At 59.6% G+C, this 57,671-nt stretch carries 47 protein-coding genes and 1 tRNA gene (1 of these 48 running past the window's edge); 35 read left to right on the forward strand and 13 right to left on the reverse strand.

Translation table 11 applies throughout. The features are described 5' to 3' along the window. Positions 1 to 977: 977 nt before the first annotated feature. Entirely contained in the window at positions 978 to 1,196 is a 219-nt protein-coding gene (locus GGD50_RS11330) for a hypothetical protein (RefSeq protein ID WP_028751596.1), read from the reverse strand. Between the two features lie 284 nt (positions 1,197 to 1,480). On the opposite strand from GGD50_RS11330, the gene GGD50_RS11335 reads away from it, so the two are divergent. Further along, positions 1,481 to 1,753, forward strand: coding sequence for a hypothetical protein (locus tag GGD50_RS11335; RefSeq protein ID WP_107109871.1), 273 nt, complete (start codon positions 1,481 to 1,483; stop codon positions 1,751 to 1,753). Positions 1,754 to 1,874: 121 nt separating this feature from the next. Here the strand turns inward: GGD50_RS11335 and GGD50_RS11340 are convergent, their stop codons facing one another. Then, positions 1,875 to 2,798, reverse strand: a complete 924-nt coding sequence (locus GGD50_RS11340; protein ID WP_107109870.1) for a DUF1003 domain-containing protein — start codon at positions 2,796 to 2,798, stop codon at positions 1,875 to 1,877. A gap of 477 nt (positions 2,799 to 3,275) precedes the next feature. Here GGD50_RS11340 and GGD50_RS11345 point away from each other — a divergent pair, with 477 nt between their 5' ends. Then, positions 3,276 to 4,232: a phytanoyl-CoA dioxygenase family protein gene (locus GGD50_RS11345; protein ID WP_107109957.1), complete on the forward strand. Its 957-nt coding sequence runs from the start codon at positions 3,276 to 3,278 to the stop codon at positions 4,230 to 4,232. A 55-nt stretch (positions 4,233 to 4,287) separates the two neighbouring features. On the opposite strand, the gene GGD50_RS11350 is transcribed toward GGD50_RS11345, so the two are convergent. Then, a complete protein-coding gene (locus tag GGD50_RS11350) occupies positions 4,288 to 4,578 on the reverse strand; it encodes a BufA1 family periplasmic bufferin-type metallophore (RefSeq protein WP_107109869.1) in 291 nt (96 codons plus the stop codon). 388 nt (positions 4,579 to 4,966) lie between these two features. Here GGD50_RS11350 and GGD50_RS11355 point away from each other — a divergent pair, with 388 nt between their 5' ends. From GGD50_RS11355 to GGD50_RS11390, 8 genes are all read left to right on the forward strand, one after another. Continuing rightward, positions 4,967 to 5,533 (forward strand): sigma-70 family RNA polymerase sigma factor, encoded by a 567-nt coding sequence (locus tag GGD50_RS11355; RefSeq protein ID WP_107109868.1) that lies wholly within the window; start codon positions 4,967 to 4,969, stop codon positions 5,531 to 5,533. Next, on the forward strand, positions 5,520 to 6,155 hold the full coding sequence (locus GGD50_RS11360; RefSeq protein WP_107109867.1) for an NrsF family protein: 636 nt from the start codon (positions 5,520 to 5,522) through the stop codon (positions 6,153 to 6,155). The genes GGD50_RS11355 and GGD50_RS11360 overlap by 14 nt, the downstream gene beginning before the upstream one ends. 249 nt (positions 6,156 to 6,404) lie before the next feature. Next, positions 6,405 to 6,478, forward strand: a tRNA-Gln gene (locus tag GGD50_RS11365). A gap of 270 nt (positions 6,479 to 6,748) precedes the next feature. Next, positions 6,749 to 7,816: a dTDP-glucose 4,6-dehydratase gene (rfbB, locus tag GGD50_RS11370; RefSeq protein ID WP_107109866.1), complete on the forward strand. Its 1,068-nt coding sequence runs from the start codon at positions 6,749 to 6,751 to the stop codon at positions 7,814 to 7,816. Then, the gene (rfbD, locus tag GGD50_RS11375; protein WP_107109865.1) at positions 7,813 to 8,712 is read left to right on the forward strand and encodes a dTDP-4-dehydrorhamnose reductase; all 900 of its coding nucleotides are present in this window, start codon (positions 7,813 to 7,815) and stop codon (positions 8,710 to 8,712) included. The genes rfbB and rfbD overlap by 4 nt, the downstream gene beginning before the upstream one ends. 79 nt (positions 8,713 to 8,791) lie before the next feature. Beyond that, positions 8,792 to 9,679, forward strand: a complete 888-nt coding sequence (gene rfbA / locus GGD50_RS11380) for a glucose-1-phosphate thymidylyltransferase RfbA (protein ID WP_107109864.1) — start codon at positions 8,792 to 8,794, stop codon at positions 9,677 to 9,679. A gap of 67 nt (positions 9,680 to 9,746) precedes the next feature. Beyond that, on the forward strand, positions 9,747 to 10,295 hold the full coding sequence (gene rfbC / locus GGD50_RS11385; RefSeq protein WP_107109863.1) for a dTDP-4-dehydrorhamnose 3,5-epimerase: 549 nt from the start codon (positions 9,747 to 9,749) through the stop codon (positions 10,293 to 10,295). 123 nt (positions 10,296 to 10,418) lie between these two features. After that, positions 10,419 to 11,555, forward strand: a complete 1,137-nt coding sequence (locus GGD50_RS11390) for a glycosyltransferase family 4 protein (RefSeq protein ID WP_107109862.1) — start codon at positions 10,419 to 10,421, stop codon at positions 11,553 to 11,555. Positions 11,556 to 11,578: 23 nt separating this feature from the next. Here GGD50_RS11390 and GGD50_RS11395 read toward each other — a convergent pair whose 3' ends face one another. Continuing rightward, positions 11,579 to 12,913, reverse strand: a complete 1,335-nt coding sequence (locus tag GGD50_RS11395; RefSeq protein WP_245407529.1) for an O-antigen ligase family protein — start codon at positions 12,911 to 12,913, stop codon at positions 11,579 to 11,581. A gap of 211 nt (positions 12,914 to 13,124) precedes the next feature. Then, positions 13,125 to 13,700 carry a sugar transferase gene (locus GGD50_RS11400; protein ID WP_107109860.1) on the reverse strand — a complete coding sequence of 192 codons (576 nt, stop codon included), beginning with the start codon at positions 13,698 to 13,700 and terminating at the stop codon, positions 13,125 to 13,127. 189 nt (positions 13,701 to 13,889) lie between these two features. On the opposite strand from GGD50_RS11400, the gene GGD50_RS11405 reads away from it, so the two are divergent. Further along, a complete protein-coding gene (locus GGD50_RS11405) occupies positions 13,890 to 14,822 on the forward strand; it encodes an NAD-dependent epimerase/dehydratase family protein (protein ID WP_107109859.1) in 933 nt (310 codons plus the stop codon). Between the two features lie 7 nt (positions 14,823 to 14,829). Here GGD50_RS11405 and GGD50_RS11410 read toward each other — a convergent pair whose 3' ends face one another. Continuing rightward, the gene (locus GGD50_RS11410) at positions 14,830 to 16,116 is read right to left on the reverse strand and encodes a nucleotide sugar dehydrogenase (protein WP_107109858.1); all 1,287 of its coding nucleotides are present in this window, start codon (positions 16,114 to 16,116) and stop codon (positions 14,830 to 14,832) included. Positions 16,117 to 16,353: 237 nt separating this feature from the next. Here GGD50_RS11410 and GGD50_RS11415 point away from each other — a divergent pair, with 237 nt between their 5' ends. From GGD50_RS11415 to GGD50_RS11425, 4 genes are all read left to right on the forward strand, one after another. Beyond that, positions 16,354 to 16,920: a cytochrome b gene (locus GGD50_RS11415; protein ID WP_107109857.1), complete on the forward strand. Its 567-nt coding sequence runs from the start codon at positions 16,354 to 16,356 to the stop codon at positions 16,918 to 16,920. Positions 16,921 to 17,050: 130 nt separating this feature from the next. Then, the gene (locus tag GGD50_RS32740; protein ID WP_107109856.1) at positions 17,051 to 17,239 is read left to right on the forward strand and encodes a hypothetical protein; all 189 of its coding nucleotides are present in this window, start codon (positions 17,051 to 17,053) and stop codon (positions 17,237 to 17,239) included. A 122-nt stretch (positions 17,240 to 17,361) separates the two neighbouring features. Beyond that, positions 17,362 to 18,345, forward strand: a complete 984-nt coding sequence (gene galE / locus GGD50_RS11420; protein WP_028751579.1) for a UDP-glucose 4-epimerase GalE — start codon at positions 17,362 to 17,364, stop codon at positions 18,343 to 18,345. Beyond that, the gene (locus GGD50_RS11425) at positions 18,323 to 19,879 is read left to right on the forward strand and encodes an alkaline phosphatase family protein (RefSeq protein WP_107109855.1); all 1,557 of its coding nucleotides are present in this window, start codon (positions 18,323 to 18,325) and stop codon (positions 19,877 to 19,879) included. Before galE ends, GGD50_RS11425 begins: the two co-directional genes overlap by 23 nt. A 21-nt stretch (positions 19,880 to 19,900) precedes the next feature. Here GGD50_RS11425 and GGD50_RS11430 read toward each other — a convergent pair whose 3' ends face one another. Next, positions 19,901 to 20,407, reverse strand: coding sequence for a DUF1993 domain-containing protein (locus GGD50_RS11430; RefSeq protein ID WP_107109854.1), 507 nt, complete (start codon positions 20,405 to 20,407; stop codon positions 19,901 to 19,903). Positions 20,408 to 20,794: 387 nt separating this feature from the next. Here GGD50_RS11430 and GGD50_RS11435 point away from each other — a divergent pair, with 387 nt between their 5' ends. The 15 genes from GGD50_RS11435 (at position 20,795) to GGD50_RS11505 (ending at position 44,329) form a co-directional block, all read left to right on the forward strand. Then, positions 20,795 to 21,724 (forward strand): sugar ABC transporter substrate-binding protein, encoded by a 930-nt coding sequence (locus GGD50_RS11435; protein ID WP_107109853.1) that lies wholly within the window; start codon positions 20,795 to 20,797, stop codon positions 21,722 to 21,724. Positions 21,725 to 21,799: 75 nt separating this feature from the next. Further along, positions 21,800 to 23,341, forward strand: coding sequence for a sugar ABC transporter ATP-binding protein (locus GGD50_RS11440; RefSeq protein WP_107109852.1), 1,542 nt, complete (start codon positions 21,800 to 21,802; stop codon positions 23,339 to 23,341). Positions 23,342 to 23,374: 33 nt separating this feature from the next. Next, positions 23,375 to 24,400 carry an ABC transporter permease gene (locus GGD50_RS11445; protein WP_107109851.1) on the forward strand — a complete coding sequence of 342 codons (1,026 nt, stop codon included), beginning with the start codon at positions 23,375 to 23,377 and terminating at the stop codon, positions 24,398 to 24,400. Positions 24,401 to 24,575: 175 nt separating this feature from the next. After that, positions 24,576 to 25,643, forward strand: coding sequence for a dipeptidase (locus GGD50_RS11450; RefSeq protein WP_107109850.1), 1,068 nt, complete (start codon positions 24,576 to 24,578; stop codon positions 25,641 to 25,643). Between the two features lie 38 nt (positions 25,644 to 25,681). Next, positions 25,682 to 27,322 carry an ABC transporter substrate-binding protein gene (locus tag GGD50_RS11455; protein WP_107109849.1) on the forward strand — a complete coding sequence of 547 codons (1,641 nt, stop codon included), beginning with the start codon at positions 25,682 to 25,684 and terminating at the stop codon, positions 27,320 to 27,322. Between the two features lie 21 nt (positions 27,323 to 27,343). After that, a complete protein-coding gene (locus GGD50_RS11460; RefSeq protein WP_107109848.1) occupies positions 27,344 to 28,411 on the forward strand; it encodes an ABC transporter permease in 1,068 nt (355 codons plus the stop codon). Continuing rightward, positions 28,408 to 29,334, forward strand: coding sequence for an ABC transporter permease (locus GGD50_RS11465; RefSeq protein WP_107109847.1), 927 nt, complete (start codon positions 28,408 to 28,410; stop codon positions 29,332 to 29,334). Before GGD50_RS11460 ends, GGD50_RS11465 begins: the two co-directional genes overlap by 4 nt. Continuing rightward, the gene (locus GGD50_RS11470) at positions 29,331 to 30,164 is read left to right on the forward strand and encodes an ABC transporter ATP-binding protein (protein ID WP_107109846.1); all 834 of its coding nucleotides are present in this window, start codon (positions 29,331 to 29,333) and stop codon (positions 30,162 to 30,164) included. The genes GGD50_RS11465 and GGD50_RS11470 overlap by 4 nt, the downstream gene beginning before the upstream one ends. Next, on the forward strand, positions 30,161 to 30,910 hold the full coding sequence (locus tag GGD50_RS11475) for an ABC transporter ATP-binding protein (RefSeq protein ID WP_107109845.1): 750 nt from the start codon (positions 30,161 to 30,163) through the stop codon (positions 30,908 to 30,910). Before GGD50_RS11470 ends, GGD50_RS11475 begins: the two co-directional genes overlap by 4 nt. 164 nt (positions 30,911 to 31,074) lie before the next feature. Next, entirely contained in the window at positions 31,075 to 31,269 is a 195-nt protein-coding gene (locus GGD50_RS11480) for a hypothetical protein (RefSeq protein WP_107109844.1), read from the forward strand. Between the two features lie 167 nt (positions 31,270 to 31,436). Further along, on the forward strand, positions 31,437 to 31,595 hold the full coding sequence (locus tag GGD50_RS11485; RefSeq protein WP_181316113.1) for a hypothetical protein: 159 nt from the start codon (positions 31,437 to 31,439) through the stop codon (positions 31,593 to 31,595). A 274-nt stretch (positions 31,596 to 31,869) separates the two neighbouring features. Next, on the forward strand, positions 31,870 to 32,553 hold the full coding sequence (locus tag GGD50_RS11490; protein WP_210318822.1) for a helix-turn-helix domain-containing protein: 684 nt from the start codon (positions 31,870 to 31,872) through the stop codon (positions 32,551 to 32,553). A 424-nt stretch (positions 32,554 to 32,977) separates the two neighbouring features. Then, entirely contained in the window at positions 32,978 to 41,488 is an 8,511-nt protein-coding gene (locus tag GGD50_RS11495) for a glycoside hydrolase family 94 protein (RefSeq protein WP_107109843.1), read from the forward strand. Between the two features lie 191 nt (positions 41,489 to 41,679). After that, positions 41,680 to 42,894, forward strand: a complete 1,215-nt coding sequence (locus GGD50_RS11500) for an OpgC family protein (RefSeq protein WP_107109842.1) — start codon at positions 41,680 to 41,682, stop codon at positions 42,892 to 42,894. A gap of 343 nt (positions 42,895 to 43,237) precedes the next feature. Beyond that, the gene (locus GGD50_RS11505) at positions 43,238 to 44,329 is read left to right on the forward strand and encodes a porin (protein WP_107109841.1); all 1,092 of its coding nucleotides are present in this window, start codon (positions 43,238 to 43,240) and stop codon (positions 44,327 to 44,329) included. 448 nt (positions 44,330 to 44,777) lie between these two features. Here the strand turns inward: GGD50_RS11505 and GGD50_RS11510 are convergent, their stop codons facing one another. Beyond that, entirely contained in the window at positions 44,778 to 46,547 is a 1,770-nt protein-coding gene (locus GGD50_RS11510) for a glucan ABC transporter ATP-binding protein/ permease (protein ID WP_107109840.1), read from the reverse strand. Between the two features lie 367 nt (positions 46,548 to 46,914). On the opposite strand from GGD50_RS11510, the gene GGD50_RS11515 reads away from it, so the two are divergent. The 3 genes from GGD50_RS11515 (at position 46,915) to aidB (ending at position 52,139) form a co-directional block, all read left to right on the forward strand. Then, entirely contained in the window at positions 46,915 to 47,655 is a 741-nt protein-coding gene (locus GGD50_RS11515; RefSeq protein WP_107109839.1) for a helix-turn-helix transcriptional regulator, read from the forward strand. A 118-nt stretch (positions 47,656 to 47,773) separates the two neighbouring features. Continuing rightward, complete coding sequence (gene pyc / locus GGD50_RS11520) at positions 47,774 to 51,235, forward strand: pyruvate carboxylase (protein WP_107109838.1); 3,462 nt, start codon at positions 47,774 to 47,776, stop codon at positions 51,233 to 51,235. An 82-nt stretch (positions 51,236 to 51,317) separates the two neighbouring features. Next, positions 51,318 to 52,139, forward strand: coding sequence for an AidB family quorum-quenching N-acyl homoserine lactonase (aidB, locus tag GGD50_RS11525; protein WP_107109837.1), 822 nt, complete (start codon positions 51,318 to 51,320; stop codon positions 52,137 to 52,139). Positions 52,140 to 52,255: 116 nt separating this feature from the next. On the opposite strand, the gene GGD50_RS11530 is transcribed toward aidB, so the two are convergent. The 4 genes from GGD50_RS11530 to GGD50_RS11545 form a co-directional block, all read right to left on the reverse strand. After that, positions 52,256 to 53,017 carry an amino acid ABC transporter ATP-binding protein gene (locus GGD50_RS11530; RefSeq protein ID WP_107109836.1) on the reverse strand — a complete coding sequence of 254 codons (762 nt, stop codon included), beginning with the start codon at positions 53,015 to 53,017 and terminating at the stop codon, positions 52,256 to 52,258. Continuing rightward, positions 53,014 to 53,694 (reverse strand): amino acid ABC transporter permease, encoded by a 681-nt coding sequence (locus GGD50_RS11535; protein WP_107109955.1) that lies wholly within the window; start codon positions 53,692 to 53,694, stop codon positions 53,014 to 53,016. Before GGD50_RS11535 ends, GGD50_RS11530 begins: the two co-directional genes overlap by 4 nt. Positions 53,695 to 53,775: 81 nt before the next feature. Beyond that, on the reverse strand, positions 53,776 to 54,549 hold the full coding sequence (locus tag GGD50_RS11540) for an amino acid ABC transporter substrate-binding protein (RefSeq protein ID WP_107109835.1): 774 nt from the start codon (positions 54,547 to 54,549) through the stop codon (positions 53,776 to 53,778). Between the two features lie 112 nt (positions 54,550 to 54,661). Next, entirely contained in the window at positions 54,662 to 55,141 is a 480-nt protein-coding gene (locus tag GGD50_RS11545; protein ID WP_107109834.1) for a GNAT family N-acetyltransferase, read from the reverse strand. Between the two features lie 160 nt (positions 55,142 to 55,301). Between GGD50_RS11545 and GGD50_RS11550 the strand changes: the two genes are divergently transcribed. Continuing rightward, entirely contained in the window at positions 55,302 to 55,814 is a 513-nt protein-coding gene (locus GGD50_RS11550) for a BA14K family protein (RefSeq protein ID WP_107109954.1), read from the forward strand. 144 nt (positions 55,815 to 55,958) lie between these two features. Here the strand turns inward: GGD50_RS11550 and GGD50_RS11555 are convergent, their stop codons facing one another. Next, positions 55,959 to 56,831, reverse strand: a complete 873-nt coding sequence (locus tag GGD50_RS11555; RefSeq protein WP_107109833.1) for a DMT family transporter — start codon at positions 56,829 to 56,831, stop codon at positions 55,959 to 55,961. A gap of 254 nt (positions 56,832 to 57,085) precedes the next feature. On the opposite strand from GGD50_RS11555, the gene GGD50_RS11560 reads away from it, so the two are divergent. Then, positions 57,086 to 57,671 carry the beginning of an MFS transporter gene (locus tag GGD50_RS11560; protein WP_107109832.1) on the forward strand. Its footprint extends 614 nt past the window's final position, so the window shows 586 of its 1,200 coding nt (coding positions 1-586); it begins with the start codon at positions 57,086 to 57,088; its stop codon lies beyond the right edge, outside the window.

Here is a 57,671-nt window from a genome sequence, read left to right on the forward strand (position 1 = left end):
ATGATGAAACTCCTCATTTGGATAACTCAAACCAGGAATCCGCCAGCCCGCTTCAGGTTCCATCAAAGGCCGCTTTCATGGAATCGCTCGTCTAGGGCGTGGAGTTCGCTCCGTTCAAATTTCTGCACGTCCGGACTTTGGTTCTCACCCGAGCATGAGCCCAGCGTCACTGCGCAGAGAGCCAAGGGTCCAGCAATCCTAATCATTCCGGCCTCAACCAAAGGAAAAGTTGTCTGGAGAGAGACTAGCTCGCCATATGCTAGAGGCCGATAAATTCAATCTTTAGGATTTTAATCAACGTTGTCATCAACTTGTCCCGATCTCGTGCCAGACGATGGTATCAATCAAAGCGGCATCAATGCTTTCGACAATCCTGAGACAATCTCCGTGAGGCAATTGCGCTCAAAACTCTGCAGAGAAACGATACTTCGGAAGGTGTCCCAAATTGCCACCCATTCTTCTATCGTTATTGAGAACGCCTGCGCTTCAAATGCGTCGACCAACATACCCGAAGAGATGGCAGAGTGGTCGAATTCGCCTCTCCGTCGCCATATTGCTTGCGCAGCATGCTGACTTTCCGCCAAGCGTCAGCGGCTTCCGCCTACGGCCAAGCTCTAGCCCGCCGATTAAATACGCCCTTCCCTACCTAAAATGTAAAAGAAACATCGTCGGCCCTACCAAGGTCATCGCGAAGATGAATAGTGATATGCCGAGCTTCAGCATCCTCATGCGGCGTGTCTTCACGCCGTCCCAGTCGTAGTCCATAACTATATCCCCCTTCTCTATTTGCGCCGAGTTCAACGGCGCATTAGGAGTATCTTGTATGAGGGATGTGCGAAGCTTGCCGCGCTTGTGATGGAGGCTGACTTGTTCGGTCAGAGCGCCGTGCGTTCATTTGAACGCACAAAGGTCGCTCCGGTCTTTGACTCCAGGGGCATTTTTCCGTTTGCTGGCGATTTCACCCGAAAGCGGGTGCGCTAGGCGCGATGGAAGACTTCGTCCGTCAGGAGCAAAAGGAAGTTCTCGTCGTCCAGCTTGTTGGCGATCTGTCCGTCTTCCGTCATGTAGTCGAAGACGGGGCCTCCCGGTCGGTCCGAGAAGGCGAATTTGGGCCATTTCAATTGTTCGATAATGACGATGCGGCGCCCGGCGTCATTTTCGCATGCTATTCTTTTGGTCTCCTCGAAGTAGGTCATGGCGACACCTCAGTGGTAGTTCCAAGGTGAAGCTTAGGACGCGCAAACCGCGAGTCAACCTTACTATGGTGGCTAACACGTAGGTATTACGTCGCCTAGCGTCCTTCCCAGGCCCACAATGCTGAGCTTATTCGATCTATCGTCTTGTGCAGCATCGCGAAAATCGCATCCGGCAGAGCTGCGTCGCGTGCCAGCCTCATCCGTTCTAGCTACCTTAAGAGTGTTAAATTGACGACAAACAACTTCAGGTTTATTGTTTAATTTCTAACATAAAGGAGAGGGGCATGAGAACGATCGTGTGTTTTCTCGTCGTATTTTGGGGTGCTACGGCCGCTGATGCGGCGCAAAACATTATCCGTGTGTCGTCGATAATACCCGCAGCCGAGATCGCGGAAAGCGCTTTGTTGCTGCCCGGCACCGCGGAGAGGGCTCCCTGCGTCTACAACAAGAAATACGTTTCCGACGGGGTTCGGCTATGCTGCCGGCGGGCTTCCGGCCTGTCGTCGAGCGAATATGCGCCCACGGGAGCGCGGATGGCCGTTCATCCGCAGCCATAGGAAACCAGGCGTATTTTTCTGTTCGAGAGAAGAGGCCGAGGGGACAATGGCGGCCTCTGAATGTACGAGCATGTGTTAAGACGGCAGGCCTGGCGGGCGGCGCCCACCAAGCCAATCGGCTTTATTCCGCCGAATCCTCCGGCTCCTCGGCTTCCGGCTTGGGCTTGCCGCCGAAGAGGTTCTTCAAGGCATTGGTCTTCACTTTCGATGCCTTGCTGACCTTCAGCGCGCGGGTGGCCGCCTTGGCCTGTTCCAGCATCATCTCGATCTGGATCTGCTGGATTTCGGTCAGCCGCTCCCATTGGCGATTGAGGAGATGGTCGACTTTTTCATGCAGGTGGCGGATTTCCAATTCGGCCTTCAGGTTGACCTTGTAGTCGTTGAGGGCGCGCAAGCGGTCCTTAGCTTCCTGCCGGCGCTGGCTCATCATGATGATCGGCGCCTGCAGGGCGGCGATCGTTGAAAGGATCAGGTTCAACAGGATGAAGGGATAGACGTCGAAGGCGCTCTTTTCGCCCATGGCGAGGTTGATGCCCATCCACACCGTCAGAAACAAGCAGAACGAGATGATGAAGGTCCAGCTTCCGCCGAAGGACGCGACCATATCGGCCATGCGGTCGCCGATGGAGCGATGATCCTCGTAGTCCTCTTCGATGTTCTCGGCGAGCGTGTCGTGCGTCTTCAGGCTTTCGACGACTTCGTCTTCGAGGTTGGAAAGTTCGCCGCGCTCGTCTACCAGCAGTTCGGCGATATATTGGGCGCGATAATCGTCCATCGCCTTGCGGCTGATATAGTCGTCGGAGCGGATGTCCGGATGTCTGTGGCGCACGAATTCCGCAAGCGAGGGGCGCAGGTCATCAAAATGCACCGCATCCTTCTTCTTGAGCGTTGCGCCGGTGATAGCGTCGACGAGCTTGACGGACTTGGCCTTCGCCCGGGCGAGGCTTTTCGTGTAGTCGTCCATCACCACGGTCGCTGCTTCACCTTCGCCCGCGTCAAAGTCGACGATGCCTTCCGCCGGATCAAAGGTCTTTGTCTCTGTCATATGCCGCCCTCTTTCGCAGTTGCTCGTTCGTCTAGCCGATGATCGGAACAGGATTGTGACTGTAAATTGACTGCGCGATCGACTCCTAGAAAACTGTTCCAGTTTCGCCTCAGTCTCGGTCGGCCACCCGTTCGCTGTAAATGCTTCCTAGCGCTCTTATCCTAAACAATGGCAAATAAATTGCGGTCGGCGGAGCGAATAGCGCTACATCCGTTCATCGCCAGCAAAGTACAGCAACATTTAACAACCGACCCGTGAGTCCTTGAAAACATTTGTAAAATCGTAAGGCGATCGTCTCGCGGATTTTCGTAAAACAAGCAGGAATGTGCCTTTCCAGCCTCTTGACCCCGGTTGAGGAGCTTCTATTTGCCGCGCTGCAACAGGCGTCTTGCGGCGCCGAAAAGGATTACCTCCGGCGAATTTTTCAACAAGCTTCGCCTGTTGTTGTCGATTCATGCGCGTGCGGAAAGGATACCGATGCACAATCCTCCGGCTGACGACTTGGAGTCCATCGCCCGGAAGGGCGGCCGCCTGAAGCGAATGGCTGTTCGAATACCCACCTATTTGACGGACGTGCGGGAAAATCCGGCTTGGCTGCCGATGTTTCTGCTGGCCCGAACGATGCCGTTTCGGCGTATGCATTGGTTGGCGACCAGGCGGCCTGTGGCGCGTCCGGGGGCCGGCCAATCGATGTTTTCAGGGATCGAGTGCGACGCAGTTGTCAATGCGCTGCGGACGGATGGGCTTTTCCCCGGTTTGATCCTGCCCGAGAGCATTCACCGCGACATTGCCGAATTTGCCCGAACCACCGGCTGCTTCGGCAATTTTGATAGGAAGCTTGAATTCGTGGCGCCCGAACATGCGGATGCGGAGGCGCGTTTCGGCCGGCCTCTTCTCAGCGGACATTTTTTCGAGCGTTCGCTCGATTGCGATGCGGTCCTCGCGGTTCAGCGCGATCCTCTGCTTGGCGACGTGGCCCGGCACTATCTCGGCGGGCAGGCCCAAGTGATAACCACGCGCATCTGGTGGAGTTTTCCGACGCAGGCCTCGGAGGCGGATCGCAGCCTCGCTTCGCTCGACAAATATCATTTCGACCTCGATGACTGGCGAATGCTGAAGTTCTTCTTCAATCTGGTCGATGTGGATGAAGGCACCGGGCCGCACGTCTTCGTCAAGGGCAGCCATAGAAGGCGGCGGGTGAAGCATCAATTGACCCTCCTGGTCGGCCATCCGGCAGAAGAGGTTCTTCGATTTTACGGAGAGGAAAGCGCCGTCACGCTGACCGGCAAAGCCGGTTTCGGCTTCGTCGAAGATCCCTTCGGTTTCCACATGGGTACCGTGCCGACGCAAAAGCCACGGCTGATGATGGAAGTCGGTTTCGGCGTTTCGAAGCCGTCGCGCCGCCGATTCCATGGAGAGCCGGTTCTGCGATAGGTGGTGATCCGTTGGGCTCTGCCCGGACATCCGGGCTCCCGACGGCTGGCTTCGGTCAAGCGGGCGCCGGTCCTTGTGCCAGGGTGCCATGGCCGTTCGGCGTCTTGATCATTTCACAGGTCCCGGCGGGCACCAGCTTCCAGGAATTCTCTTGATAGTCGATTGTCGACGTGCCGGCACAGGTGGTGCCTGCGCCGGCCGCGCAATCGTTCTGGCCCTTGAGGGCCACGCCGTAGCACTTTTCCTTCGCCTTGCCGTCGGCCGCTGCGGCTGGAGCCGCAATAAGGGATGCGACCGCGGACACCAGCATGCTGGCAATAGCCACAGTGACGACGCTGTCCCTCATAAGCTTGTTTCCCTAAAAAGCATGAGCTGTCCGCGGATTGCGCAGGCGTCTGCGGCGATTACAGACGCCACGGGCAAACGTCTGTTCAACGCAGTCCATTATTCCATTCTTTGGATGTATATCGGAAGCAATAAATGAGGTTTGGTTTCCGTGAGACAAAGGGAGCGGCAGGGAAGATCGCTGAGGCCGAGGGTCAATACGTAGCGGATGTGGAATAACGACCTTTCCAAGCGGCACTCTTTCATGCCTCATAGTGGTCGAATCACCTGACGATGCCCAATCTCTGGCGCATCTGTCTTGGCCGAAATCCGATTGAGGCAAGGTTTTGCAAAAGAATGACCATTGCCGGTAACAAAAGCCTGCGGTCGCGCGTAGAAGGAGATGCCGAATGAATTATTCGGCGCGCGAAGAGGAATGGGCAGTCTGGATGCGGGCCGCCATCGATGGCGATGCGCAGGCCTATCATCGCTTCCTGTCTGCCGTCACTCCATACCTGCGCGCAATGGCGCGCCGGCGTTGCGATCAGTTCGGCGCGCCGGCAAGCGAGGCCGAGGACGTGGTCCAGGAAGTGTTGCTGACGATACATCTGAAACGCGGAACGTGGGATACCTCGCGTCCGATCGGCCCGTGGATATCGACCATCGTGCGCAACAAGCTGATCGACAGCCTGAGGCGACGCGGGCGGCATGTGAACGTGCCGATCGACGATGTCATCGATATTTTGGAGGCGGAAGAGCAGACGGATACCTTGGATCGGCTTGATGTCGATCGTATGCTGGAGCAACTGAAAGATCCGCAGCGGACCATCGTACGCTCGATTTCCGTCGAGGGAACCAGCGTGCGCGAGACCGCCGATCGGCTGAAGATGACGGAGGGTGCAGTGCGCGTCGCCCTGCATCGCGCATTGAAGGCGCTTGCCGCCTTATATCGGAGCGAGACACGTGAAAACCGATGACCTCATCAATCTTCTGGCGCAGGATGCGCCGGTCCGTTCGCGGATCGGGCAGGCGCTGATGCTGGCGGTCGTCGGTGGCATCCTCATCAGCGGCGCGATCTTCTTCGCGGCGATCGGTTTTCGTGCCGATATAGGCACCGCCATGGAAACGGTGCGCTTCCTGTTCAAATTCGTCGTCACGATCGCGCTGGCCGTCACCGCCGGGGCCGTCGTCTTTCGCGTCGGCCGTCCCGGCGTGTCGCTGCGTCCCTGGGGCTGGGCGCTTTTTGCGGCACCGCTACTGCTGGTCGCTGCAGCTCTCGCCGAGATGATGGTCATGCCGGCCGATAGCTGGGGCGCACGCATGATCGGGCACAATGCCCGCTTCTGCCTGACACTCATTCCGCTGCTGTCGATCGGCCCGCTTGCCTGTTTCCTCTTTGCGCTGCGCCAAGGGGCGCCGGAAAATCCGGGTTTCGCCGGCGCAGTCGCCGGGCTTGCCGCGAGCGGCGTCGCCGCCACCTTCTATGCTTCCAATTGCACGGATGACAGCCCGCTCTTCGTCCTGCTGTGGTATCCGATCGCCATTGCTGCGGTGACGTCGGTTGGATATCTCGTCGGCAGGCGCATGCTGCGCTGGTGATGGATTGGGGCTGGACGGCGACGCGGCGGTCGTAAACGCTATCGCTGGATTGATCGAAGCTGCCGGGAAGGCGTCCGGCCAGTTTTCAAATAGTGGCTGGAAACGCCGTTGTTCAGGGACTATCTTGTCTGTTGGCTGTGCCTTGCCCAAAAAATCTCATTCATGGGCGTTAAAGTGTTTGCATCCGCGGCGAATTCCATTATAGAGGCGCTGCTTTCCCCGCGGGGGCGTTCAACGTCCGGCGGCTGTTGGGAAATAGTTCAATGGTAGAACAGCGGACTCTGACTCCGTTAATCTTGGTTCGAATCCAGGTTTCCCAGCCAATCTAAGCGCTCCAATCAACAGATCTTCCTTCGCAGGCATAGCTGTCCGGGCCATGATTCCCCATGCGCTGTTGTTAGCATTTTTCGCGACCGAAAATCGCTGGATGCTGGGACAATTTTTAAGCGAAGTCGCAGCGAAACGCTTTTCAAAACGTTCGTAGACGTTGTAGAAGTCAGCCATTCATCGGCAATTTTTCCCGAAAATATAGGTCTGGCGACCGCTGTCATATTGGAAGTTGTATTAAAAGGCTTAGTGAGACTGAAAGCGAAATGACGATATTGGTTTCTGGGGGCGCCGGTTTCATCGGGGGGAACTTCGTTCTTGATTGGTTGGATCGCTTCGATGAGGTGGTGATCAACCTCGACAAGCTGACTTATGCCGGCAATCTGGATACGCTGAAAGGATTGAACGGCAATCATCGCCATGTGTTCGTTCATGGCGACATTGGAGACCGCGATTTGGTCGGTGATGTGCTCGCCACCCATAGACCGCGCGCCGTCGTCAATTTTGCCGCCGAAAGCCATGTCGACCGCTCCATTCATGGACCTGGCGAGTTCATTCAGACGAATGTCGTCGGCACGTTCAATTTGCTCGAATCGGTTCGTGGTTATTGGGACGGCCTGCCGGGTGACGAGAAGCAGGCGTTTCGCTTGCTTCATGTCTCGACCGACGAGGTCTACGGCACGCTTTCTAAGGATGATGCGCCGTTCAACGAACTCAATCGATACGAGCCGAACAGCCCCTACTCAGCAAGCAAGGCTGCGTCGGACCATCTGGTGCGCGCCTGGCATCATACCTACGGCCTGCCGGTATTGACGACGAATTGCAGCAACAACTACGGCCCTTACCATTTCCCGGAGAAGCTGATCCCGCTGGTGATCTTGAATGCGCTCTCAGGCAAGAGCCTTCCGATCTACGGCGATGGTCAGCAGATTCGCGATTGGCTCTATGTCAGAGATCACTGCAGCGCCATCCGTCGCGTGCTTCAATCCGGCAAGGTCGGCGAGACCTACAATGTCGGCGGCTGGAACGAAAAACCCAATCTCGACGTCGTGCATACGATCTGCAGCATCCTCGACGAGCTACGGCCGAAGGCTGGCGGCGGTCGTTACAAGGACCAGGTCGCCTTCGTGAAGGACAGGCCTGGTCATGATCGCCGCTACGCGATCGATGCCCGCAAGCTCGAGCGCGAACTGGGCTGGAAGCCTGAAGAGACGTTCGAAACCGGCATTCGCAAGACGATCGAATGGTATCTCGCCAATCAGGATTGGGTAGGGAACGTCACCAGCGGCGCTTACCGCGAATGGGTCGGCAAGCAGTATGAGGTTCAGGCGTGAGCGCGCTTCTGGTCACCGGCGCCAATGGGCAGGTCGGTTTCGAATTGCAGCGTTCCCTGGCGCCCCTGGGCAAAATAATCGCCGCGACGCGCGCGGAGATGGATTTGTCGGATGAGGCGAGCATTCTCTCGGTGCTCAGGGAGCACAAGCCGGCGATCATCGTAAATCCCGCCGCCTATACGGCCGTCGATCGTGCCGAGAGCGAAAAAGGGCAGGCGATGGCGGTCAATGCCACGGCACCCGGCGTGCTGGCCCGCTGGGCCGCCGATAACGGCGCCTATCTCGTGCATTATTCGACGGACTACGTCTTCGACGGCATGAAAGCCGATCCTTATGTGGAGAGCGATGCTGTCAATCCGCAGTCGGTTTATGGCGAAAGCAAGTGGCTGGGCGAAGAGGCGGTGCGCTCCGCTGGCGCAAATCACGTCATCCTGCGGACGAGCTGGGTTTACGGCCATCACGGCAACAACTTCCTCAAGACCATCCTGCGTCTTGCGCAGGAGCGCAGTGCGTTGAACGTCGTCGCCGATCAGATCGGCGCACCGACTTCGGCGGCGTTGATTGCGGATGTCACGCGCAGGATCGTCGACATCGTCAGTGGTTCGAATACGCCTGATGTATCGGGCACCTATCACCTGAGCGCTGAGGGCAAGACGTCATGGCATGGTTATGCCGCACATATCGTCCGCGAAGCATCCGCGAAAAACTTCAATCTTGCGCTGACGCTCGATGCTCTCAAGCCGATCTCGACCGCCGAATATCCGACGCCGGCGAAGCGGCCGCATAATTCCAGGTTGGACTGCGCGAAACTGACGGGTGGTTTTGGGTTGGATCTTCCGGCTTGGCAGGAGGGTGTGACGGAGGTGATCGCGAGGCTTTCTCCCGCTTCAAGTTGAGTTGCGCGAAGTTCTAAAATTATAGTTGTCGTTTTTTATCCGATTGCCTGCAAAGAATTCGAGTCGAGACTTTTCTACAATGAATACAGCACGTAAGGGCATCATTCTCGCCGGCGGATCCGGAACGCGCCTATACCCAGCGACCCTTGCCGTCAGCAAGCAGCTCCTGCCGATCTACGACAAGCCGATGATCTACTATCCGCTGACGACTTTGATGTTGGCCGGCATTCGCGAAATCCTCATCATTTCGACGCCGCAGGATACGCCTCGTTTCGAGCAGTTGTTAAGAGACGGAAGCCAGTGGGGCATCAAGCTCGACTATGCGGTTCAGCCGAGCCCCGATGGTCTTGCGCAGGCGTTTCTTATCGGCGAGTCGTTTCTCGACGGCGCCCCGTCGGCCTTGGTGCTGGGAGACAACATCTTCTACGGGCACGATTTCACCAAGCTTCTTCATCAAGCAAGCGACAAGCAGGGCGGTGCCACCGTTTTTGCCTACCATGTGCAGGACCCGCATCGTTATGGCGTGGTCGAATTTGATGCTCAGGGTCGCGCGATCAGCCTCGAAGAAAAGCCGAAAGTCCCCAAGAGCAACTATGCTGTCACAGGGCTCTATTTCTACGATGCCGATGTGGTCGATGTGGCGAAGTCCATACGTCCTTCGCCGCGCGGCGAACTGGAAATAACCGATGTCAACGCGCATTACCTTAGGGCAGGGCAGCTCGATGTCCAGACGATGGGCCGCGGCTACGCCTGGCTCGACACCGGCACGCATGAATCGATGCTGGAGGCGAGCCATTACATCGCCACCATCGAAAGCCGGCAGGGCCTGAAGGTCGCCTGCCCCGAGGAAATCGCCTATCGGAGCCGCTGGATCGATGCTTCCCAGGTCGAGGCCCTGGCCGATCCGCTGAAGAAGAACGCCTATGGGCAGTATCTTCTCGGGATTTTGCGGGAACGGGTATTTTAACCACGCGCTTGGTAATGTTGCACCCGCTGGTCCCTCCGATGCGGGCAGAGTGAAGCAGGAAAGACAGATGAAGGCCATCGATACCGCCATACCGGACGTCAAGATCATCGAACCGACGGTGTTTGCCGACGATCGCGGTTTTTTCTTCGAGAGCTTCAGCCAGGTCAAATTCGAAGCGGCGATCGGGCGAAGCGCGACATTCGTGCAGGACAATCACAGCCGGTCCGGGAAGGGCGTCCTGCGCGGCCTGCATTATCAGTTGCCGCCACATGCTCAGGCCAAGCTCGTTCGCGTCGTCATCGGAGAGGTGTATGATGTCGCCGTCGACATCAGACGGTCTTCATCGACCTTCGGGCAATGGGTCGGCGTCCTTCTGTCGGAGGAGAACAAGCGTCAGCTTTGGATTCCGGAAGGGTTTGCGCATGGATTCCTGACGCTGAGCGACCGCGTCGAATTCCTTTACAAGACCACCGACTATTATGCGCCGCAGTGCGACCGCGGGATTCGCTGGGACGATCCGACGCTCGCAATCGACTGGAAAACGGTCGGCCCCCTGACGTTTTCCGACAAGGATCAGCGGCAACCGCTGCTGGCGGATGCCGAGATCTTCGATTGAGCCTGCATATGCCGCGTGCAGAAGATGGTGGATCGTCTGCGGCATGAAGGGTTGATCTGACATCCGGCGCTTCGAGCGATGCCGGTTATGGACCTGCGCAGCTTCTCTCGCTACAGGAATGACATGCGCGTTCTACATTTTTTCAAAACATACTGGCCGGATACTTTCGGCGGGATCGAGCGGACAATCCATGCGATCGTCAAGGGCGTCGCAGGGCACGACATACAGTCCGACGTCCTCTCGCTCAGCAAGACGCCTGAGAATGGCAACGTCGAATTCGACGGCCATATGGCCCATAAGGCGAAGCTCGATTTGGAATTTGCCTCCACCGGCTTTTCGCGCGAGGCATTCGGCCGCTTTCGGGAGCTGAGCCGGAAGGCCGACATCATCCACTACCATTTCCCGTGGCCGATGATGGATATCGTCCATCTTGCCGCCCCGCCCGGCAAGCCGACGATCGTGACCTACCATTCCGACATCGTGAAGCAGAAGTTTCTGTTGAAGCTCTACGAACCGGTCATGCACCGTTTCCTGGCGAGCGTCGGCGCGATCGTGGCCACCTCCCCGAACTATCTGGCGACGAGCGCGGTCTTGCAGCGCTACAAGGACAAGACCACCGTCATCCCGCTTGGCCTGGACGAGGCGGATTATCGGAAGGCAAAGGAAGAGGATAGGGCGCGTTGGCGGGCACGATTCCCCAAGCCGTTTTTCCTCTTTGTAGGCGTACTGCGCTATTATAAGGGCGTTCACATCCTTCTTGAGGCTGCGCGACAGACGGCCAGCGATATTGTCATCGTCGGCGAAGGTCCGATGGAAGCATCGTTGAAGGAATATGCGCAGCAGCACGGCCTCGGAAACGTCATCTTTCTCGGCGCGCTGCCGGATGCGGACAAGACTGCCCTTCTCGAACTCTGCACGGGATTCGTATTCCCTTCCAATCTCCGCTCGGAAGCATTCGGCCTTTCGCTTGTCGAAGCCGCGATGTTCGGTAAACCGATGATTTCCTGTGAAATCGGTACGGGCACCAGTTTCGTGAATCAAAACGGCAAAACGGGCTATGTCGTGCGGCCGAACGACCCAGCGGCACTTGCAGATGCAATGGGACGTCTTATTGCCGATGGCGAGACGGCATCGTCTTTAGGCAAAGCGGCTCGCCTGCGATACGAAGAGTGCTTTACCGCCGAGCGGATGGGTAATGCCTATGCTGTGCTCTACAAACGACTGCACAGTCAAATGCCGTCCGGCGCAGGTAAGCGCTAACAGCGTAGGGGACCCGCTCGTGATCAGGCGCTGACCGCTTCCGCCTGTGGTTTCGTCCTCGGCATCAACAAGCGTTCCCCTTTCAAGCGCATGCGGCACCAGAAGGCGAAGGCGGAGCTTGTCAGCGCTAGGCTTTCGCCGATCGCGAGGCGGTTGTTGGAGTTGCTGAGCAGCGTCAGCGAAAAGAAGAACAGACAGACGGCATAGGCATGCCAGGCGGTACGCGGTATCAGGCCAGCTTTACGGGCACGCCAGACATTGGAGATGAGCGCGGCGAGAATGAGGGCCATGACGAGGCCGCCGAACAATCCGTGCCGCACCAGCATTTCGAGATAGCCGTTGTGCAGCAGCGTATATTGGACGTCGGCATAGCGCGTATGCTTCCAGCGCTCCACCCATTCGCCGCCCCAGCCGAAAATGGGCGCGGAGGAGAACAGTTCCCAGCCATTCGACCAAAGCTGAAGTCGGGCATCCATGGCAAAGGGCGTGGCATCAGAGGTGATGGTGCTTGATACGGCGTCGCCGAGATCGCGGCTCTTGGTGATGTTGTCGAACATCTCGATGGTGGAAGCCACCGTCGGGCCAGCGGTCTTTTCGATATTGTGCCGCACCGCATAGGCGCCCGCCAGCAAAAGCACTGCTGCGCAGGCGACGACGATGAGGCCGGTTTTCAAGCGCAGATAGGTCACGGTCACCAGCCCCAGCACTGGCAGCGTGGCGGCGAGCGCTAGCCAGACGCCTTTCGACTTGGCGCCGTAGATGGCGATCAGACAGAGAATGGCAATCAATGGCGAGACGATATACGCGAAGCGAGCGATCGACCGGTTGCTGGATTTGTCCGTCAGATAGTGCAGCAGCCAGAAAGCGGTGAGGATCAGGATCAGGCCGCAGGCGACTGCACCATGAATCTGATTGTTCATGATCAGCGGGCGCACCGTTTCGCCGGCAAAGACCTCGCGAAAATGCTGCGTGGCGATCAGCATGATCAGCGCCATCGCAAGAACAGCGGCGACGATTTTTTCCAGCACCGGTTCGTAGAGCAACAAGGCAACGCCGAGGATCGGAAAGAAGAGGGGATAGGCATAGAGCCAGTCGGATGCGCCGATCAAATGCGCCGGCGTCAGGAGGAAGATGGCGACGAAGCGGACGAGCACATAGGTGCCCCAGGCCATGCACAGCCATCCGAGCCAGTCTGTGCGCGGGCGGACCGACGCTTTCCGGTAATAGTGCAGGGCGATGAGGGCGATGAAGGGCGCGACATACCGATAGGCGGCGCTTTCGACAAAGAGCGGCGATACGACGATGAGCCATAGGAGACTGCCAAGGACGATCAAGCGCTGCGGCAGGACGACAGGCACGAGTTCTCCGGCATTGCTTCCGGACCCACGATCGACTTGTGGTTTATTCGCCTGCAACTGAGCCAATATTGCGTCCGCCTTTGTTCATATTTCTGCCAGCCGGTCTCCGCTGGCCCGTAAGGTCGCAAGCCGGCATGAATACGGCATTTCGGTGGCCGACACTTTATGCGGTCCGTTTATGATATCAAAACCTTCTGATATCGCCGCGTCGCTAATGCGTCACTCCGTCGCTGCGCAGAACTTTCAGCACCGTCAGGACGATGATCTTGAGATCGAAGAGAAACGAGCGCCGGCGCAAATAGTCTTCGTCCAACGCCACTTTCTGCGGGATCGGCAGCTCATCACGGCCATTGACCTGCGCCCAGCCAGTCAAACCCGGCGGCAGGGCGTCGACGCCACGCTCGGTGCGCAGCGCAATCAGGTCATGCTGGTTGAAGAGGGCCGGGCGAGGGCCGACAATGCTCATCTCGCCCTTCAGGATGCACCAGAGCTGCGGCAGCTCATCCAGGCTGGATTTGCGCAGGAAGGAACCGATCGGCGTCAGATAGGCGTTGGCGTCCTTCAGCAGATGGGTCGCAACCGCCGGCGTGTCGGTCCGCATGCTGCGGAATTTCGGCATGCGGAAAATCTTGTTTCCACGGCCGACACGGTCCGACCAGTAGAGAACGGGACCGGGGGAGGTCAATCGGACGGCGATGGCGACGATCAGGATCGGGATGGAAAAGACCAATGTTGCCCCGAGGGCGGCAAGGAAGTCGAAAAGGCGCTTGGCGATCGTATAGGGCATCGTTTCTGGTAGTTCTGCCGGGGCTCGTGTGTCGTTGCGCCGATGACGGCTTTGTGCGGAGTGCATCTCATATCGTGGACTTGTTCACAATCGCCCTCATCACGAATTTTGCCGGGCTTGTTCCCCGAGGAGGGATTGTGCAAAGCATGACGGGAATGAAAATCGGGCAGAACAAGGGGTGGCAGACGCATGATCCTGGTGACGGGCGCGACGGGTTTTGTCGGGCAGGCGCTTTGTGCCGAGCTTTCGCGGAGACAGATGGCCTATCGACCGGTCAGCCGCGCGGCGAAGCCGGGTTTTCTGGCCATGGGCAACATCGATAGCGGGACGGATTGGGCCGGCGCGCTCGCCGGCGTCGAAACGGTCGTGCATCTGGCGGCGCGTGTCCATGTCATGAACGACACCTCGGCCGATCCGCTTGCCGCCTTTCGCGCCGCCAATGTCGACGCCACCGTCAATCTGGCGCGGCAGGCGGCGAAGGCCGGCGTCAAGCGCTTCATTTTCCTGAGTTCGATCAAGGTCAATGGTGAGGCGATCGCACCGGGCAAGCCGTTTACCGCGTCCGATACGCCGCATCCGGAGGACGCCTATGGTCAATCGAAGCGGGAAGCGGAGGAGGCGCTCCTGGCCATCGGCAACGAAACGAAGATGGATGTCGTCATCATCCGCCCGCCTCTTGTCTATGGCCCTGGGGTGAAGGCGAATTTCGCGAGCTTGATGAAATGGGCCAAGCGGCCGTTCCCTTGGCCGTTCGGCCTGGTCGCAAACCGGAGATCCCTCGTGTTCGTCGGCAATCTCGTCGATTTCATCCTGCTCTGCGCGCGCCATACCGATGTGGGAAATCGCGTGTTCCTGATCAGCGACGGCGCGGATCTTTCGATCGGCGAATTGATCGGCAAGCTGTCTTCGACGATGGGGCGAAAAGCGCTGCTGCTGCCCGTACCGCCGCGACTGCTGGAAGGGCTTGCGGCGCTGCTTGGCCGTCGCGCGGCGGCGCAACGTCTCTTGGGGTCGCTGCAGGTCGATATTGGCGAGACGACGGCGATCACCGGCTGGTCGCCGCCTTTTTCGGTCGAGGACGGTCTGCGGCTGACGGTTGCGGCATCCGAGCGGGATCGCTGACTGCTGCTTACAGGCTCCAGACAGCATGCCCCTCGAGCAGCGGATTGCTCTGCTCCAACGCGGCCTTCACGTCGACCACCACGCCGTTCTCGCCAAGCAGACCAAGAATCTGCGCAGCGCCATCGGTCAAATAGGACTTGTGCGGCACGGCAAGGACGAGGGCGTCGAGCTTGCCGAAATCCTCGAGTGCCGCCAGCCGCACGCCGTATTCCTCCTCCGCCTCGTGATGGCTGGCCATGGGGTCGTGCACCAGCGGTTCGAGGCCGAATTGATGCAGTTCGCGGATGATGTCCGGCACGCGGCTGTTGCGCAGATCGGGGACGTTTTCCTTGAAGGTCAGGCCGAAGATGCCGATCCGGGCGCCGTTGATCGGCTTTTGCGCTGATACCAGCATCTTGATGAGTTTCTGGGCGATGAAGGCGCCCATGCCGTCATTGATGCGGCGGCCGGAGAGGATGACTTCCGGATGATAGCCGAGTTCCTCAGCCTTGGCGGTGAGATAATAGGGGTCGACGCCGATGCAGTGGCCGCCAACCAGACCGGGCGTGAAGGGCAGGAAATTCCATTTCGTCCTGGCCGCTTTCAGCACGTCGGCCGTGCGGATGTCCATTTTCTCGAAGATGATCGACAGCTCGTTCATCAAGGCGATGTTGAGGTCGCGCTGGGTGTTTTCGATCACCTTGGCGGCTTCCGCCACCTTGATGCTGGGCGCGCGGTGGATACCAGCCTGGACCACCGCGCCATAGACGGCGGCGATCCTATCGAGCGTTTCCTCGTTGTCTCCGGCGACGACCTTCACGATGCGTTCGAACGTATGCTCCTTGTCGCCGGGGTTGATCCGCTCAGGCGAATAGCCGACGTGAAAATCCTCGCCCTGGCGCAGGCCCGAGACCTCGGCAAGCACGGGGCCGCACACGTCTTCCGTCACGCCGGGATAGACCGTCGATTCATAGACGACGATGCCGCCCTTCTTCAAAGCCTGGCCGACGGTGCGTGAGGCGGAGATCATCGGGCGCAGATCCGGCTGCCGGTTCCTATCGATCGGCGTCGGAACGGCGACAATGAAGATATCCCGGTCTTGCAGGTCGTGAATGTCGCTGCTGATGCGCAGCCCGCTTTCCTTCAGACGTGCGGATGAAACCTCGCGGGTATCATCCTCTCCGGCTTTCAGGGCCGCGACGCGGGACGTCTTGATATCGAAGCCGACCACGTCGGAGAATTTCTCAGCCAGGGCGATCGCGACAGGCAATCCGACATAACCCAGGCCAATGACGGCAATTTTTTCGCTCAACACAATCCACCTCGAACAATCGACCTGAATTAGCCAAACCTAAGCGGCGTGTCAGCGCAAATCTTTGTTAGAAGAGGCCAATTCGGGTGCAAGTCAGATCAATGTGACGATCAGGCCGAGGCTTTGCAATAGACGCATCCGCGGGGCGTCGCCGCACGCCGGCCATCTTTTCGAGGTGAACGAATAAAACGGAAGTCTTGCGTGTTTTCTGCTCGTTCCCTCCCAAGGAGATCGCAAATCATGAGTAATTTCAATATCGCCGCCGCGGACAAGCGGGCGGCCCGCTATGACCATTTCACCATCGCACTCCACTGGCTGACGGCATTTCTGGTTCTGACCTTGTTCGCATTGGCCGAGGCCCGAGGCTTCGTTGCCCGTGGAACGCCTCTTCGTGGAGACCTGATCTTCGTGCATATCTCGCTCGGCGTTCTGCTAGCGGCTGTCCTCATCCTGCGCATTGTCTGGCGCGTCGCGACCCGCCAGCGCACAGCGCCAGCCGTCTCCGGGCTTCAGCATGTGGTGGCGACGCTTACGCATCTCGCTCTCTACGCGCTGATGATTTCGCAGGTGTCCTATGGCTTCCTGATGATCTGGGTCTCCGGCAACGGACCGAGCTTCTTCGGCCTGTTCTCGGTGCCGCCTTTGCTCGTTCTTGATCAGCCGACACGGCATCTGATGAGTGAATTGCACGACTACACCGCCTGGGCAATCATCGCCATCGCGGGAACTCATGCCGCAGCGGCCCTCATGCATCATTATGTGCTTCGCGACCGCGTGCTTGTCCGGATGATCCCTGCGCGCGGATAGGCGCTGCCGGACTGGTTCACCCTCAAATCGCCGCGGCAGGCCAAAAGGTCGCGGCGTCCCCTATCGAAACCCTTCGCTGCGAACCTATTTTAGTATTCAGAGACATATTTCTCGGAATGCGTGGTTCGCAATGCGTAACACATATCTTGCCCATTTATACGCCAGGCGCGCGGAGCTCGAATCCAGGCTCGAGCTGCATATAGCACGCTATTGTTTTGGCGAGGGAGAGGTCGACGACGGCACCGAGGTGGAGCTGAGGGACAGGATCCGGGAGGTTTCCGACGAGATCTCCGCGCTGGAAAGCGAGCATAGCCATTAGAGCGGCTTCAAAGCTCCAGTCTTTTTCTGGTCTTGCAACTGATCTACAGGTCTCTAACTCTACGCGGGGATTCGAGCACGATGTTGCGTGCTTGAGCAGTCAGTCTTTGAGAAGGGATGGTCATGGCAGGAGAAACGGTTCTGGTGGTCGGGGGAGCCGGTTATATCGGCTCGCATACATGTCTGGATCTGGCGAACAAGGGGTTTCAGCCCGTCGTCTACGACAATTTTTCCAACGGTCACCGCGAATTCGTCAAATGGGGTCCGGCGGAAGAGGGTGATATTCGCGACCGGGCGCGGCTCGATGAAGTCCTGGCGAAATACAAGCCGGCCGCTATCCTGCATTTTGCGGCGCTGATCGAAGTCGGCGAGTCGGTCAAGGACCCTGTCTCCTTCTATGAGAACAACGTCATCGGCACGCTGACGCTGCTATCGGCGGCGCAGGCGGCCGGCATCGGCGCTTTCGTGTTTTCCTCCACCTGCGCGACCTATGGCCTGCCGCAGAGCGTGCCGCTCGACGAAAGCCACCGGCAGGTGCCGATCAATCCCTATGGCCGCACCAAATATATCGTCGAGCAGGCGCTTGCCGATTATGACCAATACAAGGGGCTGCGCTCCGTGGTGCTGCGCTATTTCAATGCGGCCGGCGCCGATTTCGAAGGGCGCATCGGTGAATGGCATACGCCGGAAACCCACGCCATCCCGTTGGCGATCGATGCGGCGCTTGGCCGTCGTCAGGGCTTCAAGGTGTTCGGCAGCGACTATGACACACGCGACGGCACCTGCGTGCGCGACTATATCCACGTCCTCGATCTTGCGGATGCACATGTCCGGGCGGTGGAATATCTGCTGCGGGGCGGTGAATCGGTGGCGCTCAATCTCGGTACGGGTACGGGCACGACGGTCAAGGAATTGCTGTCGACGATCGAGACGGTGTCGAACCGGCCTTTCCCCGTCGAATATGTTGGCCGCCGCGAGGGCGATTCGACCACGCTGGTTGCCAATAACGATAAGGCCCGCGACGTTCTCGGCTGGTCGCCGAAATATGACCTGTCGCGCATTATCGAATCCGCCTGGAATTGGCATGCCAAATCCAACCAGCATTGAGCGGCGCGCTTCGGGCAAACGCCCGAACGTGCTGCTGATATCGGCCGATCAATGGCGGGGCGATTGTCTCTCCGCCGTCGGTCATTCTTGCGTCAAGACGCCCAATGTCGATGCTCTGGCGCGGGACGGCGTGTTGTTCCGCCGGCATTTCGCCGGAGCAGCGCCCTGCTCGCCGGCGCGGGCGACGCTTTATACCGGTCTCTATCAAATGAACCATCGCGTCTGCCGCAATGGTTCGCCGCTGGATGCCCGCTTCGACAATCTGGCGGCCGCCTCCCGCCGCGCCGGCTACGATCCGACCTTGTTCGGCTATACCGATACGGCGCCGGATCCGCGCGGCATGGACCCGAATGATCCGTATCTGACGACCTATGAGGGCGTGCTTCCGGGCTTCAGCGCGCGTCAGCTTCTGCCGGAGCATGAAAAGCAATGGCTCTCATGGCTGCGCTCGCACGGCCATGTGGGTGCGACGAGCCGCAATATTCATATTCCCGTCGGTGCCAAGCCCGGTGAAATCTCCAATGCGGCGCCTGCCTATTCCAAGGATGAGACGCAGACGGCTTTTCTTGCCGGGGAGTTCATTCGCTGGCTCGGCGAACAGGACGAGCCCTGGTTCGCGCATGTCTCCTTTCTCAGGCCGCATCCGCCGTTTTCGGTGCCGGAACCCTATAACCGCATGTTTGCCGCAAGCGACGGACCGGCTTTTGCGCGCGCAGCGGACCGCCAGACGGAGCAGACGGCGCATCCCTTTCTCGCCTACGCCATGCCACTGATCGGCAAGGGCGGCTTCATCCATGGCGGTGAGGGGCCTGCAAGCGACTGGACGGCTGAAGATCTGTCGGCGATCCGCGCCATCTATTACGGCATGATCGCCGAAGTGGACACGCAGCTCGGGCGGATCTGGCAGGCGCTGAGAGATGCGGATGCCTGGGACGATACGCTGATCGTGTTCACATCGGACCACGCGGAAATGATGGGCGATCACTGGATGCTCGGCAAGGGCGGCTTTTTCGATGGCAGCTATCACATCCCGCTGGTCATCCGCGATCCGGGACAGCCTGGCGGTATGGGCCAGCAGGTAGACCACTTCACCAGCGCCGCCGATATTTTTCCGACCCTCTGCGATCGCCTGGGCCTCCTGCCCGACAATCACCTCGACGGCGAGACGCTTCTGCCCTTTATCGAGGGTGCGGAGCCGGAGGACTGGCGCGATGCGGCCTTCTGGGAGTTCGATTTCCGCGATATCGCCAGGGGCGACGCAGAACGGCATTTTGGGCTCAGGTCGAATGCCTGCAATCTCGCTGTCATCCGAGGCGAGCGCTTCAAATACGTCCATTTCGCCGGACTGCCGCCCTTGCTATTCGATTTGGCGAAGGATCCGATGGAACTTATCAATCTCGCGGACGACCCGAATTATGCGGCGACCCGGCTTGCCTATGCCGAAAAGCTGCTGTCGCTCAGGGCGCGGCATCTCGATCAGACGCTCGCCTATACCGAACTGACGGAAACAGGGCCGGTCTCTCGCCGGCCCTGATCAGATTTACATAGCAGGCTATCAGGAAAACGAGCCGAGATAGGTCATCTTGCCGACCGGCAGCCCGCGGCTGCGCAGAATGTCGTGCACCGTGGTAACGTGGAAGAAGAAGTTCGGCAGCGCGAAGGTTGCGAGATAGCTTTCGCCGCTGAACACGATCTTGTTGCCGCCGGGCGTAACGATCACCTCCCGGTTTTCGCTGCCTTCCATCGTCTCCGGCGTCACCGTCGCCAGGAAATCCTCAGTCTTCTTTAGGCGTTCGCGCAGCTCGGCAACGGTGGTCTCGTTGTCCTCGAAGCGCGGTGCGTCGATGCCGGTCAGGCGGGCGATCGCGAGTTTGGCGCTGTCGGTGGCGCGCTGAAACTGGCCGGAGAGCGGCAGCATGTCGTCAATGAGGCGTGCGCCGACAAGGTCGTTCGGATCGGTGTCGTTTTCGGCCGCATAGGCCTCGATCTTGTCGAGATAGGTCGAAAGTTTTGCGAGGCCGCGTTGAAAGATGGGGACTGAGAAGCGGTACATCGAGGGCATGCTGGTTCTCCATGGTCGGCCGATGAGGTGGTCTCGGCCCGATATCGACGGAATTTTACGCCATTCAAATGTCGATGGAATGTCTGTTCCATCGGATTGGCCGCTCACATGTAGGCTTGATCACCGCCTTTTACAGCCTTTTTCGGCCGAAAATTACCGGCTGCGCTTCGATCGCCAGTTCCGTCATTGCGACTACAAAATAGTGTTGACGTTTTTGTCGAAAAATGGAATAAATATTCCGCAGATGGAATTTTACGGTTTGTTTGTTCCGTTTTTGGGTTGCCGTTATGGGAGATGGCAGCTCGGATTGCTGGCCCTACGGTGGAGACCGGGGGCTCCGGCGTTAAGGAGGGGTGTAGCCGGACACCGTAGTTGGAGGAAAAAATCATGAGAAAACTCATCCTGGGCTCCGCGATGGCCCTTATGCTGTCGACTGCGGCCCATGCCCAGACCATCGGTGTCTCGATGGCGCTGTTCGACGACAACTTCCTGACCGTTCTGCGCAACGGCATGCAGGATTATGCCAAGACCATGAAGGGCGTGTCGCTACAGGTCGAAGACGCTCAGAACGACGTCGCCAAGCAGCAGAGCCAGATCCAGAACTTCATCGCCAGCCACGTTGACGCCATCATCGTCAACCCAGTTGATACGGACGCCACGGCTGCCATTTCGAAACTGGCCGCTGATGCGAAAATTCCGCTGATCTACGTCAACCGCGAACCGGCAAACGTCGACAGCCTGCCGGATAAACAGGCTTTCGTCGCTTCCAACGAGCAGGAATCCGGCACGCTGGAAGCCAAGGAAGTTTGCCGCCTGCTGAAGGGCAAGGGCAAGGCCGTCGTCATGATGGGCGAACTGTCGAACCAGGCAGCCCGCATGCGTACCAAGGACGTGCATGACGTTCTCGCCACCGACGAATGCAAGGGCATCCAGATCGTTCAGGAACAGACCGCCAACTGGCAGCGTACCCAGGGCTCCGACCTGATGACCAACTGGCTCTCCAGCGGTTTGGAATTCGATGCCGTCATTTCCAACAATGACGAAATGGCGATCGGTGCCATTCAGGCGCTGAAGGCAGCCGGAAAGTCGATGGATAAGGTAGTCATCGGCGGTGTCGACGCGACGCAGGACGCCTTGGCAGCCATGCAGGCCGGTGACCTCGATGTCACCGTTTTCCAGGACGCAGCCGGTCAGGGCAAGGGTGCGGTCGATGCCGCGCTGAAGCTTGCCAAGGGTGATAAGGTCGACAAGAAGGTCTATATTCCCTTCCAGCTCGTGACGCCCCAGAACGTCAAGGACTTCGTCAAGAAGAACTAACAGAGCGCTGTTAGCGACGGATGCGGGCGCAACAGCCCGCATCCCCAAATTCCGACAGCTCCCGGGAGGGAAAAGATGGTTGTGAGCCCATCCACCATGGCTGCGGTGCGCGCCAGCGGCGCGGTCCCCAATGCCGCCTATCTGCTGAGTGCCGAAGGCATTCGCAAGGAATTTCCGGGCGTGCTGGCCCTCGATGATGTTTCCTTCCGTCTGAAGCGCGGCACCGTGCATGCGCTGATGGGCGAAAACGGCGCCGGCAAGTCGACGCTGATGAAAATTTTGGCCGGCATTTATATACCGGATCAGGGCGAAGTGCGCCTGAAGGGCGTCGAGATCCGCCTGAAATCGCCGCTGGATGCGCTGGAGAACGGCATCGCGATGATCCATCAGGAACTCAACCTGATGCCATTCATGACGGTCGCCGAGAATATCTGGATCCGCCGCGAGCCGAAGAACCGCTTGGGCTTCGTGGATCATGCCGAGATGAACAGGAAGACTGAAGAGCTCTTTCGTCGGCTGAACATCACCATCGATCCTGAAATTCAGGTGCGCGATCTTTCGGTCGCCAACCGCCAGATGGTCGAAATCGCCAAGGCGGTATCCTACAATTCCGACGTACTGATCATGGACGAGCCGACTTCGGCGCTGACAGAACGCGAGGTGGCGCATCTCTTCGAGATCATCCGCGATCTGCGTGCCCAGGGCATCGGCATCGTCTACATTACCCACAAGATGAACGAGCTGTTCGAGATCGCCGATGAATTTTCGGTGTTCCGCGACGGAAAATACATCGGCACGCATTTGTCCACCGATGTCACCCGCGACGACATCATCCGCATGATGGTCGGCCGCGAGATCACCCAGATGTTCCCGAAAGAGGAAGTGCCGATCGGTGATACGGTCCTTTCCGTCAAGGGGCTCACTCTGAACGGCGTCTTCTCCGATGTTTCCTTCGATGTGAAGGCCGGTGAAATCCTGGGGGTCGCGGGTCTCGTCGGCTCCGGCCGGTCGAATGTCGCCGAGACGATCTTCGGCGTGACGCCGGCCTCGTCCGGGACGATCGAGCTTTTCGGCAAGAAGGTCGATATCTCCTCGCCGGCGATGGCCATCCGGCACGGCATGGCGTTCCTGACGGAAGACCGGAAGGATACCGGCTGTCTGCTGATCCTCAGCGTGCTCGAGAACATGCAGGTCGCCGTGCTGCACGACAAGTTCGTGCGGGCCGGTTTCGTGCAGGAGGGCGCGATCGAGGAGACCTGCGAAGACATGGCGCGCAAGCTGCGCGTCAAGACGCCGAATCTCGATGAGCGGGTCGAAAATCTATCCGGCGGCAATCAGCAGAAGGTGCTGATCGGCCGTTGGCTGCTCACCAATCCGCGTATTCTGATCCTGGATGAACCGACCCGCGGCATCGATGTCGGCGCCAAGGCGGAAATACACCGTCTGGTCACGGAAATGGCGCGCAATGGCGTCGCCATCATCATGATCTCATCGGAGATGCCGGAAGTGCTCGGTATGAGCGACCGCATCATGGTGATGCATGAGGGACGGGTGACCGGTTTTCTCGATCGCGCGGAAGCAACCCAAGTCAAGGTGATGGAGCTGGCGGCGCAATGATCGGCCCGGCCGTCGCAAAGGGAGGATTGAACCATGGTTAGCAAAGTTGCAGAGGCGACCGCACCGTCAGTGACGCGCCCCAGGCGCCGCCGCGTGCCGCCGGAACTCGGGATCTTCCTCGTGCTGATCGGCATTGCGCTCGTCTGCGAAATCCTCGGCTGGATTTTCGTCGGCCAGAGCTTCCTGCTCAATGTGCAGCGCCTGAAGATCATGATCCTGCAGGTTTCCGTCATCGGCATCATCTCGGTCGGGGTGACGCAGGTCATCATCACCGGCGGTATCGATCTGTCATCGGGCTCCGTCGTCGGGTTGACGGCCATGGTGGCGGCGAGCTTCGCACAGTCCTCGACCTGGGCGCGGGCGCTTTATCCATCTCTGACCGATTTGCCGTTTTTCATTCCGATCGGCGTCGGCCTGCTGATCGGTCTGGCCGCCGGTTACGTCAACGGCCAGCTCATCACGAAAACCAAGATTCCGCCATTCATCGCGACGCTCGGCATGATGGTTTCGGCCCGCGGCCTGTCGAAATTGTACACGAAGGGGCAGCCGGTCTCCGGCCTCACCGATCAGTTCAATTTCATCGGCACCGGCATCTGGCCCGTCGTCGTCTTCCTGCTCGTCGCGTTGGTGTTCCATATCGTGCTGCGCTACACGCGCTACGGCAAGTTCACCTATGCGATCGGCGCCAATGTGCAAGCGGCACGCGTCTCGGGTATCAATGTCGAGGCGCATCTGGTGAAGGTCTACGCGATTGCCGGTCTGCTCGCCGGTCTCGCCGGCATCATCACCGCCGCCCGCGTCCAGACTGCGCAGGCCGGCATGGGTGTGACATATGAATTGGATGCGATCGCCGCTGCCGTTATCGGCGGCACCTCGCTCACGGGCGGTGTTGGCCGTATCACCGGCACGATCATCGGTACCGTCATTCTCGGTGTGATGATCTCGGGCTTCACCTTCCTGAACGTCGATGCCTACTACCAGGAGATTGCCAAGGGCGTCATCATCGTTGCCGCTGTCGCAATCGACGTCTACCGCCAGAAGAAGCGGGCCAAACACTGAAACGGCCGCGTTTCATCTGATATCTCGAGGCGGGGGTTTTGCCCCCGCCTTTTTCGTTTGCGGCGTCATTCTATGCTAATGCAGATTTTTTTCATTTAGCTATGGCGAATCCTGCCATCTTTTCTATTCTGGCCGCTTCCCGCTGCTCCTTCGAGCACACTATCCAGGATAGACAATGCAATCCGTATTCGATGGCCATAACGACGTTCTCTTAAGACTCTGGAATCATGCCCGCGACGGAACCGATCCGGTCGCGGAATTCAGGGATGGGGCATCGACCGGCCACATCGATGCGCGTCGCGCCAAGGCTGGTGGGCTGGCCGGTGGCCTCTGCGCCATCTACATCCCCTCCGGAAATCTGGTCTTCGCCGATCCCGACCGCAACGGCCACTATGCCACGCCGCTCTCGCCGCCGCTGGAGCGTGCGCCGTCGCTCGATATCGCGCTCGAAATGGCAGCGATCGCCCTCAAGCTCGATCGCGCCGGTGTCTGGAAGCTTTGCCGCTCGACCGCGGAAATCCGCGATTGCATGGAAAAGGGCATCTTCGCTGCGGTGATGCATATGGAAGGCTGCGAGGCGATCGACGCGGATCTCGTCGCGCTTGAAACCTTCTACGCGGCCGGCCTGCGTTCGCTCGGTCCCGTCTGGAGCCGCAACAACGTCTTTGCCCATGGCGTACCCTTCGCCTATCCGAGTTCACCGGATACAGGGCCGGGCCTGACGGATGCAGGTTTTGCGCTAGTGCGCGAATGCAACCGCCTCGGCATCGTCATCGACCTCGCCCATATCACCGAAAAGGGCTTCTGGGATGTGGCGAAGACATCGGATCAGCCGCTGGTTGCCAGCCATTCCAATGCACATGCGCTGACCCCCGTCGCTCGCAATCTCACCGACAGGCAACTCGACGCTATCCGGGAGAGCCGCGGCATCGTCGGCCTGAACTATGCGACGGCCATGCTGCGTGAGGATGGCCGCTCGGATGCCAACACGCCGATCGAGGTGATGGTTCGCCATGTCGACCACCTCGTCAGCCGCGTTGGCATCGATTGCGTCGGCCTCGGATCGGACTTCGACGGGGCGACGATTCCGCATGAAATCAGCGATGCTGCAGGCAATCAAAAGCTGATTGCTGCGCTCAGGAACGTTGGCTATGGTGAAGCCGATCTTGTGAAGCTGTGCAGGGAGAACTGGCTTCGTATCCTGGCCTCTGCTTGGGGAGAGAGCAGCAGACCGCGTATGTGATTCGTAGTAACAAAAGCTAAAATAAGGGAACGAAAACAATGATGATGACCAAGATGAACCGCAGCTTCCGCATCCTTTCGGCCGGTGCGGCTCTCTCGCTTTTGACGATGGCCGTGCCGAGCGCCTTCGCCACGACGCCGAAGGACACGCTGGTCGAAGGCTTCGCCTTCGACGACATTCTCAGCATGGACCCGGCCGAAGCCTACGAACTCTCCGCTGCCGAAGTCACCGGCAACACCTACAGCCTGCTCGTTCGCCTAGATATCAACGACACCTCCAAGATCCAGGGCGATATTGCCGAGAGCTGGTCGGTTTCCGACGATCACCTGACCTATACGTTCAAGCTGAAGCCCGGCTTGAAGTTTGCTTCGGGCAATCCGATCACCGCCGATGACGTCGCCTGGTCTTTTGAGCGCGTCGTCAAGCTCGACAAGAGCCCGGCCTTCATCCTCACTCAGTTCGGCCTGACCGGCGCCAATGTCACGGAAAAGGCGAAAGCGACCGATCCGAGCACCTTCACCTTCACCGTCGACAAGCCCTACGCGCCGAGCTTCGTGCTGAACTGCCTGACGGCGACCGTTGCGGAAGTGGTCGACAAGAAGCTGGTGACGCAGCACGTCAAGCCGGTGACACCGTCGGCCGATTACAAGTATGACAACGACTTCGGCAATGGCTGGCTGAAGACCGGCTTTGCCGGCTCCGGTCCGTTCAAGCTGCGCGAATGGCGCGCCAACGAGGCCGTCGTTCTGGAGCGCAACGACAATTATTACGGCGAAAAGCCGAAGCTTGCGCGCGTCATCTACCGCTTCATGAAGGAAAGCTCCGCACAGCGCCTGGCGCTGGAGAATGGTGACATCGACGTTGCCCGCAACCTGTCGCCGACGGACCTCGCGGCCGTCGAGAAGAACGCTGAACTTACCTCCACCAATGCGCCGAAGGGCACGATCTACTACGTCAGCCTCAACCAGAAGAACCCGAACCTTGCCAAGCCGGAAGTGCAGCAGGCGTTCAAGTACCTGGTCGATTACGACGCCATCAGCAAGACGCTGATCAAGGGCATCGGCGAAATCCATCAGACCTTCGAGCCGAAGGGCATGCTTGGCTCTCTGGATGAAAATCCGTTCAAGCTCGATGTCGCCAAGGCCAAGGAACTGCTCGCCAAGGCCGGTCTGCCCAATGGCTTCTCCGTGACGATGGACGTGCGCAGCATCGAGCCGGATACGGGTGTCGCCACCTCGATCCAGCAGACGCTCGGCCAGGCCGGGATCAAGGTCGAGATCATTCCCGGCGACGGCAAGCAGAAGCTCACCAAGTATCGCGCCCGTAACCACGACATCTATTTCGGCAACTGGGGCAACGACTATTGGGACCCCCATTCCAACGCCGATACGTTCACGAACAATCCTGACAACTCCGACGCAGGCACCAACAAGACGCTCGCCTGGCGCAACGACTGGACGACGCCGGAGCTCGACAAGGAAACAAAGGCTGCCCTGTTCGAGGTCGACGCCACCAAGCGCGGCGCCATGTATCAAGATATCCAGAAGAAGTACCTGGATGCCAGCCCGTTCGTCTTCCTGTTCCAGCAGACGGAAGTCGCCGGCTATCGCAAGGATGTGAAGGACTTCAAGCTCGGCCCGAGCTTCGACACCAACTTCGTCTGGCCAGTGTCGAAGTAATGGTCCGATAGGACTAGTTCTTTGAGCACAGTCGAACGGAAAATGGAGGTGCGGCCCAAAAAGGGCCGTGCCGCGCCCATTGCGATGGGTGTTTTGCGCTTCCTCGTCGTGGCGGTCACGACCTATCTCGGCCTTCTCGCCGTCACGTTTTTCATCGGGCGCGTTATCCCGATCGATCCGGCGCTGGCGATTGCCGGCGACCATGCGCCTGCGCAGGTGCTGGAGCGGCTGCGCCGCCAAATGCATCTCGATCAGCCGCTCTATCTGCAGTTCTACTATTATCTGCTGAGTGCCCTGACCGGCGATTTCGGTACCTCCGTGCTGACGACCAATCCGGTGATGGACGATATCCGGCGTGTCTTTCCGGCGACGATGGAGCTTGCGACCGTCGGCACGATCATCGGCGCGGTTTTCGGCGTTCCCTTTGGTGTGCTAGCCGCCGTGCGCCGCAACAGCTTCGTCGACCAGATCGTCCGTGTCATCGGACTTGTCGGCTATTCGGTGCCGGTGTTCTGGCTGGCGATGGTGTCGCTCGTCATCTTCTACGCCAAGCTGGGTTGGGTGGCCTATCCTGGCCGCATCGACATCGCCTTCGAATATACGTTCACGCCGATCACTGGTTTCTATCTGCTCGACAGTGCCATGCAGGGGCAATGGGATGTGTTCTGGGATGCCTTCCGTCACATTATTCTGCCGGCCTCGCTGCTCGGCTATTTCTCGCTGGCCTATATCAGCCGGATGACACGCAGTTTCATGCTGAACGAGCTGGGTCAGGAATATATCGTCGCTGCCCGCGCCAAAGGGCTTTCGGAGACGCGGGTGATCTGGGGCCATGCGCTGCGCAGTGCCGTCGTGCCGCTGATCACGGTGATTGCGCTCTCCTATGCCGGATTGCTGGAAGGCTCTGTGCTGACCGAGATCGTCTTTTCCTGGCCGGGCATCGGTTTCTATATCACCAGTTCGCTGCAAAATGCCGACATGAACGCCGTGCTCGGCGGCACGGTCATCGTCGGTACGGTCTTCATCGGGATCAACCTGCTCTCCGACTTGCTCTACCGCACTCTCGATCCAAGGACGCGACGTAAATGACGGCTGGGACCACGCAACTTTCCTGGCGTGACTGGCTGCTGTCGGATCGGCCGCAGTCGCGCCGGCAGGCGAGCCTCGGGCGCGCCTATGTCACCTGGCGGCAATTTTCCGCCAATCGGCTGGCCGTTCTCGGATTGCTGATTATTGTCGCCCTCGTTCTCGTGGCGGCCCTTGCCGATGTCATCGCCCCCTATCCGCCAACGATCGGCGATCTGACCAACGCCTATCTGAAACCGCCCGGCACTGGTGGCTATCTTCTCGGCACCGACAATCTCGGGCGCGATATCCTGTCCCGTTTGATCTATGGGTCGCGATGGACCCTCTATATCGTTGTGCTCGTCGCGATCATTTCGGCGCCGTTGGGGCTGTTTATCGGTATGATAGCTGGCTATGCAGGTGGCTGGATCGATACCGTGCTGATGCGCATCACCGATATTTTCCTCGCCTTTCCGAAACTGGTGCTGGCGCTCGCTTTTGCAGGCGCGCTCGGCCCCGGCATCGAGAATGCCATCATCGCTATCGCCATCACCTCCTGGCCACCCTATGCGCGCCTGGCGCGGGCCGAGACGATGACAGTGCGGCGCTCCGATTACATCGCCGCCGTGCAGCTCATGGGCGCCTCGCCGATGCGTATCGTTTTTCGCCATATCATGCCGCTTTGCATTTCCTCGGTGATCGTGCGCGTGACACTCGATATGGCCGGTGTCATTCTGACCGCAGCGGGCCTCGGTTTCCTTGGCCTCGGCGCACAGCCGCCCCTGCCAGAATGGGGCGCGATGATCGCCACCGGGTTCAAATATTATCTCGATCAATGGTGGGTCGCGGCGATGCCAGGTATCGCCATCCTGATCGTCAGCCTGGGCTTCAACCTGCTCGGTGACGGCCTGCGCGATGCGCTCGATCCGAAGGAGAGCGGCCAATGACGGCATTGTTGACGGTCGAGAACCTCAGGGTTCGTTATCCTACCCGCACCGGCGTGATCGAGGCCGTGCGCGGCGTATCCTTCACGCTCGGCCGCGAGCGGCTCGGCATCGTCGGCGAGAGCGGTTCGGGCAAATCGCAGACCGGCCGCGCCATCATGGGGCTGACGCCGTCACATGGCATCGTCACGGCGGACAAGCTGAACTTCAGCGGCATAGACCTGCTGTCGGTCTCGGCCAGGGAGCGCCGGTCTCTGCGCGGCAAGCGCATCGCCATGGTGCTGCAGGACCCGAAATATTCGCTCGACCCGGTGATGACCATCGGCAAGCAGATCACCGAGACGCTGCGAACGCACGAGAAGGTCAGCAAGGCGGAAGCGCGCGACCGTGCGCTGGCCATGCTGGAAGCCGTGCAGATCCGCGATCCCAAACGCGTCTACGAGCTGCATCCGCATGAGGTGTCCGGCGGCATGGGACAGCGCGCGATGATCGCGATGATGCTGATCGCCGGGCCGGAACTGCTGATCGCCGACGAGCCGACCTCGGCGCTCGACGTCACCGTGCAGCTCGATGTGCTGAGGATCATGGACAGGCTGGTATCGGAACGTGGCATGGGGCTGATTTTCGTGTCGCACGATTTGAGGCTGGTATCTTCCTTCTGTGATCGGGTCATCGTCATGTATGCCGGCAAGATCGTCGAGGAACTGAAGGCTGCCGATCTCAACAATGCGCAGCATCCCTATACGCGCGGCCTGTTGAACTGCATGCCCGTGATCGGTGAGAACCGCCATCCGCTGCCGGTCCTCGACCGCAAGCCGGAGTGGGCGGCATGACGGCAGCGCTTGCAGTCGACGGCCTCAGCGTCGTCTATGACGGTTATTCTGCCCTCGATGCGGTCAGTATCGATGTGAACAAGGGCGAATCCTTCGGTCTTGTCGGCGAGTCCGGTTCCGGCAAGTCGACCTTGTTACGCGCCGTCGCCGGTCTTGCGCCCGTCAGCGGCGGCTCAATCCGCGTCGATGGCGAGGTGCTGAAGGGGGCGAAACGCGCCAAGGCGTTCTATCGCCAGGTCCAGATGGTGTTTCAGGACCCCTATGGTTCGCTGCACCCGCGTCAGACCATCGACCGGCTGCTGCTGGAGCCGCTGGCGATCCACGGTATCGGCGACAGCGAGACGCGCATCACCCGGGCGCTCGACGAAGTCGGCCTTGGGTCGGGCTTCCGTTTTCGCTATCCGCACCAATTGTCGGGCGGCCAGCGTCAGCGCGTGGCGATCGCCCGGGCCTTGATTGTCGAGCCGTCGATCCTGTTGCTCGACGAGCCGACCTCGGCGCTGGACGCTTCCGTGCAGGCGGAAGTGCTCAATCTGCTGGAGCAGGTGCGCAGGGATCGTCACCTGACTTTCGTCATGGTCAGCCACGATCTCGGCGTCGTCACGCATATGTGCGAACGTCTGGTGGTGATGCAGAATGGCGCCGTCGTCGAGCGTCTGAGCGCAAAAGAATTGGCGGCTGGCGATGTCAAGCAGGACTACACGCGCAACCTGATGATTGCGAGCAAGGGTTTTGTCCGCGCCTAACTAGCTGTATTCGTTGTGTCTTCAACACTCTTTTAGTTAAGCAGCGCTTAAAAGACGACCAATCGTATAGACTATTGACTCGTGCCGCAATTCTGTCATGATCCCATTAATGGCGGTTAACTTTCGTGATCCCTGTTACGGGTCATACACGAGTGGAGGCAGGCATGTTTTTCATGGGTGGCATGACCATGGGTTATCTTCATCCGCCACAGCCGGCGAAAGAGGAGGACGCGTTGGCCGTCACTCTGCCGGAAGAAAAGAGCCGCCGTCAGATCGGTCCGACCGAAGCTGCGGCTCCCGAACCCGAAGTAAGCGCCGTAGAGCGCACTTTGATCTGGGCTCGCCGTATTCTCTGCTGATTTCGGCTTTGCTGATCTTTCGAGCCCGACCGTCATCCAGTGGTTTATTTTTTCCTTCGTTGGCCTCTGGAAGAAAAACCATCTCTACCTAATTGATAGGGATTGTATGAATGTCGGGCGTGAACTCGCCCGCAAAACATCGAAAAAATAACGAACGGAGGCAACACATGGCGAATTTGGGTATGTCTAATACGCATGTGAATCAGTTCGACGGTTCTAAGCGCGTAGCAACGACGCGGAGCAAGATTCAGACTGCGATCCACGTTGCGCTGTTTTCAGCCGCGTTTGTCTTTATCGCTGCAATCGTCTGCGGCATCGTTATCTAAGCGCGCCGCAAGAATGATATGACCGGCATTGATCGGTCATATCTTGCGCCTGCCGTTGCGGCGCGCTGTAGGATGATGGTCATCCCCTCTCTGTTTCCTGACGGTTACCATTACATTCCTATTTGTTCCAAGTTGAAACCTTACCTTACGGCAACTCTTCTTTCCCACCGTTGTCAAAACTTTGCTGGGCAAAGAAAATTTCTTGCGCCCAATAGAATGCGCTTCATGAAAACAGTAAGCTCCGCCAAAACACAAAGTACAGTGGGGCGGAAGCATGACCAAGGTGGGGGCTGGGCGCAGCAGCAGGCGGAGTGGTGCTCTCGACGTGAAGGCGGTCCTGAACCAGGATTCGCATGCCGTACGCGACGCCAAGGAGAATAATCTCGAATTGGCGATCGGCCACGAGGTTCGTGCCTTTCGCAAGAAGCTCGGCATCACCGGCGCCGATCTTGCCTCGGCAACCGGCATATCGCTCGGCATGCTCTCAAAGATCGAAAACGGCAACACGTCGCCGTCTCTCACCACATTGCAGGCCCTGGCTCGGGCGCTCGGTGTGCCTGTCACATCGCTATTCCGGCGTTTCGAAGAAAAACGCAACGCCGTCTTCGTCAGGGCCGGCGAGGGTTTGGAGATGGAGCGGCGAGGGACGCGCGCCGGTCATCAGTACAATCTGCTCGGCCATATCGCCAACGGGTCTAGCGGATTGCAGGTCGAACCCTATCTCATCACGCTAACGGCCAATTCCGATGTTTTTCCGGCGTTTCAACATGAAGGGCTGGAATTGATCTATATGCTGGAAGGAGAGGTCGAATACCGTCACGCCGACAAGCTCTATGCGATGCGGCCCGGCGACAGCCTGTTCTTCGACGCCGATGCGCCGCATGGTCCGGAGGTGCTGACAAGTCTGCCGATCCGCTTTCTGTCGATCATTTCCTACCCGGAAAAAAACGGCTCTTGAGAGGAATTTGCGAATCTTTTGAGGGAGTTCAGTTTAAGTTCATCTTCCGCGGGATATGCAGGGCTCAACCTACCAAGCCCTGCCGATTTGCGGTCGCAAGAAATCAGCCTAAGGAGAATGCCTCATGACCTTGATCGATTGTCTTTGACACGAGCGGACTGCTGCCGGAATCATCCGGTTGCGTCTCAAGTTTCACGGAAGCCTGTTTCGAATGGTGGCGCAAAATTGCCATGATCTTGACGAAGAGGCCGTGAAAATCTTCGCCTGAATACGTTTGTTCTAAGCCGCCACTTCGAATTCATCCCCTTCGCACGCCGGGAAGCGAAGCAAAGGGTCCAAATGCATGAATAGTTGTGTGAGGCAGGACAAGAGACGTTAAAGGCGACAATGCCTGTCACTCTGTTTGGACCCAGAACACGAATCCATGACATCTCAAAATCTCTCCACTGTTCCGCCGCGCGATTCTGAAGCCAAGCAGATCGATCATAACGATTCGATCCGTGCCACCTACTTCTCCAACGATCAGATCCGGGAATGCGGTGCGATCTTCGCCCGCAACGGCGCTGCGACGAAGCTGCCGGGCTTTGCGTCCTTCGATTTCTTCGACCGGCACAAGGAGAACGAAAAAGAGATCCTGCGCGTCTATCGTTCGGCCAATGCCGACGTCGACGCCGGCGAATCGATCACACCTGCGGCCGAATGGCTGCTCGACAACCACTACATCATCGAGGAAGCGATCCAGGAAGTCCGCCGCGATTTCCCGAAGAAGTACTACGATCAACTGCAGAAGATCACCATAGACGGCATGGTGATGCCGCGCACGCTGGCGCTTGCCTGGCTCTATGTCGCCCACACGCACAGCACCGTATCCAACCAGGGCCTGCTGGCGCTCGTCGAAGGCTTCCAGTCGCACGAGATGCTGAAGATCGGTGAACTCTGGGCGGTTCCGTCGCTGGTGCGCTATGTTCTCGTCGACAATCTGCGTCGCATCTCCAGCCGCGTCGAGCAGAGCCGCCTGACGCGCAAGAAGGCCAACGCCGCGGTCGATGAGCTCATTCGCCTCAATGACGACGCCAAGGTCACCGAGTTCCTGAGGACGCTCGAGCCCTATACATCAGACAATACCTTCGCCACGCAGTTCCTCTATCGCCTGCGCGATGGCTCGCATACCTCTGGCCTTGCCGTCACCTGGCTGGAAAGGCGCCTGACGGAAGCCGGCACCGATGCCGAAACCGTCATGATGGCCGAGCATAACCGCCTGTCGTCCGGCAATGTGACGATGGGCAACATCATCAAAAGCCTGCGGCTGATCGACGACACCGACTGGTCGGGCTGGGTCGAGGAGGTCAGCGCGGTCGACAAGCTGCTCTGGGACGAGACCGATTACGCAAAGCTCGATCCCGGCTCACGCAACAGCTATCGCCGCGCCATCGAGAAGCTTGCCCGCCGCTCCGACAAGACGGAAATGGAGATCGCCCAGGTCGCCATGGCCATGACCGAAGCGGCCAAGGCCTCGGGCGAGCCGCAGCCGCATGAGCCGAATATCGGCGATTTCATTGTCGGCCAGCAGATCGAGAAGTTGGAAAAGGCGATCGGCTTCCGCCCGAAGCTGTCGCAGCGCTTCGTCCGCCAGTGGCGCAAGTTCAACTGGCTGGCGATCGCCGCCCCCGTTCTTCTGCTCACCGTCATCGCTCTCTGGATCGTTGGTTATTTCATGATCCAGGCCGGCATGGGCTGGGCTGAAACCATAATCCTGCTGCTGATGTTCTCGCTGCCGGCATCGGAAGGCGCCACCGGCCTGTTCAACTTCGTGGTCACCATGTACCTCACGCCGGCGCGTCTCGTCGGCTATGAGTTCAAGGAGGGCATTCCGGAAGAGGCCCGCACGCTGGTCGTCGTGCCGACATTGATCGCCAATCGCGACAGCGTCGACGAACTGGTGCGCAACATCGAAGTTCATTATCTCGCCAATCCGCTTGGCGAAGTCTATTACGCGCTGCTGAGCGACTGGCCGGACAGCAAGGAAGAAGAGAGCGAACGCGATCTGGAAATTCTGGATTACGCCCGTCGCGAAGTCGCCAATCTCTCGGCCCGCTATGCGGAAGACGGCAAGCAGCGCTTCTATTTGCTGCATCGCCGCCGCCTCTACAATCCGGCCGAAGGCGCCTGGATGGGCTGGGAGCGCAAACGCGGCAAGCTGCACGAACTGAACCTGTTGCTGCGCGGCGACCGCGACACGACCTTCCTGCCCGGCGCCAATACCGTGCCGAAGAACGTGCAATACGTCATGACGCTCGATTCCGATACGCGCCTGGTGCGCGACACGGTCACGAAGCTCGTCGGCAAGCTGCATCATCCGACCAACCGCCCGGTCTTCGATCCTGAAACCAAGCGTGTCGTGCGTGGCTACGGCGTGCTGCAGCCGCGCGTCACCCCGTCGCTGACGACCGGCAAGGACGCTTCGGTGTTCCAGCGCGTCTTCTCCGTCAACCGCGGTCTCGACCCCTATGTCTTTGCTGTCTCCGACGTCTATCAGGACCTGGTCGAGGAAGGTACGTTCACCGGCAAGGGCCTCTATCATGTCGACGCGTTCGAAGCTTCGCTGAAGGGCAAGATCGAGGAGAACGCGGTTCTCAGCCACGACTTGCTCGAAGGCTCGATGGCGCGCTGCGCCCTAGTTACTGACTGCGAACTCGTCGAGGATTTCCCGATCCGTTACGAAGTCGAAGTCTCGCGCCAGCATCGCTGGGCTCGCGGCGACTGGCAGTTGCTTCCCTATCTCTTCAATCCGAAGCGCGGTGTCACCGGCCTCGGCCGCTGGAAGATGATGGACAATCTGCGCCGCTCGCTGACGCCGATCGCCTGGTTCTTCGCCTCCGTGCTCGGCTGGTATTTCATGGGGCCGTTCGCCGCCCTGATCTGGCAGATCCTGCTGATCTTCTGCCTGTTCGTGGCACCGACGCTGTCGCTGATCAACGGCATCATTCCGCGCACCAGCGATATCGTCGCCCGCGCCCATCTCTATACGGTCTGGTCGGATATTCGTGCCGCCAATGCGCAAGTAGCGCTACGGATCGTCTTCATCGCCGACGGCGCCTGCATCATGGCTGACGCTATCGGCCGCTCGCTCTACCGTGCCTTCGTCAGCCGCAAGCTGATGCTGCAATGGCGCACGGCGGCCAGCGCCCAGGCGGCTGCCCAGACGACGATCCTCGGCCATTACCGCGTCATGTGGCACGCACCGGTGCTGGCGCTGCTGGCATTGGCTTTCGCGTCTCTTTCCGGCGACAACGCCTTCTTTGTCGGCATTCCCTTCGCGCTGCTGTGGATTCTGTCGCCGGCGATCGCCTGGTATGTCAGCCAGACGGCGGAAACCGAAGACAAGCTCGAAGTGCCGGAAAGCGTTTCGGCCGAGCTGCGCAAGATCGCGCGGCGCACCTGGCGTTATTTCGACACCTTCGTTGTCGAGCAGCAGAACCACCTGCCGCCGGACAATGTGCAGCAGACGCCGCATGCGGTGGTTGCTTCGCGTACCTCGCCGACCAATATCGGCGTCTACCTGCTCTCGGTGATTTCGGCCCGCAATTTCGGCTGGATTTCCTTCGAAGAAACCATCGATCGCATGGAAAAGACCATGGCGACCGTCGAGAAGCTCGAGAAATTCCGCGGGCATCTCTGCAACTGGTATCATACGGATACGCTGAAGCCGATGGGCGCGCGCTACGTCTCGGCGGTCGATAGCGGTAACTTTGCCGGCCATCTGATCGCCGTGTCTTCGGCCTGCCGCATCTGGGCGGAAGCACCTTCCGCGCATATGCAGGGCAACCTCGACGGTATCGGCGATGTCGCCGGCATTCTCGGCGAAATGCTTGCCGAACTGCCGGATGACCGCAAGACCGTTCGTCCGCTGCGCCATCGCCTGGAAGAGCGCATCATCGGCTTCCGCAACGCTCTGGCGGCCGTCAAGCGCGAGCACGAGTTCGCCTCGATCCGCATCATCAACCTGTCCGTCCTGGCGCATGATATCCAGAAACTCGCCGCCAACCTCGACCACGAGGTCAAGTCGCCGCAGAGCGGCGAGGTGCTCACCTGGTCGGAATCGCTGGTGAAGGTCTGCGAAGGCCATATCGCCGACAGCGTCTTCGATCTCGCCAATGTCGATGCGCTGCGTCAGCGCCTGGCCAAGCTGCGCGACCGCATGCGCGAGACCGCCTTCGGTATGGAATTCGGTTTCCTCTACCGCCCGGAACGGCGCCTGCTTTCCATCGGCTTCCGCGTCGAAACCAACGAACTCGATGCCGCCTGCTACGACTTGCTGGCGTCCGAAGCCCGTCTTACCAGCCTCTTCGCCATCGCCAAGGGCGACCTGCCGACGGAGCATTGGTATCGTCTCGGCCGCCAGGTCGTGCCGATCGGCTCGCGTGGCGCGCTGGTTTCCTGGTCCGGCTCGATGTTCGAATATCTGATGCCGCCGCTCGTCATGCAGGAGCGTCAGGGCGGTATCCTGAACCAGACCAACAATCTGATCGTTCAGGAGCAGATGAACTATGCCAAGCGCCTCGGCGCCGGCATTCCCTGGGGCATTTCGGAAGCGGCGTTCAACGCCCGCGACCACTATATGCACTACCAGTACACCAACTTCGGTGTGCCTTCGCTCGGCCTGAAGCGCGGCCTCGGCCAGAATGCCGTCATCGCGCCTTATGCCTCTATCCTCGCCAGCCAATACCGGCCGGAAGCGGCGCTCGAAAACCTGCAGAAGCTGCGCAAGGTCGGCGCCCTCGGCACCTATGGCTTCCACGACGCCGTCGACTTCACGCCGACCCGCGTTCCGGAAGGCAAGAAGTGCGCGGTGGTCTTCAACTATTATGCCCACCATCACGGCATGTCGATTGCGGCTATTGCCAACGTCGCCTTCAATGGTCGCCTGCGCGAGCTCTTCCACGCCGATCCGGTGATCGAAGCGGCCGAACTGCTGCTGCAGGAAAAGGCGCCGCGCGACATCCCGGTCATGGCCGCCAAGCACGAGAGCGACCAGCCGGCGAATATCCAGGAAGACATGCTGCGTCCGGAAATCCGCAAGATCGCCGATCCGGCCACGCAGGACCGCGAACTCGCCTTCCTCTCCAACGGTCATTATGCCGTCATGCTCACGGCGACTGGCGCCGGTTATTCGCGCTGGAACGGCTTGTCCGTCTCGCGTTGGCGGGCCGATCCGACGGAAGACCGTTGGGGCACCTTCATCTTCCTACGCGATACCGCGTCCGGCCAGTGGTGGTCGGCCACCTCCGAGCCGCGCAGCGTCGAAGGCGAGAAGGTCAAGGTCACCTTCAGCGATGAAAAGGCGGAATACAGCAAGACGGTGGGTGATCTCACCAGCGACGTCGAGTGCATCGTCGCAACCGAACACGATGCCGAAGGCCGCCGCGTGACGCTGCTCAACATGGGCGCGGAGGATCGCTTCATCGAGGTGACCTCCTATCTCGAGCCGGCTATCGCAAGCGATGACGTCGATTCCGGCCATCCGGTCTTTGCCCGCATGTTCGTGCGCACCGAAATCGGCAGCAGCGGCGATGTGATCCGCGCTGAGCGCAACAAGCGCGACTATAACGAGCCTGACATGTCTGTCGCCCACCTGGTCGTCGACAATGCCGGCACCGAGCGTCCGACTGAATTCGAGACGGACCGCCGCAAGTTCCTCGGCCGTGGCCGGACGCTGGCGGAAGCTGCTGCTTTCGATCCGGGTGCAGTCCTCTCCGGTACGGATGGCTTCACCATGGACGCCTGCCTTTCGCTGCGCCGCGTCGTGCGCGTGCCGGCGGGCAAGAAGGTCAGCGTGATCTTCTGGACGATCGCCGCACCGCATCGTGAGGATGTCGACAAGGCGGTCGATCGCTACCGCAATCCCGATACGTTCGGCATCGAGCTCACGCAGGCCTGGACGCGCACGCAGATGCAGATGCGCCATGTCGGCGTCACCTCGCAGCAGGCCGCAGCCTTCCAGAAGCTTGCGCGCTATCTCGTCTATCCGGATATGCATCTGCGCGCCGACGGCGCCACCGTTCAGGCTGGCCTGCATTCGCAGTCGGCGCTCTGGCCGGTGACGATCTCGGGTGATTTCCCGATCTTCACGCTGCGCATCAATGACGATATCGATCTCGAAATCGCCAGGGAAGCGCTGAGCGCGGCGGAATATATGCGTTCGCGCGGCATCAATGCCGATCTGGTGATCGTCAACGAGCGCGCCGTCGATCAGGCCCAGGACATGCAGCGCGAGCTGGACAAGCTCGTCGAGCATATTCGCCACAATCAGGGCGAAGGGCTGCGTCAGAATATCTTCTCGGTCCGCAAGGATCTGATCGAGCAGGAGACTTACCAGCAGATTCTTGCTGCCTCGCGCGTGATCTTCCATGCACGCAACGGCAAGCTCGTCGATCAAATCGCCCGTGCGGCGACGCTGTTCGGTTCCGCGCAATCCGATGGGCCGGCGCCGGTCAATCGTCTTGCCGTGCCGATGGTGCCGCAGAAATCGGTTTTCGCAGCCGACGAACTGGAAGCGCAGGACGATCTGGACTTCTGGAACGGTTATGGCGGCTTTGCCGACAATGGCCGCGAATATGTCGTCCGGCTCGCCGGCGGTCAGTCGACGCCGCAGCCGTGGATCAACGTCATCTCCAACGAGCGCTTCGGCTTCCATGTGCCGGCCGAAGGCGGTGGCTTCACCTGGAGCCATAACTCACGCGACTATCAGTTGACCCCGTGGACCAACGACATGGTCATCAACCGTCCGGGCGAGGCGCTTTACGTGACCGATCTCGACAGCAACACGGTCATGACTCCCTATGCGAGCCTGTCGCGCAATCCGAATGTGCGATATGAGGCCCGTCACGGGCTTGGCTATTCGGTGTTCTCGAGCAAGCAAAACGGCATTGCGCTGGAACTGACGCAAACGGTCGACCGCGAGCGTCCGGTCAAGCTCTTCCGCCTGCGCATCCGCAATACGGGCGACGGCGCCCGCCGGCTGCGGCTCTACAATTATGCGGAATGGGTCCTCGGCACCAATCCGAACAAGACGCGGCCGTTCATCCTATCGTCGCTGGATGAGGAAACGGGTGCGCTGTTTGCCAACAATGCCTACAGCATCGACTATTCCAAGCGTGTCGCTTTCATGGCGGCGAGCGAAGGACATTCGAGCTTCTCAGCCAGCCGCCGCGAATTCATCGGCCGCCATGGCACGGTGCAGATGCCGGAAGCGGTCGTTTCCGGCGCGGTCCTCTCCAACTCCACCGATCTCGACGGCGATCCCTGCGCGGCACTCGCCTTCGACCTGACTGTCGGAGCCGGCGAGCAGAAGGATATCTGCCTCTATATGGGCGATACCGCTTCGATCGAAGAGGCGCGTGCGTTGGTTGCCGATATCCGCAAGGCCGATTTCGAGGCCGTGCTTTCGGCCAGCCGCGGCTTCTGGGACGGCTTCACCGGCCGTCTGCAGATCTCGACGCCGGACAAGGCGATGGACAACCTGATCAATGCCTGGCTTCCCTACCAGAGCCTCGGTTGCCGCATCTTGTCACGTACGGCCTTCTATCAGTCGTCGGGTGCTTTCGGCTTCCGCGACCAGTTGCAGGATACGCTGGCATTCCTGATGCACGCACCGGAGCTTGCCCGCAACCAGATCCTGAATGCGGCGCAACGCCAATTCCGCGAAGGTGATGTGCAGCATTGGTGGCTGCCGGGCAGCGGCGCCGGCGTACGCACGAGTATCTCTGACGATGTCGTCTGGCTCGCCTATGCCATCGACCAGTATTGCACCGTGACCGGCGACAAGTCGCTCCTCGATGAAGAGCTTGCCTTCGTCGAAGGTGCGGCCCTCATGCCCGGCACGCATGACGTTTTCTACCAGCCGACCGTGTCGCAGGATAAGGTCAGCGTCTACGAGCATGCGGCTTTGGCGCTCGATCTCGCGATCAAGCGCAAGGGCGGCAACGGTCTGCCGCTGATCCTCGGCGGCGACTGGAACGACGGCATGAACCGCGTCGGCATCCAGGGTCGTGGTGAAAGCGTTTGGCTCGGCTGGTTCCTGGCTGGCACGCTCAACGCTTTTCTGCCCTACGCGGAAGCCCGCGGCGACAAGGAGCGCGTCGAGCGCTGGAAGAAGCATCTGCCGGAATTGCGCAAGGCGCTGGAAACGGCGGGCTGGGATGGCGGTCATTATCGTCGCGGCTACTTCGACGATGGCAGCCCGCTCGGCTCGGACGAGAATTTCGAATGCCAGATCGATTCGATCGCGCAGTCCTGGAATATTCTCTCCGGCCAAGGCGACCGCGAGCGCGGCGAGAAGGCGCTGAACGCCGTTCTCGAAAAGCTGGTCGATGATGACAACCGCATCATCCGGCTGTTCACGCCGCCTTTCGCCAAGTCGGCGCGAGATCCGGGTTACATCAAGGCCTACCCGCCGGGTGTCCGCGAAAACGGTGGCCAGTATACCCATGCCGCTACCTGGGTGGTCATGGCACTGGCGGAAATGAATCGCGGCGACGATGCCTGGCATTGCTTCGAACTGCTGAATCCGGTGAACCATGCACGAAATCGTGATCAGGCCGATACTTACCGTGTGGAGCCTTATGTCATTGCCGCCGACGTCTATGGCGAGGGGCAATTGACCGGCCGCGGCGGCTGGACATGGTACACGGGCTCGGCCGGATGGCTTTATCGCGTAGCAATTGAGGGGATTCTCGGTATCCGTGTCAAAAACGGCCATCTCTACGTCAAGCCGGCACTGCCGTCGAAGTGGGATGGTTTTGCGGCGGACCTCGATCTGCCGAGCGGAAAATACCGTATTTCCGTCTCAAAAGCGCCCGATGCTAAGGGATACTTGGTTACCGTGAATGACAGGGCGATCGCCCATCCCGAAGAGGGCTATCCGATCGGACAGTAGGGTTTTCCCGCACTGTTTCGCTTTGACGATCGGGGCCAGCGCATAGCCCCGAAAGTCGGAATCGATTTCCGGAAAAACTATGCGCCATCAAAAACGTTGCTGCGACCTTACGCGCCCTCCGGGGCGCGGGGGCGCAGCAATGGGAACTCTTTGGCCACGATCGCATTTGATTGTCGGAACAGGAGAGATCCATGAATTCCAGGGCGAATATCGATCTAGCCTCGGCAAGTCCGGTGCGCTTGCCGATGCCAGGGGCGCAGCGGGATACCAGACTGGATGTTCTAAGGGCTTTGGCCCTGATCACGATCTTCATCAATCATGTGCCCGGTCAGTTCCTTGAGCGGCTGACCACCAAGAATTTCGGCTTCTCCGATGGGGCGGAAGCTTTCGTGCTGATCTCTGGCATCTCCGTCGGTCTTGCCTACGGCACGCGGTTCAAGCCCGGCAACCGATTGTCGATCGCCTGGAAAGCGGTCAGGCGCGCCTTCACGCTCTATACGGCGCACATGATCACCACTTTCATCACGCTGGTGCTGTTCATTTCCGGCGCTTGGATATTCCGGCATGCGGGCCTGCTCTGCGAGGTGAACATCCTCGCCGTGCTGATGGATCCCGCCCGCGGCATTGCCGCCCTGCTGCTGCTCGGACACCAGATCGGTTACAACAACATCCTGCCGATGTATGGCGCATTGTTCCTGATGCTGCCGCTGATCATGGTGCTGGAGGCGCGAAGCCCGCTGCTTCTGCTTTCGGTTTCGGCTGGCGTCTGGCTGGTCGCGGGCATCTATCAGATCGCGCCGCACACCATGCTGCTGGACGGCTTCTGGTTCCTCAATCCGCTCTCCTGGCAGTTCCTGTTCGTCATCGGCTTCGTTGCCGTCATGCATGTGAAGCGCGGTGGCCGGATATCCTATAATCCGGTCCTGTTTGCGCTATCGCTCGCCTATGTGATCCTGTCCTTCATCTGGGTCACCGACAAGCTCTGGGTGCTGGGCGATCATCTCGCGGCGTTCGGCCTGCCGACGGTCGTCACCGGTTTCGACAAGACGTTTCTGTCGCTGCCGCGCTTGCTGCATGTGCTGGCGCTTGCCTATCTCATCATCACTCTACCGACCATTTCGCGGCTGCTGCGTCGGTCCGCCGATCATCCGTTGGCAATCCTCGGGCGGCATTCCCTCAGCATCTTCGTTGCGGGCACGATTCTCGCCATGGCCGGCCAGGTGATCCTCTACGTCACCGACAAGGACCCGGCCGTCGGCGGTGCCTATGTCATCGTCGGCCTCGTCGCGCAGTTCGCCTATGCCTATTATCTCGAGCACAAACGGCTGGATGGCGCCAGCCGCCGGCCGCTTTCAACGTCTGTCGCGAGCATTCCGCTGCCGGTGCAAATCGAAAAGCGCCGATAGTCGGCTCTGCGGCCATTTGGTACCACAACGAATAATTTACTGATTTATATCGGTAATTCGATTTGCGACGCTATGTGAACGAAGTGTGACGTGATCTTTCTGCAACGCAATGGCGGCTCATTGCGCTGCAGCAAAGATTCTATTGCTCAAAATCTTGTTGTGCAAAATTGAATTACATACATCCGGTTTGTGAGGGCGCTCGGGGAGTGCCGTCACCCCGGCGCTATACGCGTCCAAACGGACGCGACGCATTCGTGGGGATTGTCAAAACGGGAATGGGGTAGGGACGTCGAATTCTCGGCGCGATCACTCATGCCCAATCGATACTGGATTGGAGTAATCTATGAATATCAGAAGTCTTCTTCTCGGTTCGGCCGCCGCCCTGGCCGCCGTATCGGGGGCGCAGGCGGCTGACGCCATCGTGGCCGCCGAACCGGAACCGCTTCAATATGTTCGCATTTGCGACGCCTATGGCGCCGGCTACTTCTTTATTCCGGGCACCGAAACCTGCCTCAAGATCGGCGGCCGCGTCCGTACCGAAGGCGAGTGGTACGATGCCTACAACGCCAACAGCAGGAACGGTACGCTCTGGCACACCCGCGCCGAGCTCTACATCGACACGGCCAGCGATACCGAATACGGCCCGCTGAAGACCAACACCGTCTACCGTTGGGACTGGCAAGAAGGCGGCAGCACCTCCACCAAGCTGCTGTGGGCCAATATCAGCCTCGCCGGCTTCACCGTCGGTAAGCTCGACTCGCAGTACAATCTCTACATGGGCTATGCCGGCAACGTCATCAACGACGACGTCGTCTATGACGGCCCGAAGGAACTCAACCAGTTCACCTACAAATATGATGCTGGCAACGGCTTCACGGCGGTGATCTCGCTGGAAGATTCCAACTCGTCCGCCGACACCTCCTCCTACGGCGGCGCATGGCGAACCGGCAAGGCCGATCACTATGCTCCCGACGTTGTCGCCGGCGCTGGCTACAAGGCAGGTGCATGGACGCTGCGGGTTATCGGCGGCTATGACAGCATTGTCGAGGAAGGCGCCATCAAGGCGCGTATCGATGCCGATTTCGGTGACTTCAAGGCCTTCCTGATGGGCGGCTGGAACACGGACGGCGACAAGCTCAACAAGTATGCCGGGTCCTACCTCAACAGCAACCGTTCTGCCTGCCCGACCAATGGTGCGGATTGCGGCTGGGGCGACTGGGCCTTCTGGACCGGCGCCAGCTATCAATTGACGCCGAAGCTGCAGGCCAATGCGCAGGTAGCCTATACCGACTCGAAGATCTTTGCCGCCACCGCCAACGTCGCTTGGCGTCCGGTCAAGGACCTGCTGATCGAGCCGGAAGTCTCCTACACAGATTGGGATGCGGCCGACAAGGACCAGTGGGCCGGCGTGCTTCGCTTCGAACGCAAGTTCTGATCTGATCCCGGGTTGACCTTGGTCATAACCAGGTTGACCCGTCACTACCGGTTTGACGTCGGCCGTAACTCCAGCTTGACGCCACTACCGATTTGACCTCCGATCAGAGAAGGAGAAAGGCCCGGTTTTCCCTGCCGGGCCTTTCTTGTTTTTGGGTATGGCCCGGGTATTTGGCAGAGCCCCTCACCCTAGCCCTCTCCCCGCTTGCGGGGAGAGGGGACCAGTTCCGTGTTTGGGGCACGCTCTGTGCCATGGACTAAATGTGCTGACTTTGCTCGGTAAGCTCCCTCTCCCGCATAAGCGGGGAGAGGGTTGGGGTGAGGGGCCAGGCACAAAGCTGCGGCGGTAACGCGCTCGCCTGACAAATGCCGTCTGGCGAAAATTCGGCAACAAAAAAGCCGGGAGAGTATCACTCTCCCGGCTTCGATCTTTAGGCCCCTGCGAAATGCTAGGCGGCTTCGTTTTCCGTTGCGTGTGCCTTGCGGACTTCGTCGTCCGTCAGGATGCCGCTGGCGCGGAGCAGGGCGGCGAAGCGGCCGTTGCTCTGGCTGAGCTCGTTGAAGCTGCCGTTTTCAATGACGCGGCCGTTGTCGAGGAAGAGCACGATATCGGCCTCGCGTACCGTCGACAGGCGGTGAGCGATGATGAAGGTCGTGCGGTTCTGGCGCAGATTGTCGATCGCCGCCTTGACCCGGTTCTCGGTCTCCACGTCGAGCGCGCTGGTCGCCTCGTCGAGCACGAGGATCGGCGCGTCCTTGAGGATGGCGCGGGCAATAGCGATACGCTGGCGCTCGCCGCCGGAGAGCTTGTTGCCGCGTTCGCCGACCCGGGTCTCGTAACCGCTCTCGCGATTCTCGATGAAGTCATTGGCGGCAGCCGCCTCGGCAGCGCGAACCATTTCCTCTTCCGTCGCGCCCTCGCGGCCGAGACGGATGTTGTCGCTGATCGAGCGGTTCAGCAGGCCGGCATCCTGGAAGACGGTGGCAATGTAGCGGCGCAGCGACTTGCGCGTCACCTTGGTGATGTCATTGCCGTCGACGAGGATCTGGCCGTCCTGCGGGTCGAAGACGCGCTGCAGCAGGTTGACCAGCGTCGTCTTGCCGGCGCCGGTCGGGCCGACGATGGCGACCGTCTGACCGGCCTTCACCGTGAAGTTGATGTTGCGCAGGCCCTGCGACGTATTGCCGAAGCCGAAGGACACGTTGCGGAACTCAACCTCGCCCTTGACGTCCTTGATTTCAGCAAGGCCGGCCGGCTCTTCGCGGTCGCGGACGGAATCTTCCAGCGTGTAGAAGTCTTCTAGCTTGGCGCGTGCTTCGAAGATCTGGTTGGCGAAGTTGCGGAGCTGTTCCAGACGGCCGATCAGCACGTTGGCGAAAGCGATGAAGGTGATGAGCGCACCGAGGCTCAGGCTGCCGTCCTGGACGAGCAGCGTACCGATCATCAGGATCGCCATCATCGCGACGGTCGAAGCCGTACGGTTCAGCGCGCCGGCCAGCGCCCACCAGTCGAGAACCGGATACTGGGCGGCGAGCAGTCGTTCGGTGAAGGACTTCAACGCCTTGGTTTCGGCTTCGATACGGTTGTAGCTATGCAGCACCGAGACGTTGCTGATCGAGTCGCTGACGTGCGAGAACACGGTATTGTAATGGCTCTCCACCGAGGTCTGGCCATCCTTCGTCCGGTTCATGACCAGACGGCCGATGATCCAGTAAAAGACGCCGAGCAGGATGAGAACGGCCGACAGGCGCAGGTCCATGGCGATGGCGGTCGGGATCATCACGATGAGAGCGACTGCCGTCGTCAGATGGTTGCGCATGAATTCGAGCCACAGACCGAAGAGGGCTTCGCAAGCGCGCAGCAGCGTGTTCAACGCACTCGCCGTGCCGCGCTGGCTATGCCAGGAGAGCGGCATGGAGATGATGCGGCTGAACGCTTCGGTCAGCAGCGAGGCGCGGCGTCCATGGGCAAGACGATCCGCCTCGCGGGAAACGACGATGAAGGCAACCGCACTGAAGACGGCGAAACCAGCCCACAGCATCATCGTCGGCGCCGCAGCCTGCTTTTTGGCAATGGCGTCGAAGATGCGGCCGAACAGAACCGGCTCGTAAATAGTCGTCATCGCCAATGCGATGTTTGCAATGACAACCATCCAGACGCGATATCGATACGCGCCAAGATACTTCAGGGCTCTTGCATAGACTTTGAACAGCGACACGTCTGGCACCCTCTGTGCATCTGCGAAATACGGAATGCTCGGATGCTACAGATTGGTTCCTGAACCGGCGATTAACGGAATCCTACACTGTTTTTTCAGGCGAATTTTTTGGCGTTTTGCCGGGTGCTGCAGGGGCGTGCAATCGGTTGTCAGGAAAATGCGACAATTTGAGAATAGTTTATATCATGGCATTGTCGGGCGGCGATGTGGTTGCTATTCAGGGTTGATCACAAAATTTTTCGCCAAAGACGTTTAATTTAATTTCGATCCGATTATGTTTGCGCGCCATCAGCCGCCTCGGAGGCTCGCGGGAAATGCGGGCGGCATCTGCTGACGAACGACCAGGCTTTTAGGCCAGGGGGTATATGTGAATATTCATTCCTTAATACAATTGCTTGTGGTCATTGAAGAATGCAAGCTTGCCAAGAATGTCGTGGCGGAACTGGAGCTGGTTCTTAGGTCCTATAAGTTCGATTTCTATGGTCTGCTGAAGCAGCCGCGGCCGAATACGGACCCCATGACGGTGATGCTGGCCGGGCGCTGGCCCGACAAATGGCCCCTCACTTATGTCTCCAAGAAATACCTGCTTGTCGACCCTACCATCCGCTATCTCGGCCGGGCGCAACGGCCTTTTCGCTGGCGCGAAGCCATGTCGGCGCTGAAGGGCGATCCGCTGCGCCGGCGCATGGAGCAGATGATGGCCGATGCCCGCGCCAACGGGCTGATCGATGGCTACATCTTCCCCATCTATGGACGCAGCGGCTTGCTCGGCAGCATGACGATCGGCGGCAACGTGGTCGACCTGTCGCCCGTCGAAATCTCCCTGTTCGAGGCGGTGGCGAAAAAAGCCTTCTGGCGGCTACTGGAGCTGCGCAATGAAGCGCATTCGCTGGAACAGCCGTCTACAATCGACGTCAAGCTGACGCGGCGCGAGACGGAGGTGTTGAATCTTCTGGCAGAAGGCATGACCTCCATGGAGATCAGCCGGATGCTCAAGATCTCCAATCACACGGTCGATTGGTATATGAACAGCATCCAGGATAAGCTGAACGCCAAAAACCGCCAGCATATCGTTGCCATCGCGTTCAGAAACGGACTTATTCCGTAATGGCAACTATTTTGATGTCGGATGTCGCAGGGGAAATTGAACTTCTTGTGACAAGAAGTTAAGAATTCCCTTCGCGGGTGCAGCATGGCCCGCTTTCGGCTTCGTGAGGGAGAGCGCATTGCCCATTTCCAAGATCCTGGTTGCCAACCGTTCCGAGATAGCGATCCGCGTGTTCCGCGCGGCCAATGAGCTCGGCATAAAAACAGTCGCCATCTGGGCCGAGGAAGACAAACTCGCGCTGCATCGTTTCAAAGCGGATGAAAGTTATCAGGTCGGCCGCGGCCCGCATCTGGCCCGCGATCTCGGGCCGATCGAAAGCTATCTGTCGATCGACGAGATCATCCGCGTCGCCAAGTTGTCCGGCGCCGATGCCATCCATCCCGGCTACGGCTTGCTGTCGGAAAGCCCGGAATTCGTCGATGCCTGCGATGCCGCCGGCATCATCTTCATCGGCCCGCGCGCCGATACGATGCGCCAGCTCGGCAACAAGGTGGCAGCCCGCAATCTGGCGATTTCGGTCGGCGTTCCCGTCGTGCCGGCCACCGAGCCGCTGCCGGATGACATGGCGGAGGTTGCCAAGATGGCCGAGGCGATCGGCTATCCGGTCATGCTCAAGGCCTCCTGGGGCGGCGGCGGCCGCGGCATGCGCGTCATCCGCTCCAAGGCCGATCTCGCCAAGGAAGTGACCGAAGCCAAGCGCGAGGCGATGGCCGCTTTCGGCAAGGATGAGGTCTATCTGGAAAAGCTGGTCGAGCGCGCCCGCCATGTCGAAAGCCAGGTGCTGGGCGACACGCACGGCAATGTCGTGCATCTGTTCGAGCGTGACTGTTCGGTTCAGCGCCGCAATCAGAAGGTCGTCGAGCGTGCACCGGCACCCTATCTCACAGAAGCGCAGCGCCAGGAACTCGCCGCCTATTCGCTGAAGATCGCTGAAGCCACGAACTATGTCGGCGCCGGCACCGTCGAATATCTGATGGATGCCGATACCGGCAAATTCTACTTCATCGAAGTCAATCCGCGCATCCAGGTCGAGCATACGGTGACCGAAGTCGTCACCGGCATCGATATCGTCAAGGCGCAGATCCATATCCTCGACGGCTTCGCCATCGGCACGCCGGAATCGGGCGTTCCGAAGCAGGCGGACATCCGCCTCAACGGCCATGCCCTGCAGTGCCGCGTGACGACGGAAGATCCGGAGCATAATTTTATTCCGGATTACGGCCGCATCACCGCCTATCGTTCGGCCTCCGGCTTCGGCATCCGCCTCGACGGCGGCACCTCCTATTCCGGCGCCATCATCACCCGCTATTACGATCCGCTGCTCGTCAAGGTGACGGCATGGGCGCCGAGCCCGTCGGAAGCGATTGCCCGCATGGACCGCGCGCTGCGCGAATTCCGCATCCGCGGCGTCGCCACGAACCTGACCTTCCTCGAAGCGATCATCACCCATCCGAAGTTCAAGGATAACAGCTATACGACGCGCTTCATCGACACGACGCCGGAGCTGTTCCAGCAGGTCAAGCGTCAGGACCGCGCCACCAAGCTTTTGACCTATCTCGCCGACGTCACCGTCAACGGCCATCCGGAAGCCCGCGGCCGGCCGGCGCCGTCGCCGAAGGCGGCCGAGCCGGTATTGCCCTATATCGACGGTAAGGTTCCCGACGGCAGCAAGCAGCGTCTGGATCAGCTCGGCCCGCAGAAATTCGCCGAGTGGATGCGCGGCGAAAAGCGTGTACTGATGACCGACACGACGATGCGCGACGGCCATCAGTCGCTGCTTGCCACCCGCATGCGCACCTTCGACATCGCCCGGGTCGCCGGCACCTATGCGCGCGCTCTGCCGCAGTTGCTGTCGCTGGAATGCTGGGGCGGCGCCACCTTCGACGTCTCCATGCGCTTCCTGACCGAAGATCCGTGGGAGCGCCTGTCGCTGATCCGCGAGGGTGCGCCGAACCTGCTCTTGCAGATGCTGCTGCGCGGCGCCAACGGCGTCGGCTACACCAACTATCCCGACAATGTCGTCAAATATTTTGTCCGCCAGGCGGCCAAGGGCGGCATCGACCTCTTCCGCGTCTTCGACTGCCTGAACTGGGTCGAAAACATGCGCGTGTCGATGGATGCCATTGCCGAGGAGAACAAGCTTTGTGAAGCAGCGATTTGCTACACCGGCGATATCCTCAATTCCGCCCGCCCGAAATACGACCTGAAATATTATACCGATCTCGCCGTCGAGCTGGAAAAGGCGGGCGCCCATATCATCGCGCTGAAGGACATGGCCGGCCTCTTGAAGCCGGCTGCGGCCAAGGTGCTGTTCAAGGCGCTGCGTGAGGCGACCGGCTTGCCGATCCACTTCCACACGCACGACACCTCGGGCATTGCAGCCGCAACCGTACTGGCAGCGGTCGATGCCGGCGTCGATGCGGTCGATGCGGCGATGGATGCGCTCTCCGGCAACACCTCGCAGCCCTGCCTCGGCTCGATCGTCGAAGCGCTCAAGGGCACCGAGCGCGATCCGGGCCTCGATCCCGAATGGATCCGTCGCATCTCCTTCTATTGGGAGGCGGTGCGCCATCAATATGCGGCCTTCGAAAGCGACCTCAAGGGACCGGCCTCGGAAGTTTATCTGCACGAAATGCCGGGCGGCCAGTTCACCAATCTCAAGGAGCAGGCGCGTTCGCTCGGTCTCGAGACCCGCTGGCATCGGGTGGCGCAGGCCTATGCTGATGCCAACCAGATGTTCGGCGACATCGTCAAGGTGACGCCGTCCTCGAAGGTGGTCGGCGACATGGCGCTGATGATGGTGTCCCAGGACCTGACGGTTGCCGATGTCGAAAATCCCGCCAAGGACATCGCCTTCCCGGATTCGGTTGTTTCCATGCTGAAGGGCGATCTCGGCCAGCCGCCGTCCGGATGGCCGGCAGCGCTGCAGAAGAAGGCGCTGAAGGGGGAGAAGCCCTATACGGTCCGCCCCGGCTCGCTGCTTGCCGAAGCCGATCTCGATGCCGAACGCAAGGTCATCGAGACCAAGCTGGAACGCAAGGTCGACGACTTCGAATTCGCCTCCTACCTGATGTATCCGAAGGTCTTCACCGACTATGCGCTGGCCGCCGATACCTATGGTCCGGTGTCGGTCCTGTCGACGCCTGCCTATTTCTACGGTCTGAAGGAAGGCGACGAGCTGTTTGCCGAGATCGAGAAGGGCAAGACGCTCGTCATTGTCAACCAGGCAATGACGGCCACCGATGACAAGGGTATGGTCACCGTGTTCTTCGAACTCAACGGCCAGCCGCGCCGCATCAAGGTGCCGGACCGTGCCCATGGTGCGTCGGGCAGTGCCATCCGCCGCAAGGCCGAAGTCGGCAATGCCGCCCATGTCGGCGCACCGATGCCGGGCGTCATCTCGACGGTTTTCGTCACACCCGGCCAGGAGATCAAGGCCGGCGACGTGTTGGTCTCCATCGAGGCGATGAAGATGGAAACGGCCCTGCATGCGGAGAAAGACGGCACCATCGCCGAAGTCCTCGTCCGCGCCGGCGACCAGATCGACGCCAAGGACCTGCTGGTGGTTTACGGGGCTTGAACGTCCATAGCGAAACAAGGAAGGGGCAGCTCTTTGAGCCTGCCCCTTCTCTGAATGCGGAATTGAAGACGAAATCCCATCGATGACAATCAGTTCTCATCGCTTCGGGCAATATGACGTCATCCTTTTGCGTGACGGCGTCTTCGAAGCGCCAGCGGATGTGTTGATCCATACAGATGGCAGCGTTGCACGGCAGCGCGCCATCGACGCGTGGGGAAAACCGACGCTTCAGGTGGATGTAAACTGTTTCGCCCTGCGGGGCGCCGACGGTATCATTCTCGTGGATACCGGCACCGGGACATCGTGGGGACCTCAATATGGTCACGCGCGATCTGCGCTGCATGAGGTTGGAATCACATCGGACCAGATCCAGCGTATATTGATCACCCATATCCATGGCGACCATGCTCTCGGCTTGCTCGATGGAGATACCCCGTATTTCCCTCATGCCGATGTGTTCGTGCCGGAGAGCGACTTCGCCTTTTTTACCGATCCGGCGGCTCGGCAGGCGACGCCGGAGGCGCGGCGGGGTGGCTTCAAGGCGGCCGAACAGCTCCAGCGCGTATATGGATCGCGGGTGCGGCCGATTCCGGAAGGTCCGGTGTTCCCCAGCATAGAGGCGCGTCTTCTACCGGGCCACACTCCCGGTCACACCGGATATCTGGTTCGTGGCGAGGACAACGCTCTCTTGATCTGGGGCGACACCTTGCACCTACAAGATCTTCAACCCGGTGATCCAAAGATCGGGCTGGTCTTCGATGTCGACCCCGAGATGGCGGCGCAAACTCGCCAAGCAACACTGGAAAATGCTGCCCGCGAAGGATGGATCATCGCCGGTGGCCACATCAGCGGTTTCGGTCGCGTACAGCGGGTCTCCGAGGGCTACCAAATCTTGCCGGTGTGACATACTTGGCCCTTTTCCTGCCCCCTCACCCCACGCGTTCCACGCGACCCATACCGGGGTCGAGCCACGGGTCTCAACCCACCCTTCGGATCCCCGATGGGGCGAGGGTTTTTCCCTCAGATATCGTAGCTGTGCCCCGCATTCAGCGTCGAGATGAACTGCTTCGTGCGCTCCTGTGTGGGGGCGCCGAAGAGGGTGCGGGAGGGGCCGGTTTCGACGATGTTGCCGGCCTCGAGGAAGACGACGCTGGTGGCGATCTTCGAGGCGAGGCGCAGGTCGTGCGTTGCCATCACCATGGTCGTGCCTTCGTTGGCGAGCCGGCCGAGAACGTCGACGACTTCGGCGGCGAGTTCGGGGTCCAGCGCCGAAGTCGGTTCGTCGCAGAGGAGAACGCGGGGCGAGGGGGCAAGCGCACGGGCGATCGCCACGCGCTGCTGCTGCCCGCCCGATAGCGTCGAGGGCCAGGCATCCATCTTGTGCGCCATGCCGACCTTGGTCAAAAGCTCGACGGCGCGGTCGCGCGCCCTTTCGGCCGGCCAGCGCAACACGGTCACCAGACCTTCCATGACGTTTTCGATCGCCGTCTGATGCGGAAAGAGCTGGAAATTCTGGAAGACCATGCCGGTCTGGCGGCGAATTTTCTGGATATCCTGCCAGCCGATCTTCTTGCCCGGCTGAAAGGTGGTCGTTTCCTCGCCGATGCGGATCATGCCGGCCGTTGGGATTTCCAGAAGGTTGATGCAGCGCAGCAGCGTGCTCTTGCCACCGCCTGAAGGGCCGACCAGCGCCGTCACGGTGCCTTCCGGAATGAGCAGGCTGATGTCTCTCAGGATGACATTATCGCCGAAGCGTTTTTCGATGTGCGACAGCTCGATCATGTCTGCGCCTCCAGCGTGCCGCCATAGCGGGCGAAACGGCGTTCGAGAGAGACCTGTAGCATTGACAGGACAGAACTCATGGCAAGATAGATCAGGGCCGCTTCGATATAGAGGATCAGCGGCTCATAGGTCGTTGCCACGATACGCTGTGCTGCCATAAACAGCTCCGGCACGGTGATCGCCGCGGCAAGCGACGTATCCTTGACGAGCGAGATGAAGGTGTTCGACAGCGGCGGCACGGCGACGCGCGCAGCCTGCGGCAGGATGGTGCGGCTCATCGCCTGGCGCCAGCTCATGCCGATGGAATAGGCGGCTTCCCATTGTCCCTTCGGAACGGAGGAGATCACGGCGCGGATGATCTCCGACGTATAGGCGCCGACACTCAGCGTGAAGCCGATCACAGCGGCCGGAAAGGCGTCGAGCAGGATGCCGATGTTCGGCAGGCCGTAGAAGATGACGTAGAGCTGCACCAGCAGCGGCGTGCCGCGGATCACCCAGACGTAGAAGCGTGCAACGGCGACGAGCGGGCGCGGGCCGAAAAGCCGCGTGACGGCGGTGAGCAGGCCGAGCAGCAAGCCGAGAACGAAAGTGATCAGGGTGAGCGGGATGGTGAAGACGAGCCCCGCCCAAAGCAGCGTGCCCAGAGACTCCCACCACAATTGCAACCAGTGCTGCACGAAAAAGCGGCCTTTCAATAAGAGAATGCGTCCGGAAACGGGTCCGGACGCATCTTTTTCACAATTTGGCGTCTATGCCTATTACTTCGAAACGTCCTGGCCGAAGTATTTCTGCGAAATCTTGGCATAGGTGCCGTCGGCCTTGATGTCGGCCAGCGCCTTGTTGATGGCAGCCTGCAGCTCCGGTTCGCCCTTGCGGATGATGGCGGCGGAATAATCGGCATTGGCCTGCTGGGCGACGATCTTCACCGGCGCATCGGGCTTATGCTTCTTGAAATCGAAGAAGGACAGGCTGTCATTGATGGTGGCATCGGCGCGGCCGGTCAGCACGAGCTGGATCGATTGGTCGAAGCCATCCGTGCCGACGAGTTCAGCACCGGACTGCGTGGCGAGCTTGCCGAAATTGCTGGTCAGCGACTGCGCGGCCTTCTTGCCCTTGAGATCGGCGAAGTCCTTGATGTCGCTATTGCTTTCCTTGACGATCAGCACGGCCTTGGAAGCAATATAGGGATCGGAGAAATCATATTTCTGCTTGCGGGCATCGGTAATGCCGACTTCGTTGATGACGGTGTCGTAACGGTTGGCGTCGAGGCCGGCGATCAGGCCGTCCCACTTGCCTTCCAGAAACTGTGCCTTGACGCCGAGCTTGCCGGCGACCGCTTCGGCGATCTCGACATCGAAGCCGACGAGTTTGCCGCTTTCGTCATGATAGGTGAAGGGAGCATAGGTGCCTTCCGTGCCGACCTTCAGGACGCCGGCGGACTGGATCGCCTTCAGGTTATCGCCGGCATGGGCGGGCAGCAGGAACGCAGCCTGAACGAGGGCGGCAGCGGCGACAGTCTTCAACCAGTTCATTGTTTTCTTCCGTTTCTTGATCGGTTCAATCGATGATGAATACATTGCAGAAAATCTAGGGCAGTGAAGCGTAGAAAACTGCAAAAGAAATCGGCAATTGCGAATATTTTTCTCAAAGAAGCCGAAGGCACAAATCGAGTTCGTCTCTGATGGGGATTCCGTTGTCGGCGATCCTTGGAATACTTGGCTTCAGCAACCGCGCTTTGTCGACCGCCCCAGGTCGAACCCGCCGAAGTTCAAAACCTCGGCGTTGGTAAAAGCGGAGAGCATCGAGATTGTCGTTCGTGGTCATGACCCAGAGTGCGGATAGGCCTTGCCGACGCAACTGATCGGCCAGAGCGTCGATCAAGGCCGTTCCCACGCCCTGACCGGGGCGAACAGCATCCAGCGACATCAGTTCCGCCTCATTGCCTTGCATCCGGTAGGTTGCCAATCCCTGGTCAGGATCAACGACGAGAGCCGGCAGATCCAGTAGATCAAAAGTCTCGTCATGAGCGACGACCTTCGTGTCGCCCCATCGTTCCGTGAGGAGCTTGACGATCCAATCCTTGTCTTGGGGTCCAGGTTCGCGCGTCATCATAAGTCCATTCATAACATTGGTTCCACGCCGGATGGAATGAAGCGTCCCGCCGGTGCGAAATGGCCACAAAAGTCGGCCCTATAGGCGCTGCCGCCGGCCTGGAAATTAAGTGCCATATGGCCCTTTCCGCGCTATAATGTCCGGCTGCGATTTAGACGGAAAGGTGAAGTCAATGAAGAGGCTAGCAATCGTTGCCTTGTCGCTCGCGACGACGTTGATGAGCGTCTCGCCGGCCCTGGCGTTTCCGACCATTGTCATTCCGAAGGTCGAGGCGCCGAAGGCGCAGCCGGTGGACTATCATGGCGGTCACGGCGGATACTATCATGGTGGATACGGCGGATATGGCGGGTACTATCATCACCACCATGGCGACAACTGGGGCTGGGCGCTTGGCGGCCTCGCCGCAGGCGCACTAATCGGCGGGCTGCTGGCGCAGCCGAATTACTACGGCTCTGGTTATTATGGCTCTGGCTACTACGACCCAGGCTATTACGGCCCGTCCTACTATGGTTCGGGCTATTACGCGCCGCGGTACTACTACGCACCACGGTACTACCGCCGGGCCTATTATGGTGGCAGTGGGCATGTGCGCTGGTGCTATGCGCGTTATCGGTCCTACAGGGCTTACGACGACACGTTCCAGCCCTCTTACGGTCCGCGACGGCCGTGCGTTGCGCCATACTAGTGATGGCGTAAAACTATCTATCGGAATGGCTGCCGGTGGCGCAGAGCCGCCGGTCGGCCGGATCGTGATTGCCGTCGAGTCGCGCGTATGGCCAACAGAAGCGACAGTGCATAACGAGCCTCAGAAACCGCTATCTGCTCCACCTCAAACGGTTGCTACTCTTCCCTTCATCCGCTCGCTGACGATGATGATCAGGCCGGCGCTGAGGATGAAGGCTGCGCCGACGAAGGTGTTGGCCTTCGGGATATCGCCCCAGATCAGGAAGCCGAGCAGGAAGGCTGAGATGAGCGAGGTATATTCGAACGGCGCCAGCACGGAGACCGGAGCCTGCCGCATGCCTTCGAACAGGGCAAGCTGTCCCGCGCCGGCGATGACGCCGCCGCCGAAAAGCAGCAGCACCTGATAGGCGCTTGGCGTATGCCAATGCAGGATGGCCATGGTGGCGGTCAACAGGATGAAGATGATGTTCGAGACGGCCATCTGGATATGGCTCTTCTCGTGCAGCGCGGTCTTGCGCAGCAGTACCATGCCGGTTGCCCAGAGCACGGCGGCCTGCAGCGCTAGATAGACGGGCCAGGAGATCGACAGGCCGACTGGATTGGAGGCGATCACCACGCCGCAAAAGCCGAGGCCAACCGCCATCCAGCGGACGAAGCTGACCTTCTCGCGGAGCACGAAGGTCGCGAGAATCGTGCCGACGACCGGGGCGGCGTAGTAAAGCGTCGTTACTTCGGCGAGCTGCAGGTAGCGGGCGGCGGAATAGTAGGAAGTCCAGGCGATCACCAGCAATATGCTGCGCACGATCATCGGCTTGATGATCGGCGAGCGGCGGACCTTGCGCACCAGTGCCGGCCCCTCGAAGAGGAAGCAGCCGGCAAGGATGGTGCAACTGCGCCAGAAGAGGATCTGCCAGACCGGAATGTCGGTGACGAGCAGTTTCACCACCGAATCATGGGCAGTGAACAGCATGTAGGCAAACACCGTAAGCAGGATGCCGTAGCTGATGGGGTTTTTCACGGAAGCACCAGGGGAATGGCTCGAAGCAGGCCGGCCGAAAACTCTTTTAAGGCTCAACCGATAGGAGCCTAGTTTTTCGCCGTCAATAGGCCATATGGGCGGGGTAGACCGGGTTCATAATATTATTTGCGGTTGTGACTTCCTTGCCTCCGATTTAACAGGCGGAGACGAAACGTGACCAATGTGAGTCTTTTCGGATATTGAGATTCTAATCGATTTAAATATCCTGCGGCCACCGATTTGGGGGATTTCTTATGGATGATATGACACGATCCGGTAGCTTTCAGGCTCGTAGAAGCGGATTTTTCACAAAATCTCGCGCCGCCGTTTCCCTGCTATTTTTGATGAATGGCTTCACCGTCGGCTGCTGGGCGCCAAAGATTCCGGAGTTCGCCGAGCGGCTGCAACTGACCAAATTCGAACTCGGCCTGATGATCCTGGTCTTCGGCCTGGGGTCGCTGGTAATGATGCCGATGGCGGGTGCGCAGATTGCAGGGCGCGGCTCGAAGATCGTCGTCAAGGCTTTTGCCGTGCTGCTGCTGCCGATGCTGCTCGCCTTGACCGTCACCCAGAATGTCTGGACCGCCGCGATCGCTCTCTTCCTGTTCGGCGGCTTCATCGGCGCCATGGATGTGGCGATGAACGCCAATGCCGTATCGGTGGAGAAATCCATGCATCGGGCGATCATGTCGTCCTGCCATGCCTTCTGGAGCCTCGGTGGTCTCATTGGCTCGGCGATCGGCGGTTTTCTGATCTCGCGCTGGGGCGTGCTCGGCCATGCCGAAGTCTCCACCGCCCTTGCTCTTCTCTTTCTCGCCGTCGCCTGGCCGATGATCCTCG

This window comes from Martinezella paranaensis (genome assembly GCF_014200235.1).
Taxonomy (GTDB): Bacteria; Pseudomonadota; Alphaproteobacteria; order Rhizobiales; family Rhizobiaceae; genus Rhizobium; species Rhizobium paranaense.

Excerpts from the sequence above, each read along its gene's own strand:
- rfbA (WP_107109864.1), top strand. The coding sequence starts at position 8,792 with ATGAATACAGCACGTAAGGGCATCATTCTCGCCGGCGGATCCGGAACG.
- GGD50_RS11400 (WP_107109860.1), bottom strand. The coding sequence starts at position 13,700 with ATGCCCTATACGATCGCCAAGCGCCTTTTCGACTTCCTTGCCGCCCTC.
- GGD50_RS11500 (WP_107109842.1), top strand. The coding sequence starts at position 41,680 with ATGAATTCCAGGGCGAATATCGATCTAGCCTCGGCAAGTCCGGTGCGC.
- GGD50_RS11485 (WP_181316113.1), top strand. The coding sequence starts at position 31,437 with ATGGCGAATTTGGGTATGTCTAATACGCATGTGAATCAGTTCGACGGT.
- GGD50_RS11445 (WP_107109851.1), top strand. The coding sequence starts at position 23,375 with ATGGTTAGCAAAGTTGCAGAGGCGACCGCACCGTCAGTGACGCGCCCC.
- rfbB (WP_107109866.1), top strand. The coding sequence starts at position 6,749 with ATGACGATATTGGTTTCTGGGGGCGCCGGTTTCATCGGGGGGAACTTC.
- rfbC (WP_107109863.1), top strand. The coding sequence starts at position 9,747 with ATGAAGGCCATCGATACCGCCATACCGGACGTCAAGATCATCGAACCG.
- GGD50_RS11475 (WP_107109845.1), top strand. The coding sequence starts at position 30,161 with ATGACGGCAGCGCTTGCAGTCGACGGCCTCAGCGTCGTCTATGACGGT.
- GGD50_RS11350 (WP_107109869.1), bottom strand. The coding sequence starts at position 4,578 with ATGAGGGACAGCGTCGTCACTGTGGCTATTGCCAGCATGCTGGTGTCC.
- GGD50_RS11390 (WP_107109862.1), top strand. The coding sequence starts at position 10,419 with ATGCGCGTTCTACATTTTTTCAAAACATACTGGCCGGATACTTTCGGC.
- GGD50_RS11480 (WP_107109844.1), top strand. The coding sequence starts at position 31,075 with ATGTTTTTCATGGGTGGCATGACCATGGGTTATCTTCATCCGCCACAG.
- GGD50_RS11335 (WP_107109871.1), top strand. The coding sequence starts at position 1,481 with ATGAGAACGATCGTGTGTTTTCTCGTCGTATTTTGGGGTGCTACGGCC.
- GGD50_RS32740 (WP_107109856.1), top strand. The coding sequence starts at position 17,051 with ATGCGTAACACATATCTTGCCCATTTATACGCCAGGCGCGCGGAGCTC.
- GGD50_RS11495 (WP_107109843.1), top strand. The coding sequence starts at position 32,978 with ATGACATCTCAAAATCTCTCCACTGTTCCGCCGCGCGATTCTGAAGCC.
- GGD50_RS11425 (WP_107109855.1), top strand. The coding sequence starts at position 18,323 with ATGCCAAATCCAACCAGCATTGAGCGGCGCGCTTCGGGCAAACGCCCG.
- GGD50_RS11545 (WP_107109834.1), bottom strand. The coding sequence starts at position 55,141 with ATGAATGGACTTATGATGACGCGCGAACCTGGACCCCAAGACAAGGAT.
- GGD50_RS11405 (WP_107109859.1), top strand. The coding sequence starts at position 13,890 with ATGATCCTGGTGACGGGCGCGACGGGTTTTGTCGGGCAGGCGCTTTGT.
- GGD50_RS11440 (WP_107109852.1), top strand. The coding sequence starts at position 21,800 with ATGGTTGTGAGCCCATCCACCATGGCTGCGGTGCGCGCCAGCGGCGCG.
- GGD50_RS11505 (WP_107109841.1), top strand. The coding sequence starts at position 43,238 with ATGAATATCAGAAGTCTTCTTCTCGGTTCGGCCGCCGCCCTGGCCGCC.
- GGD50_RS11455 (WP_107109849.1), top strand. The coding sequence starts at position 25,682 with ATGATGATGACCAAGATGAACCGCAGCTTCCGCATCCTTTCGGCCGGT.
- GGD50_RS11340 (WP_107109870.1), bottom strand. The coding sequence starts at position 2,798 with ATGACAGAGACAAAGACCTTTGATCCGGCGGAAGGCATCGTCGACTTT.
- GGD50_RS11550 (WP_107109954.1), top strand. The coding sequence starts at position 55,302 with ATGAAGAGGCTAGCAATCGTTGCCTTGTCGCTCGCGACGACGTTGATG.
- GGD50_RS11450 (WP_107109850.1), top strand. The coding sequence starts at position 24,576 with ATGCAATCCGTATTCGATGGCCATAACGACGTTCTCTTAAGACTCTGG.
- GGD50_RS11355 (WP_107109868.1), top strand. The coding sequence starts at position 4,967 with ATGAATTATTCGGCGCGCGAAGAGGAATGGGCAGTCTGGATGCGGGCC.
- aidB (WP_107109837.1), top strand. The coding sequence starts at position 51,318 with ATGACAATCAGTTCTCATCGCTTCGGGCAATATGACGTCATCCTTTTG.
- GGD50_RS11345 (WP_107109957.1), top strand. The coding sequence starts at position 3,276 with ATGCACAATCCTCCGGCTGACGACTTGGAGTCCATCGCCCGGAAGGGC.
- GGD50_RS11415 (WP_107109857.1), top strand. The coding sequence starts at position 16,354 with ATGAGTAATTTCAATATCGCCGCCGCGGACAAGCGGGCGGCCCGCTAT.
- GGD50_RS11430 (WP_107109854.1), bottom strand. The coding sequence starts at position 20,407 with ATGCCCTCGATGTACCGCTTCTCAGTCCCCATCTTTCAACGCGGCCTC.
- GGD50_RS11540 (WP_107109835.1), bottom strand. The coding sequence starts at position 54,549 with ATGAACTGGTTGAAGACTGTCGCCGCTGCCGCCCTCGTTCAGGCTGCG.
- galE (WP_028751579.1), top strand. The coding sequence starts at position 17,362 with ATGGCAGGAGAAACGGTTCTGGTGGTCGGGGGAGCCGGTTATATCGGC.
- GGD50_RS11465 (WP_107109847.1), top strand. The coding sequence starts at position 28,408 with ATGACGGCTGGGACCACGCAACTTTCCTGGCGTGACTGGCTGCTGTCG.
- GGD50_RS11435 (WP_107109853.1), top strand. The coding sequence starts at position 20,795 with ATGAGAAAACTCATCCTGGGCTCCGCGATGGCCCTTATGCTGTCGACT.
- GGD50_RS11330 (WP_028751596.1), bottom strand. The coding sequence starts at position 1,196 with ATGACCTACTTCGAGGAGACCAAAAGAATAGCATGCGAAAATGACGCC.
- GGD50_RS11490 (WP_210318822.1), top strand. The coding sequence starts at position 31,870 with ATGACCAAGGTGGGGGCTGGGCGCAGCAGCAGGCGGAGTGGTGCTCTC.
- GGD50_RS11530 (WP_107109836.1), bottom strand. The coding sequence starts at position 53,017 with ATGATCGAGCTGTCGCACATCGAAAAACGCTTCGGCGATAATGTCATC.
- GGD50_RS11470 (WP_107109846.1), top strand. The coding sequence starts at position 29,331 with ATGACGGCATTGTTGACGGTCGAGAACCTCAGGGTTCGTTATCCTACC.